The organism is Streptomyces sp. NPDC006476 (genome assembly GCF_040612015.1).
In the GTDB taxonomy this organism is placed as follows: domain Bacteria; phylum Actinomycetota; class Actinomycetes; order Streptomycetales; family Streptomycetaceae; genus Streptomyces; species Streptomyces griseorubiginosus_B.
This window is the reverse complement of the sequence record NZ_JBEXPK010000009.1, coordinates 166,680-223,119: the sequence shown is the minus strand read 5'-3', so window position 1 is coordinate 223,119 and position 56,440 is coordinate 166,680. Positions and strand designations below refer to the sequence as shown.

General features: G+C 71.9%; 50 protein-coding genes and 2 pseudogenes (2 of these 52 only partly in view). 31 read left to right on the top strand and 21 right to left on the bottom strand.

The window, feature by feature from the left end; all coding sequences use genetic code 11:
* From ABZZ74_RS13065 to ABZZ74_RS13040, 6 genes are all read left to right on the top strand, one after another.
* Nucleotides 1–1,364, top strand: the 3' portion of a protein-coding gene (locus ABZZ74_RS13065) for a serine/threonine-protein kinase (RefSeq protein ID WP_356764132.1). The gene continues 877 nt to the left of window position 1, outside the view; the window shows 1,364 of its 2,241 coding nt (coding positions 878–2,241); its start codon lies beyond the left edge, outside the window; it ends in the stop codon at nt 1,362–1,364.
* A gap of 66 nt (nt 1,365–1,430) precedes the next feature.
* Complete coding sequence (locus ABZZ74_RS13060; protein ID WP_356764130.1) at nt 1,431–3,008, top strand: NAD(P)/FAD-dependent oxidoreductase; 1,578 nt, start codon at nt 1,431–1,433, stop codon at nt 3,006–3,008.
* A complete protein-coding gene (locus ABZZ74_RS13055; protein ID WP_356764128.1) occupies nt 3,005–3,796 on the top strand; it encodes a class I SAM-dependent methyltransferase in 792 nt (263 codons plus the stop codon). The genes ABZZ74_RS13060 and ABZZ74_RS13055 overlap by 4 nt, the downstream gene beginning before the upstream one ends.
* Nucleotides 3,797–3,900: 104 nt before the next feature.
* Nucleotides 3,901–5,529, top strand: a complete 1,629-nt coding sequence (locus tag ABZZ74_RS13050) for an MFS transporter (protein WP_356764126.1) — start codon at nt 3,901–3,903, stop codon at nt 5,527–5,529.
* Nucleotides 5,530–5,545: 16 nt separating this feature from the next.
* Nucleotides 5,546–6,064, top strand: a complete 519-nt coding sequence (locus tag ABZZ74_RS13045) for a hypothetical protein (RefSeq protein WP_356764124.1) — start codon at nt 5,546–5,548, stop codon at nt 6,062–6,064.
* A gap of 22 nt (nt 6,065–6,086) precedes the next feature.
* Nucleotides 6,087–6,287 carry a hypothetical protein gene (locus ABZZ74_RS13040; RefSeq protein ID WP_356764122.1) on the top strand — a complete coding sequence of 67 codons (201 nt, stop codon included), beginning with the start codon at nt 6,087–6,089 and terminating at the stop codon, nt 6,285–6,287.
* Between the two features lie 12 nt (nt 6,288–6,299).
* Here the strand turns inward: ABZZ74_RS13040 and ABZZ74_RS13035 are convergent, their stop codons facing one another.
* On the bottom strand, nt 6,300–7,709 hold the full coding sequence (locus ABZZ74_RS13035) for a DUF2252 domain-containing protein (RefSeq protein WP_356764120.1): 1,410 nt from the start codon (nt 7,707–7,709) through the stop codon (nt 6,300–6,302).
* A 177-nt stretch (nt 7,710–7,886) separates the two neighbouring features.
* Here ABZZ74_RS13035 and ABZZ74_RS13030 point away from each other — a divergent pair, with 177 nt between their 5' ends.
* The 6 genes from ABZZ74_RS13030 (at nt 7,887) to ABZZ74_RS13005 (ending at nt 13,786) form a co-directional block, all read left to right on the top strand.
* A complete protein-coding gene (locus ABZZ74_RS13030; RefSeq protein ID WP_356764118.1) occupies nt 7,887–8,552 on the top strand; it encodes an HdeD family acid-resistance protein in 666 nt (221 codons plus the stop codon).
* A 71-nt stretch (nt 8,553–8,623) separates the two neighbouring features.
* On the top strand, nt 8,624–9,976 hold the full coding sequence (locus ABZZ74_RS13025; RefSeq protein ID WP_356764116.1) for a hypothetical protein: 1,353 nt from the start codon (nt 8,624–8,626) through the stop codon (nt 9,974–9,976).
* A 78-nt stretch (nt 9,977–10,054) separates the two neighbouring features.
* The gene (locus tag ABZZ74_RS13020; RefSeq protein WP_356764114.1) at nt 10,055–10,525 is read left to right on the top strand and encodes a PLD nuclease N-terminal domain-containing protein; all 471 of its coding nucleotides are present in this window, start codon (nt 10,055–10,057) and stop codon (nt 10,523–10,525) included.
* A 33-nt stretch (nt 10,526–10,558) separates the two neighbouring features.
* Nucleotides 10,559–11,008 carry a hypothetical protein gene (locus ABZZ74_RS13015; protein WP_356764112.1) on the top strand — a complete coding sequence of 150 codons (450 nt, stop codon included), beginning with the start codon at nt 10,559–10,561 and terminating at the stop codon, nt 11,006–11,008.
* A 118-nt stretch (nt 11,009–11,126) separates the two neighbouring features.
* Nucleotides 11,127–12,236: a nitronate monooxygenase family protein gene (locus ABZZ74_RS13010; protein WP_133048440.1), complete on the top strand. Its 1,110-nt coding sequence runs from the start codon at nt 11,127–11,129 to the stop codon at nt 12,234–12,236.
* Complete coding sequence (locus tag ABZZ74_RS13005; RefSeq protein WP_356764109.1) at nt 12,233–13,786, top strand: acyl-CoA synthetase; 1,554 nt, start codon at nt 12,233–12,235, stop codon at nt 13,784–13,786. The genes ABZZ74_RS13010 and ABZZ74_RS13005 overlap by 4 nt, the downstream gene beginning before the upstream one ends.
* A gap of 7 nt (nt 13,787–13,793) precedes the next feature.
* Here ABZZ74_RS13005 and ABZZ74_RS13000 read toward each other — a convergent pair.
* Nucleotides 13,794–16,200: pseudogene (locus ABZZ74_RS13000) on the bottom strand (penicillin acylase family protein).
* A 95-nt stretch (nt 16,201–16,295) separates the two neighbouring features.
* On the opposite strand from ABZZ74_RS13000, the gene ABZZ74_RS12995 reads away from it, so the two are divergent.
* Complete coding sequence (locus ABZZ74_RS12995) at nt 16,296–17,792, top strand: acyl-CoA synthetase (protein WP_356764107.1); 1,497 nt, start codon at nt 16,296–16,298, stop codon at nt 17,790–17,792.
* 133 nt (nt 17,793–17,925) lie between these two features.
* Nucleotides 17,926–19,428, top strand: a complete 1,503-nt coding sequence (locus ABZZ74_RS12990) for a metallophosphoesterase family protein (protein ID WP_356764105.1) — start codon at nt 17,926–17,928, stop codon at nt 19,426–19,428.
* Nucleotides 19,429–19,569: 141 nt separating this feature from the next.
* On the opposite strand, the gene paaK is transcribed toward ABZZ74_RS12990, so the two are convergent.
* Entirely contained in the window at nt 19,570–20,865 is a 1,296-nt protein-coding gene (gene paaK / locus ABZZ74_RS12985; RefSeq protein ID WP_356764103.1) for a phenylacetate--CoA ligase PaaK, read from the bottom strand.
* A gap of 161 nt (nt 20,866–21,026) precedes the next feature.
* Between paaK and ABZZ74_RS12980 the strand changes: the two genes are divergently transcribed.
* Nucleotides 21,027–21,917, top strand: coding sequence for an alpha/beta hydrolase (locus ABZZ74_RS12980; RefSeq protein WP_356764101.1), 891 nt, complete (start codon nt 21,027–21,029; stop codon nt 21,915–21,917).
* Here the strand turns inward: ABZZ74_RS12980 and ABZZ74_RS12975 are convergent.
* The 3 genes from ABZZ74_RS12975 to ABZZ74_RS12965 all read right to left on the bottom strand — a co-directional run bounded on the left by ABZZ74_RS12975 (nt 21,911) and on the right by ABZZ74_RS12965 (nt 26,460).
* Entirely contained in the window at nt 21,911–22,318 is a 408-nt protein-coding gene (locus ABZZ74_RS12975; protein WP_356764099.1) for an excalibur calcium-binding domain-containing protein, read from the bottom strand. The two genes, ABZZ74_RS12980 and ABZZ74_RS12975, sit on opposite strands and share 7 nt — an antisense overlap.
* Before the next feature lie 117 nt (nt 22,319–22,435).
* On the bottom strand, nt 22,436–24,034 hold the full coding sequence (locus tag ABZZ74_RS12970) for a sulfatase (protein WP_356764172.1): 1,599 nt from the start codon (nt 24,032–24,034) through the stop codon (nt 22,436–22,438).
* A gap of 815 nt (nt 24,035–24,849) precedes the next feature.
* Entirely contained in the window at nt 24,850–26,460 is a 1,611-nt protein-coding gene (locus ABZZ74_RS12965; protein ID WP_356764097.1) for an acyl-CoA synthetase, read from the bottom strand.
* A 186-nt stretch (nt 26,461–26,646) separates the two neighbouring features.
* Between ABZZ74_RS12965 and ABZZ74_RS12960 the strand changes: the two genes are divergently transcribed.
* The 6 genes from ABZZ74_RS12960 to ABZZ74_RS12935 all read left to right on the top strand — a co-directional run bounded on the left by ABZZ74_RS12960 (nt 26,647) and on the right by ABZZ74_RS12935 (nt 32,032).
* Nucleotides 26,647–27,447, top strand: a complete 801-nt coding sequence (locus ABZZ74_RS12960) for a crotonase/enoyl-CoA hydratase family protein (protein ID WP_356764095.1) — start codon at nt 26,647–26,649, stop codon at nt 27,445–27,447.
* Between the two features lie 22 nt (nt 27,448–27,469).
* The gene (locus tag ABZZ74_RS12955; protein ID WP_356764093.1) at nt 27,470–28,411 is read left to right on the top strand and encodes an OB-fold domain-containing protein; all 942 of its coding nucleotides are present in this window, start codon (nt 27,470–27,472) and stop codon (nt 28,409–28,411) included.
* The gene (locus tag ABZZ74_RS12950; protein ID WP_356764091.1) at nt 28,408–29,457 is read left to right on the top strand and encodes a thiolase domain-containing protein; all 1,050 of its coding nucleotides are present in this window, start codon (nt 28,408–28,410) and stop codon (nt 29,455–29,457) included. The genes ABZZ74_RS12955 and ABZZ74_RS12950 overlap by 4 nt, the downstream gene beginning before the upstream one ends.
* A complete protein-coding gene (locus tag ABZZ74_RS12945; RefSeq protein ID WP_208781670.1) occupies nt 29,454–30,620 on the top strand; it encodes a thiolase domain-containing protein in 1,167 nt (388 codons plus the stop codon). The genes ABZZ74_RS12950 and ABZZ74_RS12945 overlap by 4 nt, the downstream gene beginning before the upstream one ends.
* Nucleotides 30,621–30,714: 94 nt before the next feature.
* Nucleotides 30,715–30,957: a DUF397 domain-containing protein gene (locus ABZZ74_RS12940; RefSeq protein ID WP_133048453.1), complete on the top strand. Its 243-nt coding sequence runs from the start codon at nt 30,715–30,717 to the stop codon at nt 30,955–30,957.
* Nucleotides 30,958–31,129: 172 nt separating this feature from the next.
* Nucleotides 31,130–32,032 carry a universal stress protein gene (locus tag ABZZ74_RS12935; protein WP_356764089.1) on the top strand — a complete coding sequence of 301 codons (903 nt, stop codon included), beginning with the start codon at nt 31,130–31,132 and terminating at the stop codon, nt 32,030–32,032.
* Nucleotides 32,033–32,047: 15 nt separating this feature from the next.
* Here ABZZ74_RS12935 and ABZZ74_RS12930 read toward each other — a convergent pair whose 3' ends face one another.
* The gene (locus tag ABZZ74_RS12930; RefSeq protein ID WP_356764087.1) at nt 32,048–32,320 is read right to left on the bottom strand and encodes a hypothetical protein; all 273 of its coding nucleotides are present in this window, start codon (nt 32,318–32,320) and stop codon (nt 32,048–32,050) included.
* A complete protein-coding gene (locus ABZZ74_RS12925) occupies nt 32,317–33,138 on the bottom strand; it encodes a phytanoyl-CoA dioxygenase family protein (RefSeq protein WP_356764085.1) in 822 nt (273 codons plus the stop codon). The genes ABZZ74_RS12930 and ABZZ74_RS12925 overlap by 4 nt, the downstream gene beginning before the upstream one ends.
* Before the next feature lie 70 nt (nt 33,139–33,208).
* Between ABZZ74_RS12925 and ABZZ74_RS12920 the strand changes: the two genes are divergently transcribed.
* Both ABZZ74_RS12920 and ABZZ74_RS12915 read left to right on the top strand, forming a co-directional pair.
* A complete protein-coding gene (locus tag ABZZ74_RS12920) occupies nt 33,209–33,994 on the top strand; it encodes an AraC family transcriptional regulator (RefSeq protein WP_356764083.1) in 786 nt (261 codons plus the stop codon).
* 319 nt (nt 33,995–34,313) lie between these two features.
* Complete coding sequence (locus ABZZ74_RS12915; protein WP_356764081.1) at nt 34,314–34,985, top strand: DUF4389 domain-containing protein; 672 nt, start codon at nt 34,314–34,316, stop codon at nt 34,983–34,985.
* 22 nt (nt 34,986–35,007) lie between these two features.
* On the opposite strand, the gene ABZZ74_RS12910 is transcribed toward ABZZ74_RS12915, so the two are convergent.
* From ABZZ74_RS12910 to ABZZ74_RS12890, 5 genes are all read right to left on the bottom strand, one after another.
* Nucleotides 35,008–35,439, bottom strand: coding sequence for a universal stress protein (locus ABZZ74_RS12910; RefSeq protein ID WP_356764079.1), 432 nt, complete (start codon nt 35,437–35,439; stop codon nt 35,008–35,010).
* Between the two features lie 695 nt (nt 35,440–36,134).
* Nucleotides 36,135–37,211, bottom strand: a complete 1,077-nt coding sequence (locus ABZZ74_RS12905; RefSeq protein WP_356764077.1) for an ABC transporter ATP-binding protein — start codon at nt 37,209–37,211, stop codon at nt 36,135–36,137.
* On the bottom strand, nt 37,208–38,065 hold the full coding sequence (gene modB / locus ABZZ74_RS12900; protein WP_356764075.1) for a molybdate ABC transporter permease subunit: 858 nt from the start codon (nt 38,063–38,065) through the stop codon (nt 37,208–37,210). The genes ABZZ74_RS12905 and modB overlap by 4 nt, the downstream gene beginning before the upstream one ends.
* Nucleotides 38,062–38,898, bottom strand: a complete 837-nt coding sequence (gene modA, locus ABZZ74_RS12895) for a molybdate ABC transporter substrate-binding protein (RefSeq protein ID WP_356764073.1) — start codon at nt 38,896–38,898, stop codon at nt 38,062–38,064. Before modA ends, modB begins: the two co-directional genes overlap by 4 nt.
* Nucleotides 38,899–38,959: 61 nt before the next feature.
* Nucleotides 38,960–39,346 carry a TOBE domain-containing protein gene (locus tag ABZZ74_RS12890; RefSeq protein WP_356764071.1) on the bottom strand — a complete coding sequence of 129 codons (387 nt, stop codon included), beginning with the start codon at nt 39,344–39,346 and terminating at the stop codon, nt 38,960–38,962.
* A gap of 138 nt (nt 39,347–39,484) precedes the next feature.
* Here ABZZ74_RS12890 and ABZZ74_RS12885 point away from each other — a divergent pair, with 138 nt between their 5' ends.
* A complete protein-coding gene (locus ABZZ74_RS12885) occupies nt 39,485–39,955 on the top strand; it encodes a molybdopterin-dependent oxidoreductase (protein WP_356764069.1) in 471 nt (156 codons plus the stop codon).
* Nucleotides 39,956–40,062: 107 nt separating this feature from the next.
* The gene (locus ABZZ74_RS12880; protein ID WP_356764067.1) at nt 40,063–40,752 is read left to right on the top strand and encodes a M24 family metallopeptidase; all 690 of its coding nucleotides are present in this window, start codon (nt 40,063–40,065) and stop codon (nt 40,750–40,752) included.
* A gap of 48 nt (nt 40,753–40,800) precedes the next feature.
* Here the strand turns inward: ABZZ74_RS12880 and ABZZ74_RS12875 are convergent.
* Nucleotides 40,801–41,209: pseudogene (locus ABZZ74_RS12875) on the bottom strand (hypothetical protein); the annotation flags it as partial.
* A gap of 101 nt (nt 41,210–41,310) precedes the next feature.
* Here ABZZ74_RS12875 and ABZZ74_RS12870 point away from each other — a divergent pair.
* The gene (locus ABZZ74_RS12870) at nt 41,311–44,193 is read left to right on the top strand and encodes an AAA family ATPase (protein WP_356764065.1); all 2,883 of its coding nucleotides are present in this window, start codon (nt 41,311–41,313) and stop codon (nt 44,191–44,193) included.
* A 65-nt stretch (nt 44,194–44,258) separates the two neighbouring features.
* Nucleotides 44,259–44,756, top strand: coding sequence for a hypothetical protein (locus ABZZ74_RS12865; RefSeq protein ID WP_208781660.1), 498 nt, complete (start codon nt 44,259–44,261; stop codon nt 44,754–44,756).
* A gap of 10 nt (nt 44,757–44,766) precedes the next feature.
* Here the strand turns inward: ABZZ74_RS12865 and ABZZ74_RS12860 are convergent, their stop codons facing one another.
* Nucleotides 44,767–46,743 (bottom strand): peptidoglycan recognition family protein, encoded by a 1,977-nt coding sequence (locus tag ABZZ74_RS12860; RefSeq protein WP_356764062.1) that lies wholly within the window; start codon nt 46,741–46,743, stop codon nt 44,767–44,769.
* 264 nt (nt 46,744–47,007) lie between these two features.
* Nucleotides 47,008–48,150 carry an aminoglycoside phosphotransferase family protein gene (locus ABZZ74_RS12855; protein ID WP_356764060.1) on the bottom strand — a complete coding sequence of 381 codons (1,143 nt, stop codon included), beginning with the start codon at nt 48,148–48,150 and terminating at the stop codon, nt 47,008–47,010.
* A gap of 255 nt (nt 48,151–48,405) precedes the next feature.
* Here ABZZ74_RS12855 and ABZZ74_RS12850 point away from each other — a divergent pair, with 255 nt between their 5' ends.
* Nucleotides 48,406–49,896 (top strand): hypothetical protein, encoded by a 1,491-nt coding sequence (locus ABZZ74_RS12850; RefSeq protein WP_356764058.1) that lies wholly within the window; start codon nt 48,406–48,408, stop codon nt 49,894–49,896.
* A gap of 18 nt (nt 49,897–49,914) precedes the next feature.
* Here the strand turns inward: ABZZ74_RS12850 and ABZZ74_RS12845 are convergent, their stop codons facing one another.
* Entirely contained in the window at nt 49,915–51,345 is a 1,431-nt protein-coding gene (locus ABZZ74_RS12845) for a SpoIIE family protein phosphatase (RefSeq protein WP_356764056.1), read from the bottom strand.
* Between the two features lie 414 nt (nt 51,346–51,759).
* Here ABZZ74_RS12845 and ABZZ74_RS12840 point away from each other — a divergent pair, with 414 nt between their 5' ends.
* On the top strand, nt 51,760–52,173 hold the full coding sequence (locus ABZZ74_RS12840; RefSeq protein ID WP_356764054.1) for an SsgA family sporulation/cell division regulator: 414 nt from the start codon (nt 51,760–51,762) through the stop codon (nt 52,171–52,173).
* Between the two features lie 19 nt (nt 52,174–52,192).
* On the opposite strand, the gene ABZZ74_RS12835 is transcribed toward ABZZ74_RS12840, so the two are convergent.
* The gene (locus ABZZ74_RS12835) at nt 52,193–53,218 is read right to left on the bottom strand and encodes a Gfo/Idh/MocA family oxidoreductase (protein ID WP_356764052.1); all 1,026 of its coding nucleotides are present in this window, start codon (nt 53,216–53,218) and stop codon (nt 52,193–52,195) included.
* 81 nt (nt 53,219–53,299) lie between these two features.
* Nucleotides 53,300–54,397 (bottom strand): chemotaxis protein, encoded by a 1,098-nt coding sequence (locus ABZZ74_RS12830; RefSeq protein ID WP_356764050.1) that lies wholly within the window; start codon nt 54,395–54,397, stop codon nt 53,300–53,302.
* Nucleotides 54,398–54,547: 150 nt separating this feature from the next.
* On the opposite strand from ABZZ74_RS12830, the gene ABZZ74_RS12825 reads away from it, so the two are divergent.
* Complete coding sequence (locus tag ABZZ74_RS12825) at nt 54,548–55,243, top strand: alpha/beta hydrolase (protein WP_356764048.1); 696 nt, start codon at nt 54,548–54,550, stop codon at nt 55,241–55,243.
* Between the two features lie 19 nt (nt 55,244–55,262).
* Here ABZZ74_RS12825 and ABZZ74_RS12820 read toward each other — a convergent pair whose 3' ends face one another.
* Nucleotides 55,263–55,673: a PaaI family thioesterase gene (locus ABZZ74_RS12820; RefSeq protein ID WP_356764046.1), complete on the bottom strand. Its 411-nt coding sequence runs from the start codon at nt 55,671–55,673 to the stop codon at nt 55,263–55,265.
* A 78-nt stretch (nt 55,674–55,751) separates the two neighbouring features.
* Between ABZZ74_RS12820 and ABZZ74_RS12815 the strand changes: the two genes are divergently transcribed.
* On the top strand, nt 55,752–56,177 hold the full coding sequence (locus tag ABZZ74_RS12815; RefSeq protein WP_356764044.1) for a MarR family winged helix-turn-helix transcriptional regulator: 426 nt from the start codon (nt 55,752–55,754) through the stop codon (nt 56,175–56,177).
* A gap of 8 nt (nt 56,178–56,185) precedes the next feature.
* Here ABZZ74_RS12815 and ABZZ74_RS12810 read toward each other — a convergent pair whose 3' ends face one another.
* On the bottom strand, nt 56,186–56,440 hold the 3' portion of the coding sequence (locus ABZZ74_RS12810; protein WP_356764042.1) for an alpha/beta hydrolase. 1,320 nt of this gene lie beyond the right edge of the window; only the last 255 of its 1,575 coding nucleotides appear in the window; its start codon lies beyond the right edge, outside the window; its stop codon occupies nt 56,186–56,188.

Genomic DNA, 56,440 nt, shown 5'->3' with positions numbered 1-56,440 from the left:
CCCCGCAGCCGGTGCTCCGGCCGCCGGAGCGGGCTCCCTCCCGCGAGGCCCGGCTGCCGTCCTGGACGCGCGGGATGACCACCGGTCACAAGGCCACCGGAGCCGGGCTGAGCACCACCCCGCCGGACGCCGGGGCCGGGCTGACCGGCGAGTGGATCGCCCGGCCGGCCCACGGCCACGCGGAGGAGCCGGCGCCCGACCGGCCCTCCGCTCCCTCCCCGCAGACGCTCGCCGCCCTGGCCGGACGGCACAACGCCGGACTGAGCCTCGGCAGACTCGGGCGCTGGGCGGAGGCCGGCGAGGTGCACCGGGCGGTCGCCGCCGAACGCGCGCATCTGCTCGGCCCCGACCACCCCGACACCCTCGCCAGCCGCTACGAGGTCGCCTTCACCCTCAGCCGCACGGGCCGCGCCGCGGAGGCGCTGCAGGAGTACAAGCACGTGGCCGCCGCGAGAACCCGCGCCCTGGGCGCCGACCACCCCGACACCCTCGCCGCCCGCCAGGAAATGGCGTATGTGCTGGGCCAGTTGGGCCGTCACTTCGACGCCCACGAGGTGTACAAGTCGGTGCTCGCCGCGCGTGAGCGGGGGATGGGCGCGGACCACCCCGACACCCTGCGCTGCCGGCACAACCTCGCCTTCAACCTCAGCAGACTCGGGCGCCTGGAGGACTCGTACCGCATGGCCCGCGAGGTAGCCGCCGCCCGCGCCCGCGTGCTCGGCCCCGACCACCCCGACACCCTGGTCACCCGCTACGAGGTCGCCTACGCGCTCGGCCAGCTGGGCCGCTGGCCTGAAGCCCTGCAGACCTACCTCGAGGTCGCCGAGGCCCGCGCCCGGGCCCTCGGCCCCGACCACGCCGACACCCTCGCCGCCCGCTACGAGGTCGGCATCAGCCTGGGCCGCCTCGGCCGCAGCGCGGAGGCCCTCACCCTGTACCGCGAGCTGATCGACGACCGCACCCGCGTCCAGGGCCCCACCCACCCCGAGACCCTGCGCGCCCGCCACGGCCTCGGCGTCAACCTCGGCCGCCTCGGCCGCTGGGAGGAGGCCCTCGCCGAGTCCCGCGACGTCTGCGCGATCCGCGAGCGTGTCCTCGGCCCCGAGCACCCCGACACGCTGGTCAGCCGCCGCGAGGTCGCCGTCGGCCTGGGGTGGCTGGGCCGCTGGGCCGACGCCCTGACCGAGTACCGCCGGGTGGCCGCCGCCCGCGAGCGCGTCCTGGGCCCCGACCACCCCGACACCCTCGCCAGCCGCAACGACGAGGCACACTGCCTGGAACAGCTCGGCCGGGGCGCCGAGGCCGTCGAGCTGTACCGCCGGGTGGCGGCACTGCGCCAGCAGCGGGCCTCCCACGGACGGTGAGCGCTCCGGGGTCCGTATCGCCGTACACCCCTGGCCGCTGACGATCATCGCGTGTTACCAAGAAGCATGCCTGCACACGAGGGACCCGCGACGCACCGCACCTACGACGCCGTGATCGTCGGCGGAGGGCACAACGGCCTGGTCGCCGCCGCTTACCTGGCCCGGGCCGGGCGCTCCGTGCTGGTCCTGGAGCGGCTGGAGAACACCGGGGGAGCCGCGGTGTCCACCCGTCCGTTCGCCGGGGTCGACGCTCGGCTGTCGCGCTATTCGTACCTGGTCAGCCTGCTGCCGAAGAAGATCGTCCGGGATCTCGGTCTGGACTTCCGGGTCCGCGCCCGCACCATCTCCTCGTACACACCTGTCGAACGGGACGGAAGGGCGACCGGACTCCTGGTGGGCGGCGGAGAGCGGCGCACCCGCGAGGCCTTCGCCCGGCTGACCGGCTCCGAGCGGGAGTACGAGGCCTGGCAGCGCTTCTACGGCATGACCGGCCGCGTCGCCGAGCGGGTCTTCCCCACGCTCACCGAGCCGCTGCCGGACCGGGAGGAGCTGCGCCGCCGCGTCGACGACGAGGAAGCCTGGCGGACCCTGTTCGAGGAACCGATCGGCGTGGCCATCGAGGACCGCTTCGCCGACGACCTGGTGCGGGGCGTGGTCCTCACCGACGCCCTGATCGGCACCTTCGCCGACGCCCACGACCCGTCCCTGGCACAGAACCGCTGCTTCCTCTACCACGTCATCGGCGGCGGCACGGGCGCCTGGGACGTGCCGGTCGGCGGCATGGGCGCGTTGACCGACGCCCTGGCGGGCGCCGCCCGCGACGCGGGTGCCGTCCTCGCCACCGGGCACGAGGCGGTACGGATCGACACGGACGGCCGAACCGCCGAGATCACCTACCGCACGGCCGACGGGGAGGGCACCGTCGCCGCCCGGCACGTCCTGGTGGGCGCCTCCCCGCAGGCCCTCGCCGGGCTGACCGGGGACGTGCCGCCCGCTCCCGCCGAGGGCGCGCAGCTCAAGGTCAACATGCTGCTCAAGCGGCTGCCGAAGCTGCGGGACGAGTCGGTGGACCCCCGCGAGGCGTTCTCCGGCACCTTCCACATCGCCGAGGGCTACATGCAGCTCGCCACCGCCCACGCCCAGGCCGCCGCCGGCCGACCGCCCCTCGCGCCACCCTCCGAGATCTACTGCCACTCGCTCACCGACCCCACGATCCTCGGCCCCGACCTCGTCGAGCAGGGCTACCAGACCCTCACCCTGTTCGGCCTGCACACCCCGGCCCGGCTCTTCGACCGGGACAACGACGCCGTACGCGAGGAACTCCTCAAGTCGACCCTCGCCCAGCTCGACGCCCACCTCGCCGAACCCCTCGCCGACTGCCTCGCCACCGACGCCGACGGTCGCCCCTGCATCGAGGCGAAGACCCCCCTGGACCTGGAGCGCGACCTGCGGCTGCCCGGCGGGAACATCTTCCACCGGGAGCTTTCCTGGCCCTACTCCGGTCCGGACAGCGGCCGTTGGGGCGTGGAGACGGGGCACGCGAACGTGCTGCTGTGCGGTGCCGGCGCGGTGCGCGGCGGGGGAGTGAGCGGAGTGCCGGGGCACAACGCGGCGATGGCGGTGCTGGAGGCGACCGACGAGTGACCGGCTCGGCACGGGACTTCTACGACTCGCTCGCCGCCGACTACCACCGCATCTTCCCGGACTGGGAGGCGAGCATGGCCCGCCAGGCGGCCGTGCTGGACCCCATGATCCGCCGCGAACTCGGTCCGGGTCCGCACCGGTTGCTGGACTGCGCCTGCGGCATCGGCACCCAGGCGATCGGCCTGGCCCGCGCCGGACACCGGGTGGTCGGCAGCGACCTGAGCCCGGTGGCCGTCGCTCGTGCCGCCGCAGAGGCCACGTCCCGCGGGACGAACCTTCCGGCTGTGGCGGCGGACATGCGGCAACTCCCTTTCAGGACGGCCGCCTTCGATGTCGTCGTCTGTGCCGACAACTCCCTCGCCCACCTGCTGACCGCCCCCGACGTGACGGCGGCACTCGGCGCCATGCGGCGTGTCCTGAGGGACGACGGCCTGCTCCTGCTCACCCTCCGCGACTACGACGACCTGCGCCGCACCCGTCCCGCCTCCTCGCCGCCCCAGGTCTCCCACGGTCCGGACGGCCGGTCGATCACCTTCCAGCTGTGGCACTGGCACGAGGACGGCGAGCGCTACGACCAGGAGTACTTCCAACTGGTACCCGACGGAGCGGGCTGGCAGGTGCGGGTACGGCGGACCACCTCCCGGGCGACGACCCGGGACGAGGTGGCGGACGCGGCGGCCCGGGCCGGTTTCACGGACGTCACCTGGCACCCGCCCGAGACCAGCGGCTATTACCAGCCCGTCCTGACGGCGCGCGCGACGACAGGACGAAGCGCCCACCTGCCGTGACCACCGCGTCTCGCCCGCAGCGGGTGAGGCGGCGGGCCGGTCCACCGGCTCCCATGGGAGGGGCGGAACCTGCGCCCGGGGCCGACTTCGGCGAGGTGGACATCATGCGACACTGGCGCGCTCTGATCGTTCTGGGGACGGCCCAGTTCCTGATGGTGCTGGACACCTCCGTCATGAACGTCTCCATCAGCCAGCTGGTCAAGGACTTCGACACCGAGGTCACCGCCATTCAGGCGGTCATCACGCTGTACGCCCTGGTCATGGCCGCGTTCATGATCATCGGAGGTCGGCTCGGGGACATGTGGGGCCGCCGCCGCGTGTTCCTGCTCGGCATGACCGTCTACGGCACCGGATCCCTCATCACCGCGCTGGCCCCCACCCTGTGGGTCCTCGCCGTGGGCTGGTCGGTGATCGAGGGGCTCGGTGCCGCCATGGTGCTGCCGGCCATGGCGGCCCTGGTCGCGGAGTCGTACCGAGGGCGCGAGCGGGCCGTCGCCTACGGGGTCGTCGGCGGACTCGCCGGCGCGGGGATCGCGGTCGGCCCGCTACTGGGCGGCTGGGTGACGACGTACCTGACCTGGCGGCTGGTCTTCGCCGGCGAGGTCGTGGTCGTCGCCGCCGTCCTGCTCTTCCGCAAGGCCATCGCGGAGGTCCCGCGGAGCGGTCCGCGCCCGCACCTGGACGTCGTCGGCGCCGTGCTCTCGGCGTCCGGCCTCGGCCTGGGCGTGCTCGGCGTGCTGCAGAGCGGCACCTGGGGCTGGGTGCAGCCCCGCAACCCGCCCTTCACCGTGTTCGGCTTCGCGCCGACGCTGTTCGTCATCGGCGCCGGCGTGGCGGTCCTGGGCGTCTTCGTACGCTGGGAGCACCGGAGGGAGGCCCGTGCGGCCGACCCCCTGGTCCACCTGGTGCTGCTGCGTCGGCCGGCCCTGCGGTCGGGGCTGCTGACGCTGCTCAGCCAGAACCTCATCCTGCTGGGCCTGTTCTTCGCCATCCCGCTCTATCTGCAGGTCGTGCAGGGCTTCGACGCGTTCCAGACCGGGCTGCGCCTGCTGCCGGTCTCCGTCACCATGCTCGCGGCCTCGACGGTCGCCTCCCGGCTGGGGCGCGTCGTCGGCCCGCGCCGGGTGGTCCGGCTGGCGCTGCTGAGCTTGACCGGGGCGATCATCTGGCTGTTGGCCACGATCGATCCCGTCATCGACGACGCCCAGTTCGCCGGCGCCATGGCCGTGCTGGGCATCGGCATGGGGCTGCTCGCCTCCCAGTTGGGCAACGTCGTGCAGTCCAGCGTCGGTGAGGAGGAGCGCAGCGAGGTCGGCGGGCTGCAGTTCACGGCGCAGAACCTGGGCTCGGCGCTGGGCACCGCGCTCATCGGCTCGCTGCTCGTCGGCGCGCTGGCCCACGCCTTCACCACCCAGGTGGAGAACAACCCGCAGCTGTCGGACCAGGCCCGTCACGAGACGAGTGTGGCCCTCGAGTCCGGCATCAGCTTCGTCTCCACCGACCAGGTGCGCACGGCGGCCGAACGCGCCGGACTGCCGCCCGGCGAGGTCGACGCGCTCACGGACTCGTATGCCTCCGCACAGCTCCAGGGGTTGAAGGCGGCGATCCTCGCCGCCGGCGGCATCACCCTCGCGAGCTTCCTGGTCACCCCGGGCCTGCCGGGCGCCCCGGCCTCGCGGGCCCGGCAGCCGAAGTCAGGAGCGGCGGCCCAGGCCGTCGGCGGCACGAGCTGAGAAGGGGGCGGCCGTCATGTCCCGCACCGACCGGATCATGCCGGGGGCCCGGAGCGTGGAGCACCGGGCCGCCTCCGACTACACGGGCGGCGTCTACGGCTCCATGCTCGCCGCGTCCGTGGTGGTCGGGGCGGCCACCCAGGACTCGTTCCCGCGCCCGGAACTGGTGCTGCTGTTGTTGCTGACCGGCCTGGCGTTCTGGATCGCGCATGTGCACGCCCAGCTGTTCGGCGCCCGGCTGGCCCGGCAGGCACTGGACCGCCGGGTCGTCCTGCGGGTCTGCCGGGAGGAGTGGCCGATCGTCAAGGCGGCGGTGCCGCCGGCCGCGGCGGTGGCGGTCAGCCCGCTGCTGGGCCTGGACATCCAGGGCGCGCTCTGGCTGGCGCTCTGCGTCGCCGTCGCGGGTCAGATCGGCTGGTCGATGGCGGCGGCCCGGCGCGCCGGCGCCGGCTGGCCGCTGGTGACCGCGACCGCCGTGGTCAACCTGGTGCTCGGTCTGCTGATCATCACGCTCAAGATCTTGCTGACGCACTGAACGCACAGAGGGAGGCCGGCTCATGCAGCGCTACGAGATCCGAGTCGACGGTCAGCTGTCCACGACCCTGGCCGAGGCCTTCCCCGAACTCGATCACGTGGTGATGTCGGACCAGACCGTCCTGTTCGGCCCGGTCGTCGACGAGGCACACCTGTACGGGCTGCTGATCCGCTGCCAGTCACTCGGGCTGCGCGTGGTGGAGATGTGCCAGGTGCCCGAGTGACCGGCTTCGGTGTCAGAGTGCCTCGGCGGTGACCCTGCCGGAGTCCACGGCGACCCGGAGCGCCGCGTAGTCCCGCTCGTTCTGGTCGGCGTAGGCCTGGGCGAATCCCACGAGCGCGCGGTCGAAGCCGTCGCCGGAGCCCAGGTAGGCGCCGATCGCGATGGGATCGCCGGAGCGGGCGTGGGCCCGGGCCAGCGAGGCCCCGCACACCTGAGCGAACAGGTTCAGCATGTCCGGCTCCATGGTCTCGGGCCGGGCGATGCCCTTCCAGTCCCGCAGCTGTCGTACGTAGAAGTCCCGCTCCTGGCCGTCGAGGCCGACGACGTGGGTGTAGCCGAGGAAGATGTCGCTGGTCGTCTGGATGAGCCGCTGCCCGGTCACCACCCGGCGGCCCTGGTTGTCGAACCCCTCGCCGCCCGCGTGGGCCGCGAGGACCGACTCCTGCGCCTCCTTGGCCTGCAGCAGCAGGGGATCGTCGTCGTCGCGGCCGAGCAGCAGCAGGATCCAGCAGCGGGTGCCGACACTCCCGACGCCCACCACCTTGCGGGCCAGGTCGACCAGCCGGTAGTGGCGCAGAAGGTGCCGTCGCTCCGAGGACAGCGTGGGCGCGTAGTCCTCCACCAGGGTGTGCAGCTCCTTCTCACGCCCTTCCTCGCCCGGCTCCGTCTGCAGGTCTGCGAACGGGGTGATCAGCGGCGGGTCCGGGGCGATGCGCCGGCCCTCGGGGGTGTCATGCGTGAGCTTGGCGAAGGCCTGCATATGGGTGCGGGTGCGAGCCTGCTCCGCCGCGCGCGCGGTACGGCGGCGCTCCTTCTTGTCCATCGAGGAGGCCATCAGTCCGCGAAGCTTGTCCACGTCGTCCAGGGCGTACCAGATGTCGAGGGTGCGCATGCCGGCGAACTCCCGCATCCGCTCCCGGTAGGCGCGCACGCAGACCCGGACGGCACGGTCCTGCTCCGCGGTCGGGAATCCGTTGGCGCGGGCCGCGATCACGAAGCTGGCCGCGAGGCGCTTGACGTCCCACTCGAACGGGCCGGGATACGTCTCGTCGAAGTCGTTGATGTCGAACACCAGGTGCCGTTCCGGAGAGGCCAGCATCCGGAAGTTCAGCAGATGGGCGTCCCCGCACAGCTGCACGCGCAGACCGCTGTGGGGCAGTGCGCCCAGGTCGGTCGCCATGATGGCGGCGGCGCCGCGGTAGAAGCGGAACGGTGATTCGAGCATCCGGCTGTAGCGGATCGGCACCAACTCGGGCACCCGCGTGGCGGACTGACGCTCTATCACGGCGATCGGGTCCGGCCGCTCCGGCCCGGGGTCGAACCGGCCGTGGCTCGAACGCGGGAGACGGCCGCGCTCGCTCTTGCCGTAGGAGACCCTGTCCGGCACCGACAGGGTGGACGTGAACGGGCTGTGTGCGGACATGGTGACACCTCCGGAACGGTTCTCATCCCACCTCACCTCCGCACCCGCGCACGGGGATCACCCGCGAGGGGTGACCCGGCGACCGGTGGCGGGCGGGACGCTGGCCGGGTGGGAGTCCCGCGCGCACGGCCCCGCCGGCGGTCCGTCGCGGCCCACCCGATCACGCGAGGAGGCGCCATGACCGTGTCGCGTGACCCGGCACCCCGTACCGCACGGGAGTATCCGCCCGGCGACCCGGCGCGGCCCGCGCCGCCCGGCGACCCGGCGGACGTCCTCGCGGGTCTCGGCGGATCGTGGACCTGGATCCTCGCCTCGGCGATCGCCACTGTGATCCCCGGCGTCATCGTCCTGGTCTGGCCGGACGAGACACTGCATGTCCTCGCGGTGCTGATCGGGCTGTACCTGCTGGTGGGCGGGGTGTTCCGGTTCGTCACGGCCTTCTCCCGCCGCGAGCACGGCGACCGCCTGCCCGCCCTGCTGGTGGCAGTGCTGTTCGTGCTGGCGGGTGTGCTGTGTCTGCGCCACCCGCTGCAGACCGTCGCCACGCTGTCCCTGATCGTCGGGGCGGTCTGGCTGGTCGGCGGCATCCTGACGGTGTACACCGCGCTGGCCGCCCGGGACCTCCCGCATCGCGGCTTCGTCCTGGGCGCCGCGGCGCTCGCCTGCGTCGCCGGAATCCTGGTGCTGGCCACGCCCACCGACTCGGCCCGCGCCCTGACCCGGCTGCTCGGAGTGTGGCTGGTCCTGCTCGGCGTGGCCGAACTCGCCCTCGCCCTGGCCTGGCGAAGCGCCCTGCACAGGGCCCTGACGGCGAACCGGGGCGGGCCCGCCGCACCTGACTGACAACAAGCGGGGGCTTGCGGGCCGGCCTCTTCGTCCCGGGAGCCCCCGCTGCATACGACAGGGGGGGACCCATGGGTACCGACAAGGTCTCCGCACCACAAGCCGACAGCGGCACCGCGCAAGCCGCTCACGTCCTGTCCGCCGACGAGCACGCCGAGTTCCAGCGGCTGCGCCGAGCGGCCACCGTCCGCCACCGGCATCTCCGCCACGCCGTGGCCACGGTCCTGCTGGTGCTGACCATGCTGCTCACACCGTTGGCCCTGGTGGCGGCCTGGGTCCACGACGAGGTCGCCGACACCACCCGCTACGTCCGGACGGTGGCGCCCCTCGCCTCCGACCCGGCCGTGCAGGACGTCCTCATCGACCGGCTGACCCGTCGTGTCGTGTCCAACCTCGACGTCGAAGCACTCACGGCCTCGCTCACCACCGCTCTGCGGAAGTCGGGAGCCCCACCCCGTGTCGTCGAGGGCTCCACGGCGCTGGCCGGCCCGCTGCGCTCCGCGGTCACGGGCGTCGTCCACCGCAACGTGAGCCGCGTGATCACCAGTGACGCCTTCCGGCAGGCCTGGGAGGGCTCGAACCGCCGTGCCCACGCCGCCGTGGTGCGCATGCTGACCGGCGACAGGAGCGGTGCGCTGCGTGCCGAGGGCGACACCGTCCAGCTCGACCTGGGCCCGGTCGTCGACCAGGTACGGCAGCGGCTCGTCGACGCCGGTTTCGAGAAGGCCGCCGCCATCCCGGACAGCGACCGGACGATCACTCTGTTCCGCACCGAGCAGCTCGGCAGGGCCCAGGACGGCATGCGGCTGCTGGACGTCCTGGGCACCTGGCTGCCCGTACTGACCCTGGTCACGGCCGCCTGCGCCGTGTGGGCCGCTCCGGCGCACCGGCTGATGCTGCTGATCACGGCCTCGGGAATCGGCGTGATGACGGTGGTGCTGCTCGTCGCGCTGGCCGTCCTTCGACGCGTATACCTCGACGCGGTCCCCTCGGACACCCTGCCCACCGACGCCGCCGCGGCGATCTACGACACCTTCGTCCGCTTCCTGCGCGACAGCACCCGGACGCTTCTGGTCGTCGCCGTGATCACGGCGCTCGTCGCCTACCTGTACGGTCCTGGCCGTGTCGCCCGCCGGCTGCGGGGGCTCGCCCGGCGCGGCACCAACGCCATCGGGCGGGCGCTGGGCCGGACCGGAGTGCGCACGGGCGGCACGGGACGGTGGCTGGACACCCACGGGAAGTGGATCACCGGCCTGGTGACCGGTGCCGGCGCCCTGGCCCTGGTGCTGTGGAACCACCCCACGGTCGGCGGGGTGATCCTCGTCCTCGGCCTCGTGCTGGCCGTCCTTTTCGCCGTGCAGGTCGCCGCCTCCGCAGGGGCTCCGGCGGCTGATGCGCCCTCCGGACTCACCCGCCCGGGGTGATGCCCCACCGGCTTGCCGTGCCCACGCTGAAAGCAGACGGACGGGCTGCCGTGCCCGTGCCCGGGACGGAGGAGAGACATGAACGCGCCGACGTACCTCGCGTACGACTATCCGCTGCTGAGCGTCTTCTGGTCCATGCTGTGGTTCTTCCTGTGGATCATGTGGTTCGTCCTGCTCTTCCGGGTCGTCGTCGACATCTTCCGCGACCACGAGATGAGCGGCTGGGGCAAGGCGGGCTGGCTGGTGTTCGTCATCGTCCTGCCCTTCCTGGGTGTCTTCGTCTACGTGATCGCCCGCGGCAAGAACATGGGGCACCGGGAGATCGCTCAGGCACGCGCACAGCAGGAGGCCTTCGACAGCTACGTACGGGAGACGGCGAGGAGCGGCGGCGGGTCCAGCCGTGTCGACGATCTCGCCAAGCTCTCCGAGATGCGCTCCCGCGGCGACATCACGGACGACGACTACCGCCGGGCCAAGGAACTGGTCCTCAGCGGTTCAGGCGCCTCCGACCGCACGGGTGGCGTCGGCTCCTCCGCGAGCCACCTCTGAGGCGCACCGGACGACAGGAATCGAGGCAGCACCATGACCGCCACACACCCCGCACACGCGCACGCCACCCGGCAGGCCTGGGCCGGCGGGCTGATGACCTTCGGGGCCGTGATGCTCATGATCGCCGGACTGCTGGCCGTCTTCCGGGGGATCATGGCGATCGCCTCGGACGACATCTTCGTCAACACCCGCAACTACGTCTTCCAGTTCGACCTCACCGGCTGGGGCTGGGTCCATCTGATCCTGGGCGCGGTCGGCGTGCTCGTCAGCTTCGGGCTGTTCCAGGCCATGACGTGGGCGCGGGTCGCCGGGGTGGGGATCGCCGCGCTCATCATCATCGCCAACTTCCTCTCGCTGCCGTACTACCCGGTGTGGTCGGTCGTGATGATCGCGATGTCGGGGTTCATCATCTGGGCCCTGTGCGTGGTCCGGCAGGACGACGAGTCCTTCGACCCGTTCGAGCGCCCGGGGCACGACATCTAGCGACCCGTCGGCAGCAGGACCGGCGCCGGCGCCTCCCAAGGGGCCCGGCGCCGGAGAAATCTGATGGAGCGTCAGAAAAAGTCTTCCGTCGGGCGGAGGACTGCGGCATCCTGCGCCCATGCAGACGGAGCTGAGCAACACACTGGGAGTCGAGCACGCCATTTTCGGCTTCACGCCGTTCCCCGCCGTCGCCGCGGCCATCAGCCGGGCCGGCGGTTTCGGTGTGCTCGGCGCGGTCCGCTACACCGCCCCCGACGACCTCAAACGCGACCTCGACTGGATCGAGGCCCACGTCGACGGCAAGCCCTACGGCCTCGACGTCGTCATGCCCGCCAAGAAGGTGGAGGGCGTCACCGAGGCCGACGTGGAGGCGATGATCCCCGAGGGGCACCGGCAGTTCGTCAAGGACACCCTCGCCAAGTACGGCGTGCCCGAGCTTGCCGAGGGGGAGGCGTCCGGGTGGCGCATCACCGGGTGGATGGAGCAGGTCGCCCGCACCCAGCTCGACGTCGCCTTCGACTATCCGATACGGCTGCTCGCCAACGCCCTCGGCTCCCCGCCCGCCGACGTCGTCGCCCGCGCCCACGAGCACGACGTCCTCGTCGCCGCCCTCGCGGGCAGCGCCCGGCACGCGGTCAAGCACAAGGAGGGCGGCATCGACATCGTCGTCGCCCAGGGCTACGAGGCCGGCGGCCATACGGGCGAGATCGCCTCCATGGTGCTCACCCCCGAGGTCGTCGAGGCCGTCGACCCGCTCCCCGTGCTGGCCGCCGGCGGCATCGGCAGCGGGCAGCAGGTCGCCGCCGCGCTCGCCCTCGGCGCCCAGGGCGTATGGCTCGGTTCCCTCTGGCTGACCTGCACGGAGGCCGACATGTCCTCGCCCGCGGTGACCAGGAAACTGCTCGCCGCCGGCTCCGGCGACACCGTCCGCTCCCGCGCCCTGACTGGCAAACCGGCCCGGCAGCTGCGCACCGAGTGGACCGACGCCTGGGACGACCCGAACGGCCCCGGCACCCTCCCCATGCCCCTGCAGGGCCTGCTCGTCGCCGAGGCCCTCACCCGCATCCAGAAGTACGAGGTCGCGCCCCTGCTCGGCACGCCCGTGGGGCAGATCGTCGGCCGGATGACCAGCGAACGCAGTGTCCAGGCCGTCTTCGACGACCTCACCCGCGGATTCGAGAAAGCCGTCGACCGCGTCAACCGCATCGCCGGAAGGAGCGGCAAGTGACCAGCACGCCCCCCGCCGGATTCTGGGCCCAGGCCACCTACGACCCCGACCGCACGGTGCTGATCGCACCCGACGGCGAGGAGTGGACCGCCGGACGCCTGCACGCCGCCACCAACCAGCTCGTCCACGGCCTGCGCGCCGCCGGTCTCGAACGCGGGGACGCCTTCGCGGTCGTCCTCCCGAACGGCCCCGAGTTCTTCACCGCGTACCTGGCCGCCAGCCAGGCGGGCCTCTACCTGGTCCCGATCAACCACCACTTCGTCGGTCCGGAGATCGGCTGGATCGTCGCCGACTCGGGCGCCAAGGTGCTCATCTCCCACGAGCGCTTCGCCGCCCCCGCCCGCCACGCGGCCGACGAGGCCGGCCTACCGGCGACCCACCGCTACGCCGTCGGCACGGTCGAGGGCTTCCGGGCCTACGCCGAACTCCTCGACGGACAGCCGGAGTCGGCGCCCTCCGACCGCGAGCTCGGCTGGGTCATGAACTACACGTCGGGCACCACCGGTCGTCCGCGCGGCATCCGCCGCCCGCTGCCCGGCAAGCGTCCCGAGGAGGCGTATCTCGGCGGTTTCCTCGGCATCTTCGGCATCAAACCGTTCGACGACAACGTCCACCTGGTCTGCTCGCCGCTCTATCACACGGCGGTACTGCAGTTCGCGGGCGCGTCGCTGCACATCGGGCACCGCCTCGTCCTGATGGACAAGTGGACGCCCGAGGAGATGCTCCGCCTGATCGACACCCACAAGTGCACGCACACGCACATGGTCCCCACCCAGTTCCACCGCCTGCTCGCCCTTCCGGAGCCGGTCAGGCGGTCCTACGACGTCTCGTCCATGCGGCACGCCATCCACGGCGCGGCCCCCTGTCCGGACCACGTCAAGCGGGCCATGATCGACTGGTGGGGCGACTCGGTCGAGGAGTACTACGCGGCCAGCGAGGGCGGCGGTGCCTTCGCCACCGCCGAGGACTGGCTGAAGAAGCCCGGCACGGTCGGCAAGGCCTGGCCGATCAGCGAACTCGCCGTCTTCGACGACGACGGCAACCGGCTGCCGCCGGGTGAACTCGGCACCGTCTACATGAAGATGAACACCGGCGGCTTCGCCTACCACAAGGACGAGGCCAAGACGAAGAAGAACCGCATCGGCGACTTCTTCACCGTCGGCGACCTCGGCTACCTCGACGAGGACGGCTACCTCTTCCTCCGCGACCGCAAGATCGACATGATCATCTCCGGTGGCGTCAACATCTACCCCGCGGAGATCGAGTCCGCCCTGCTCGCCCACCCGGCCGTCGCCGACGCCGCCGTCTTCGGCATCCCGCACGACGACTGGGGCGAGGAGGTCAAGGCGGTCGTGGAACCGGCCCCGGGCCATGAACCCGGACCGGACCTCGCCGCCGACCTCCTCGCCCACTGCGCCGGACAACTCGCCGGCTACAAACGGCCCAGGAGCGTCGACTTCATCTCCGAGATGCCCCGCGACCCCAACGGCAAGCTGTACAAGCGACGGCTGCGGGACCCCTACTGGGAGGGCCGCACCCGTCCGGTGTGAGCGGCTGTCACGACCGGACCCGGATCACCCTGAGGACCGGCGAGGACCGGATGTCCTTCTCGCAGAAGCGGGCGGTCACCCACTTCTCGCCCGAGAACAGCCGGGTCTGGTCGCTGTGGTGCGGCGAGTCGGGATTCTCGGACTGGGCGTACGTCAGCAGGGTGCGGGCCACCGGGCAGCCGCTGCCGTCCCAGCCGACGGCCTGGATGTGGCTGGAGCCGGTCGTCACCTCCGTGTAGCCGCCCCGCGCCGCGTTCCACGCCGGCTCGATCTTGTTCCACACACCCAGCCGCTCCGTACCGCCGGGGACGGGGATGCGCTTGCTGTTGCGCACCACGAACTGGTGGTCCCCGAGCGGGGAGTCGAGCGGGATGCCCGCCGTCCGGAGCTCGCCGACCGTGTCGGCGAGGGCCGTGGTGAAGCCGGGCGCGGCGGTGTTGAGCGTGTTCGGTGTGTGGACCGGGTCCATCGCCGAGAACGGCACCTTCCAGAACTGGGCCGCCGGCACCGTGGCCGTCAGCCTGCGCCAGAAGCGGTCGAAGAGCAGGGCGCCCCGGCTGTCGGTGTTCATGGTCCGGTCCCAGGCCGCGAGCGCCCCGCATGCCTCGGTGACGTCAACCGCCTTGCCGTCAATGGCCGTTGCCGGTGCCGCCGGGCAGCGCGGCACACGCCTTCGCCGTGTCGGCCGCCGCCAGCTCGCCCGCGGGCGCCCGGTTGGTGAACTCCTGCCGCTGCAGGTCCCGGACCGTGAGCCCGCCCCGCTTCGCCAGCGCCGCCACGTCCTCGATCGCACCCCGTGTCCGCAGCTGGCGCTGAGTGCCGATGTCCCCGAAGACGCGCTCGTATCCCGTGAGGGGGTGGTCGGCGTTCGTCAGCCAGGGGCTGCCGTTGGAGTTCTCCGCGTAGGGGGCGTCCAGAAGCGTCGGCATCCGGGAAGGCCCGAAGGTGCCGGGCTGTACGGCGTCCTTGTCACTGCCGGGCCCGCAGTCGCTCCGCGAGCCGTCGAGGACCGCCAGGCCCGCCTGCGCGTAGGTGACCTTGCCGAGGTCCGTGGAGCAGCGCGCCGCGAGGTCGTCGGTGATGCGGGGCAGGATCTGCGACTGGGTGTAGAGGGAGTGCCCCGAGGAGTCCGCGGCAATGGTGTTCACCCACGGCAGCCCCTGGTGCCGGTCGAGGGACGTGAGGATGTCCGCCGTGCCGCGTGCCTTGCTGAAGCCCAGCGAGGTGTCGGCGAACCGCAGGTTGGCGGCGTTGGGATCGTTGAGCGCGTAGGCCGTCGTGGCCGTCCAGGGCAGCGGCGGATCGCCCTGCGGGTCGGCGACGACGGGGCCGTAGCGGGTCCACCACTGGGTGCGGGTCACGGGGGCGCCGTCCTTGACCGCCACCGTGACGGTCCGCCTGGTCATCCGCTCGGGCTTGCCGTCGACGAGATAGACGGTGGGGTCGGCCGGGTCGAGCGTCAGCCGGGTGAGGTTGAACGGAACCCCGGTCGCGACGGTGTGGCTCCATGCCACCCGGGAGTTGTAGCCGATGGAGACGGTCGGCGAGCCGAGCAGCGAGGCCCCGGCGACGTTCAGCTCGCCCGGGATGGTCTGCTGCACCTGCCAGAAGCGGCGCCCGCCGTGCCACGGGTAGTGCGGATTGCCCAGCAGCAGACCCCGTCCGTTGGCCGTGGTGGCACCGCTGAAGGCGACGGCGTTCGACCCCATGTCCGAGTCGGCGGTCCGGGCGCGCACGGCCCTGATCAGAGCCTCGGCGTCGAGGGTGGCTTTGGTGCCGGTGCCGGTGCCGGTGCCGGTGGGCGGCTGCGCGTCGGTGATCTCGTCCACGGCGCTACCCTGGCCGCCGAGCACCGAGATGGCGTAGAAGCGGGCGGCCACGTCCGTGGTCGTGACCGGCCTCACCCAGGCGGCACCGCGGCACGCCGGGTCATTGATCCGGTTCTGCGCCAGCCAGGCGTTGTACCCGGCGGCGAAGCCCCGCATCAGGTCCTTGGCGTCCTTGCTCGGGCCCAGGGGTGCCGGTTCGGCGAGCAGCTTCTCCACCGTGCGGGTCTCCCGCACGCCACGGAAGTACAGGTCGCTGGAGAGGTTGTCGGCGGCCGACGAGAGCGAGAAGTCGGTCGCCGCGTCGGCTCCGAAGTAGCGCGAGCGCTCGCCGCGCACGGTCACGAAGCCGTCGGCGAGCGTGCACACCTGGTCGGCGGCCTGCGCCCAGCCGGTGCCGAAGCCGAGGTCCGGGTAGTCCTCGGCGACGATGTGCGGAATGCCGTACTCGGTGTAGCGGATCACGGCGGACAGTCCGCCGTGTGCCGGATTCTCCTGACGGGCCTGTCGGTCGGCCGCGGCGGCCGGCACCGCGGTGGATGCGGTGAGCAGGGCTAACGCCGCGATGAGCAGTCGTCTCGGGCGGATGCGCGAGGGTGTCTCCCAACGTCATCGGGGGAAGGAGCGATTGGCCGTACGAACGTGCTTGACCTGCCCCGGCCACGGACCGAGGATCATGAGTCATGACGCAGGGACAGGGCAGCACGGTTGACGGGGTGCTGCGGCGCAGCGCCCGGCGCACCCCCGCGCGGGTCGCGGTGGAGTACGGCGAGCGGTCATGGACGTACGGCGAACTCGACGAGGCCGTCTCCCGCGCGGCGAGCGTCCTGCTCGGCCAGGGGCTGGAGCGGGGCGACCGGGTCGGCGCCTACGGCCACAACTCCGACGCCTACCTGATCGCCTTCCTCGCCTGCGCCCGCGCCGGCCTCGTCCACGTCCCGGTCAACCAGAACCTGACCGGCGACGATCTCGCCTACATCGTCGGCCAGTCGGGCAGCTCGCTCGTCCTCACCGACCCCGACCTCGCGGACCGACTCGCCGACGACGTCCGGACCCTGCCGCTGCGCGACACCGACGACTCCCTGCTCGCCCGGCTCGCGACCGCGCCCGCGTACGACGGCCCCGAACCGCGCACCGAGGACCTGGTGCAGCTGCTGTACACCTCCGGTACGACCGCCCTGCCCAAGGGCGCGATGATGACGCACCGCGCGCTGGTCCACGAGTACCTCAGTGCCATCACCGCCCTGGACCTGTCCGCCGGTGACCGGCCCGTGCACTCCCTGCCGCTCTACCACTCGGCGCAAATGCATGTGTTCCTGCTGCCGTACATCGCCGTCGGCGCCACCAACATCATCCTCGACGCACCCGACGGCGACCGCCTCTTCGACCTGATCGAAGCGGGCCGCGTGGACAGCCTGTTCGCCCCGCCGACGGTCTGGATCGGTCTGTCCAACCGCCCCGACTTCGCCACCCGGGACCTGAGCGGCCTCCGCAAGGCCTACTACGGCGCCTCGATCATGCCGGTGCCCGTCCTGGAGCGGCTGCGCGAACGGCTGCCGAAGCTCGGCTTCTTCAACTGCTTCGGCCAGAGCGAGATCGGCCCCCTGGCCACCGTCCTCTCCCCCGACGAGCACAAGGGCCGCATGGACTCCTGCGGCCGGCCCGTGCTCTTCGTCGACGCCCGCGTGGTCGACGAGGACGGCAAGGACGTCCCCGACGGCACGCCCGGTGAAATCGTCTACCGCTCGCCGCAGTTGTGCGAGGGCTACTGGGACAAGCCGGAAGAGACCGCGGAGGCCTTCCGGGACGGCTGGTTCCACTCCGGCGACCTCGCGGTGCGCGATGCGCACGGCTACTACACGATCGTCGACCGGGTGAAGGACGTCATCAACTCCGGTGGCGTCCTGGTCGCTTCACGCCAGGTCGAGGACGCCCTCTACACCCATGAGGCGGTCGCCGAGGTCGCCGTGATCGGCCTGCCCGACGAGCGGTGGGTCGAGGCCGTCACGGCGGTTGTCGTACCGCGCGGCGAGGTCACCGAGGAAGAGCTCATCGCCCACACCCGCGAGCAGTTGTCGCACTTCAAGGCCCCCAAGCGCGTGGTGTTCGTCGACGAACTCCCGCGCAACGCCAGCGGGAAGATCCTGAAACGAGAGCTGCGCGACAGCCTCGGCGCATGATGCGGCGCAGCCCGGGTACCCGACGTGCCCCTGCCCGGGCACGTGATGCGATGCACAGGAAAGACCCGTTTCGTACCCGGCACGGCCGCCAGTAGCATGGCTCCTGTTTACGGCAGGAGGACACAAACCAGGCATGCGTTGCTGCTTCCCCGCTCCTCTCGCCGCCCTCGCCGGAGTCCCCGGCCCCTGTGAGGTGCTGCGTTCCGGAGCACTACTCGCCCCGGCGCTGCTGCGTGCCGTCTCCGCCGCCCGCACCCGACTGCCGCACCACCACCCGATCGCCGCCGTCCATCTGGAACTGGTCACCCTGATCGAGGACCGCGCGATCATCACCTGGTACACCGGCCTGCCGGGCACCGACGACGGCTTCGGGCACATGCTGCCCGCCCTCACCGAGGGCGAGGTCGTCTACGGCACCCATCCCGGCCGGCTCAACCGGGTCGCCGGCGAGGACCTGCCCACGGCCCACCACCACGTGGAACTCACTGGCCTGGAGCCCGGGCAGACGTACTACTACCAGGCCCGCTCCCGGGGCGTGGCCGCCCGGCCCACCGCGCTGCACCTGATCCGCGGCAACGCCGCCGGCACCTCCCTGCACGGCCTGGGCTCGCACGGCGGCCCGTACTCCTTCACCACGCCCCTGCCCCCGCCCGGCCGGCATCTGATCTCCCTCGCGCTCTGCAACGACCTGCACCTCGGCGAGACCACCGCCGGGCTCGTGGGCGGCATCCCCTTCATGCGCGGAATCTCCCAGCAGCCGGGGCTCGCGCCCTACCCGGAGCTCATGACCCGGGCCCTGGTGCAGGAGGCCCGCAGACGAGGGGCCGACGTGCTGCTGGCCGCGGGCGACATCTCGGCCGGCGGCTCGGTCGCCGATCTTGCGCGGGCCAGAGGCATCCTGGACGGCTTCGGGACGCACGGACGGGACTACTTCGTCGTCCGGGGCAATCACGACCGGCCCGGAGCGGTCGAGGAGTCCGACGGTGACACCTTCCGCAGCGGCTTCGGCCGGCCGGACGAGCCGGGGTACTTCGAGCGCGACCTGGGCGGGCTGCGCATCATCGGGCTCGACACCTACGAGAAGCGCGGCAACGGCGCCGACTCCGGTGGGCTCGGCGCCGAGCAACTTGCCTGGTTCCGCGGCCGGTTGCGCGAGCAGCGGGAGCAGCCCACCGTCGTCTTCGGCCACCATCCGCTGACCGTACGGGACTCGCTCTTCCCCGTCGGCGCGGGCCAGCGCCTGGGCCGCCGCCAGGCCAGGGCCATCCTGGAGGCCTATGCCGCCACCCCGGGCGTCTTCCTCCACCACGCCGGCCACACCCACCGCAACAAGCGCACCGTGCTGCCCCAGGCGCCGCACGTGGCACTGCAGGAGGTCGGCGCCGCCAAGGAGTACCCCGGCGGCTTCAGCCTGCTGCGCGTCCACACCGGCGGCTACGCCCTCAACTTCTTCAAGGCGCGCGGCGCCGAGGCCCTGGAGTGGGGCGAGCGCAGCCGGCGCATGGCCGGGGGCCTGTGGCCGCACCACGCGCTCGGCCGCTCCGTCACCGACCGCAACAGCGTGGTCTACCGCGACCTGTCCGGAATCACCCGGCCGCCCCTGGCACCTTTGGCTGCGACCGGCTCGGCGGGTTGACAGGAGTTCCCGTCAGCGCGGGGAGCGGGTCGCGGGGCCGGCAAGGGCCTCCGCCGTGCCTGATGAGTGGCGCTGGCTGAGAGGAGCCTGCGCCGTGCCTGGCGAGCGGGTCGCGTGCTGACAGGGACCCCCGTCCCACCGTCACGCGCGCCGCAGGTCCACGATCCGGCGGATCTTGCCCACCGACCGTTCCAGTGACTCCGGTTCGACGATCTCGACGGCCACCGAGACACCGATGCCGTCCTTGACGGCCGCCGCGATGGCCCGCGCGGCCGCGTCACGGACCTCCGGTGCGGCATCCGGGCGGGCCTCGGCCCGTACGGTGAGCGCGTCCAGACGTCCCTCACGGGTCAGCCGCAGCTGGAAGTGGGGCGCAACGCCCGGCGTGCGCAGCACGATCTCCTCGATCTGCGTCGGGAAGAGGTTCACCCCGCGCAGGATCACCATGTCGTCACTGCGGCCGGTGACCTTCTCCATGCGCCGGAACACCCGCGCCGTCCCCGGCAGCAGCCGGGTCAGATCGCGCGTGCGGTACCGCACGACGGGCATGGCCTCCTTGGTCAGCGAGGTGAAGACCAGCTCGCCCTCCGCACCGTCCGGCAGCACCTCACCGGTGATCGGGTCGACGACCTCCGGATAGAAGTGGTCTTCCCAGATGTGCAGCCCGTCCTTGGTCTCCACGCACTCCTGTGCGACACCCGGGCCGATCACCTCCGACAGCCCGTATATGTCCACGGCGTCGATCGCGAACCGCTCCTCGATCTCCCGCCGCATCTCCTCGGTCCACGGTTCGGCGCCGAACACGCCCACCCGCAGCGAGGTGGAGCGCGGATCGACGCCCTGTCGCTCGAACTCGTCGAGCAGCGTGAGCATGTACGACGGCGTCACCATGATGATCCGCGGTTCCAGGTCCTGGATCAGCTGCACCTGACGGACCGTCATACCGCCGGACGCGGGGACGACCGTACAGCCGAGCCGCTCGGCGCCGTAGTGCGCGCCCAGCCCGCCGGTGAACAGGCCGTATCCGTACGCCACATGGACCGTGTCGCCCGCTCGGCCGCCCGCGGCGCGGATCGAGCGGGCCACCATGTCGGCCCACAGGGAGAGGTCGTTGTCCGTGTAGCCGACGATGGTCGGGCGGCCGGTGGTGCCGCTGGAGGCGTGGATGCGGCGGACGCGGTCCCGGGGCACGGCGAACATGCCGTACGGGTAGTTCTCGCGCAGGTCGGCCTTCGTGGTGAACGGGAAGCGGGCCAGGTCGGCCAGGGACCGGCAGTCGTCCGGGTGGACGCCGGCCTTGTCGAAGGACTCCCGGTAGAAGGGCACGTGCTCGTAGGCGTGCCGCAGCGAGGCGCGCAGCCGCTCCAGCTGCAGCGTCCGCAATGCCCCGGCGTCCAGCCTTTCCCCCGCGTCCAGCAGCTCCGTCGCATCCGCCATGGGGACTTCTCCCTAACCAACCGCATCAATCCGGACGACCGATCATTCGGTCGAGCTGTTCGGGATCAGTAATTCAGGCCGTCCAGGCGCAGGCAAGAGGTCTGACTGCGTTTTCTGGAACTCCGTTGCGGCGCCGTTCCGCCGCCGGTGAAGATCGGCCCATGCCGACCTTCACCGCCGCCGACGGGACCGAGCTCGCCTACCACCTGCGAGGCGAGGGCGCCCCGCTCGTCGTCCTGCCCGGCGGCCCGATGCAGGCCTCCGCCTACCTCGGCGACCTGGGCGGTCTCTCCGCACGCCGCCGTCTGGTCCTGCTCGACCTGCGCGGCACGGGCGACTCCGCGACACCGGCCGATCTGGGCTCGTACCGCTGCGACCGGCTCGTGGCCGACGTGGAGGCCCTGCGCGTGCACCTGGGACTCGACCGGATGGACGTCCTCGCCCACTCGGCGGGCGGCAGCCTCGCGATGCTGTACGTGGCCCGGTACCCGGAGCGGGTGGCGAGGCTGGTGCTGGTGACCGCCACTCCGTGGGCGCTGGGCATGCCGGCGACCGCCGAGCAGCGGCTGGCGGCGGCACGGCTGAGGAGCGGCGAGCCGTGGTTCCCGGAGGCGTTCCCGGCCCTCGAGCGGTGGCTGGCGGGGCGATCCGACTACGACCCCGCGTGCGCGCCCTTCTTCTACGGCCGCTGGGACGATACGGCTCGACTGCACATGGCGCGCGGGGACGAACAGTTCAACGACGAGGCCTTCGAGGTGTACGGCTCCGAGGGCGCCTACGACCCACCCGCCACCAGCGCCGCACTCGCCCGCGTCACCGCTCCGGTCCTTGTCCTCGCCGGAGAACTCGACGGCGGCCCCTGCCCCGAACTGGCCCGCGCCGCCGCCGACGCGTTCCCGAATGCCGACTTCACCGTCCAGCCCGGCGCGGCGCACTACCCTTGGCTGGATGACCCCGACTGGTTCGCCTGCCGGGTCACGCGTTTCCTGGACGGGCGGGACGTCTCCGGGCCGCCGGCCGCCGAGCCGGAAGGAGACGTCGTGGCTCAGTGACGCCGCTGCGCCCACGCCGTTGCGCGGCGGCGCCGCAGCAGAAAATGACCGGCGGCGAGCCCCACCCCGAGCACGGTCAGCCCGACCCCACCCGCCACCTCGAAGCCGGCGGGCCCCTGGCTACCGCCGACACCGCCGTTGACGCCTCGCGTGGGCAGCAGGGTGGAGGGGACGGCGGTGGCACTTCGGTGCGGCAGGTCCTCGCAGGCGATGCCGTCGTTGTCCGCGTCCAGGCGGTTGGGGTCGCTGGGATCGCGGTTGAACTCCGCCTGGGCGTCCTCCTGAGTGGCGAAGTCACTGCAGTTCAGGTTGTTCTGCGCGTGGGCGGCCACGGCCGTCGGACCGGTGGTCACGAGGATCGTCAGCGCGGCGGTGGTGAGCGCGCGTATGCCTGTGTTCATGGGGGGTCCCTTCGGGCGCGGTGACCTCCGTCACCGTGATCCGACCCTAGGGACCCCGCCCCGCCCGGGCGCGTCCTGCTACGCCGTCCGGAGGCTTCCGGCCGGCCCGGGGTGTCATCACCCGCCGTTCGGGCCGTATGCCGCCATGAAGCGGTCGCGGAACGTGTCCATGGTCCACTCGGGGGCGTTGGGCGCGGGCTTGAGGCCGTCCGTCCAGCCCCAGTTCGCGACGCGGTCGAGCACCTTGGGGTCGCGGGCGACGATGGTGACCGGGACGTCCCTGTTGGCGGTGCCCCGGGTGACCGTCGGGACCGGCTGGTGGTCGCCGAGGAAGACGAGGACGGTGTTGTCGTCGCCGTAGCGCTGCATCCACTCGGTCAGGCTGTCCAGGGAGTACTGGATCGCCTTCCGGTACTCGGTCCGCACGCGCGACGCGCTCTTCCAGACCTCCGTGGGGTTCGTGCCCTCCTTCTTGATCTTGTAGAAGATCTTTCCGTCCCCGAGGTCCTTCCAGTCGATCATGTGGGCGATGGGCGACCAGGGGTTGTGGCTGGAGGCCAGGATGATCTCCGCCATGATCGGGTCGCGGTTCTTCTTGCCGTGCTCCAGCTTCTGGAAGGCCTCCAGGCTGAACTGGTCCGGCACCGGCGTCCAGCTGAAGTACGGCCCCTGGTAGCCGAGGTGCGTGGAGTCGTAGATGTGGTCGAGGCCGAAGTACTTGCCCTCCGGCCAGGACTTGCGCACACCCGGGACGATTCCGACCGTGCGCCAGGCACCGGTCTTCTGGAAGTAGCGGGTCAGGGTCGCGCGGTCGCTGGTCGTCAGCGTCCGGTACCGCTCCTGGTTCTTGATCCACAGCCCGGACAGGAACGTCGAGTGCGCGAGCCAGCTGCCGGCGCCCGTGACCGGCGACCGCAGCCAGCCACTGCGGGAGGCGAAGCCGGCCGCCTTCAGCCTGGCGTCACCCTGCTGGAGGGTCGCGTCGATCTCCGGTGCCATCGCCGGATCGTCGATGGCCACCCGCCCGTAGCTCTCGATGAAGGTGAACATCACGTCCTTGCCGCGCAGCCCGGTCAGCAGCTGGTCGGACGGGGTGTTGGCGTACTTGTCGACGTGGAGCTGCTTTGCGAAGACCTTCGCGTCTCCCAGTCCGTCGCTGACGGACTGCATGCGGTGGGCGAGGAACTGACTGTAGCCCTTCGTCGCGAACGGAACGCTGCCGAACTCCACGCTCAACGTGAAACAGGTGATCCACACGGTGCCGAGGACGAGCGTGGTGCCGACGGCCGTGGAGCGGTGCCGGCCCATCGTGTCCGCCAGCCGCAGCACCGCGAGCGCGCTCAGCACGAGCACCGCGATGAACAGGACGATGACGCCGATGACCGCGAGCACCTCGCCCGAGCGGCCGAAGGAGTCCTTCACCCAGTCCGCGCCGTCGCTGAACAGGGTCCAGTCGAAGACCAGGTCGAACGGCCGGGCGAGGGTCTGGTAGAAGCCCATGTCGATGAACTTCAGCACGGTGGTCAGACCGAGGAAGGCGCCCGCGACGACGGCTCCGACGCGCCGCGCCTTCGCGGGCAGGGCGAGCAGCACGATCGCGAGGAGGATCGGCTCGACGGGGAGACGGATGACCGACTGGAGGGTGATCCGGTCGAGCCTGTCCGGCACGAGATCCGCGACGATCACGAACACAGCGGCCAACACGGTCGTCCCCACCCGCACGACACCCGCGGCACGGGGGTAACGCCGCCGCCACCCGAACCAGCCGGGGCGGGTGCCGGGGGAGGAGGCGGCCGCGTCCGGGGCGGGGGCGGTCGCGTCTGGGGTGGGGGCGGCCGTCGTCTCGGTGGGAGGCTCGTCGTCGGCCGCGGTGGCGACTTCGTCCGCGGCCGGGGAGACGGATTCGTCACTCGGCTCGGTCTGGGGTTCATCGGCGGTCACGGCGGCCGATGCGGCGGCCGTCCCGCCGGTGGACTTCTCAGGTATGGCGGCGCTGGTGGGGGTCGTGGGCGGGACGGCGGCCTCGGTGGACGGCGTTTCTCCGTCCTCTGCCCGGTCTGCCGTTACCTCCGCTGCGTTATCTGTTCCCCGCTCGGGGTCTTCCTGCGCCGTCTCCGTCTTCGTCTCCGCGTCCGCTGCGGGCGCGTCGTCCGTCGAGTCGGACACCCGTTCGCCCCTCGTCCGTACGTCGGCTACGGCACCCGGCTCCGGGTCGGTCGCCGTCGGGGCGGTCGAGGCCTCCTCCGCCGGGTCCGGCGCCGTGGGATCGGCAGTCGGCAGTTGGCGAGGGGGCGTGAGGTGCGACACCCGAGGGTCCTTCCATGCGGAGCGCGGTGCTGACACGGCGGACCGGACCTGCAGGCCAGGGCCACCAACCTCGCGTACGGCCCCACGTAACCCCGCGTTCAAACACCCGGGTCAACCGCCCGCAAAGACTACGCCTGCCTGCGGCCCTGCCCCCGCATCACCCCCGCGAACCGGGCACCACACGGTGCCCTGCCCGCGCCCCCTTCCCACGAGCCCCTCGCCCCCTACCGATCCGCCGCCACCGCCACTTCCTTGGCCCACCGGTAGTCCGCCTTGCCGCTGGGAGAACGCCGTATCGTCTCGGCGATCACCAGCTGGCGTGGGATCTTGTAGCCGGCGAGATGGGTGCGGCAGTGCGACTGGATGTCCTCCAGGGACGGCCGCGACGCGCCCTCGCGCAGCTGGACCACAGCGGCCACGTGGTTCCCCCACTGCGCGTCCGGCACCCCGGCCACCAGCGCGTCGTACACGTCCGGGTGGGACTTCAGCGCCTGCTCGACCTCCTCCGGGTACACCTTCTCGCCCCCGGTGTTGATGCACTGCGAGCCACGGCCCAGGACGGTGACCACGCCCTCCTCGTCCACCGTGGCCATGTCGCCGAGCAGCACCCAGCGCTGGCCGTCCTTCTCGAAGAAGGTCTCGGCGGTCTTCCGGGGGTCGTTGTAGTAGCCGAGCGGCACATGGCCGCACTGGGCGACCCGGCCCACCTCACCCACCGCGACCGCCTCGTGTGTGGCCGGGTCGACGACCTGCGTACGGGCGTTGACGCGGATGCGGAAGCTCTGTCCGGCCCCGGAGTCCGCCGTTGCCGTGCCGTTGAAGCCGGACTCTGAGGAGCCGTAGTTGTTGAGCAGCATGGCGCCCGGGAGCAGCTCCTGGAACTGCCGGCGCACCGTCTCCGACATCACCGCGCCGGAGGAGGAGACGCTGAACACCGAGGAGCAGTCCGTACCCTTCATCGGCCCCTTCAGCGCGTCGATCAGCGGCCGCAGCATCGCGTCGCCGACCAGGGACATGCTGGTGACCTTCTCCTTCTCGACGGTGCGCAGCACCTCCTCGGGCACGAACTTGCGGTGGATGACGACTCGTTGGCCGAAGTTGAAGCCGATGAAGGAGGTGAGGGTGGAGGTGCCGTGCATCAGTGGGGGAGTGGGGAAGAACGTGATCCCGCTGCCCCCGGCGGCCACCCGCTCGGCCAGCTCCTCCGGCTTCTTGACCGGCTCACCGGTCGGCGCGCCACCGCCCAGTCCCGAGAAGAACAGGTCCTCCTGACGCCACATCACACCCTTGGGCATTCCGGTCGTGCCGCCCGTGTAGATGATGAACTGGTCGTCCCCCGACCGCGCGGGGAACCCGCGCTCGGCCGAACTCCCCGCCTCCGCCTCGGAGAAGGACAGCACGGAGGCCATGTCGGCCGCTTCCCCCACCCGGACGAGATGCCGCAGCTTCGGGCACTGCGGCAGCGCGGCCGCCACCCGGTCGCCGAACTCCGCGTCGAAGACGAGGGCGACGAGATCGGCGTCCCGGTAGAGGTACACCAACTCCTCTTCGACGTAGCGGTAGTTGACGTTGACCGGTACGACCCGCGCCTTGAGGCAGCCGAGCACGGTCTGCAGGTACTCGACCCCGTTGTAGAGGTGCAGGCCGAGATGCTCGCCCGGCCGGATCCCCGCGTCGATCAGATGGTGCCCGATCCTGTTCGCCGCCGCGTCCAGCTCCGCGTACGTCAGCCGGCGTTCCGCGCCCGTGCCGGGGTGGTCGATGTACACCAGGGCCTCGCGGTCCGGCACCGCGTCGACGACCGACTCGAACAGGTCCGCAAGGTTGTACTCCACCGCTCCTCCTGACCCCGGCAGCCATGACCACGAAAGGCGCATCCGTCGGTTCGCCGGTCATCAGAGCAAAGGGCGCGGCAACTGTGAAGGGTTCGCGCGAAGAAATCTGACTGACTGTCAGAAAACTCTTGAAGTGCCTCCCCGGCTACTGCAACCTGTTCTCGTTCCAGGAGAGGGGAGTTGGCCATGGGTGGGACGGAACACCTCACCGTGCGGCGCGAAGGCGCCACACTGGTGCTCACGCTCAACAGGCCCGAAGCCAAGAACGCGCTCTCGCTGCCGATGCTGGTCGGGCTGTACGACGGCTGGGTGGAGGCCGACGAGGACGAAGCGGTGCGCTCGATCGTGCTCACCGGTGCCGGGGACTCGTTCTGCGCCGGCATGGACCTCAAGGCCCTCGCGGGCCGGGGCACGGACGGCGAGCACTACCGGGACCGCCTCAAGGCCGACCCGGACCTGCACTGGAAGGCACTGCTGCGCCATCACCGCCCCCGCAAACCGGTGATCGCCGCCGTCGAGGGCTACTGCGTGGCGGGCGGCACCGAGATCCTCCAGGGCACCGACATCCGGGTCGCGGGCGAGTCGGCGACCTTCGGGCTCTACGAGGTCAAACGCGGTCTGTTCCCGATCGGCGGGTCGACCGTCCGGCTGCAACGGCAGATCCCGCGCACCCACGCCCTGGAGATGCTGCTCACCGGCCGCCCCTACACCGCCCGCGAGGCCGCCGACATCGGGCTGATCGGGCATGTCGTACCGGACGGCACCGCGCTCGACAGGGCGCTGGAGATCGCAGAACAGGTCAACGCGTGCGGGCCGTTGGCGGTCGAGGCGATCAAGGCGTCCGTCTACGAGACGGCCGAGATGACGGAGACCGACGGCCTCGCCTCCGAACTCAAGCGCGGCTGGCCGATCTTCGACACGGCCGATGCGAAGGAAGGCGCCCGAGCCTTCGCGGAGAAACGGCAGCCCGTCTACAAACGCGCCTGACCCCCACCGAAGGAGACCGGGCATGCCCGAAGTCCTCAAAGCCCCCCTCGCCGTCGAATTCCCCTTCACCCGCTCCCTCGGCCCGGTGCAGAGCGCCTTCCTGACCGGTCTGCGCGAGCGCGTCGTCCTCGGGGTGAAGGCGAAGGACGGCCGCACCCTCGTCCCACCCGTCGAGTACGACCCCGCCACCGCCGAGGAGATCCGCGATCTCGTCGAGGTCGCCCCCACCGGCACCGTCACCACCTGGGCCTGGAACCACGAACCCCGTCGCGGCCAGCCCCTCGACACGCCCTTCGCCTGGGTCCTGGTCCGCCTCGACGGCGCCGACACCGCTCTCCTGCACGCCCTCGACGCCCCCGGCCCCGAGGCCGTGCGCACGGGGATGCGCGTCCGCGTCCGCTGGGCCGAGGAGCGCTCCGGTGCCATCACCGACATCGCCTGCTTCGAACCGTACGACGGCGAGCCGGCCCAACCGACCGGCCACAGCGGCGAGTTCGCGGACGCCATCAGCGGCATCGTCGCCTTCGCCCGCCTCGACTACACCTACTCCCCGGGACGCGCGCAGTCCGACTACATCCACGCCCTCTCCGAGCGGCGCACGGTCGGCGAGCGCTGCCCCTCCTGCCGCAAGGTGTACGTGCCGCCGAGGGGCGCCTGTCCCACCTGCGGCGTCGCCACGGCCGAACACGTCGAGGTGGGCCCGCGCGGCACGGTCACCACCTTCTGCATCGTCAACATCAAGGCGAAGAACCTCGACATCGAAGTGCCCTACGTCTACGCCCACATCGCCCTCGACGGGGCCGACCTCGCCCTGCACGGCCGGATCGGCGGCATCCCCTACGACCAGGTGCGCATGGGACTGCGCGTCGAGGCGGTGTGGACGGAGGGTGCCCGCTACCCCGACCACTACCGGCCCACCGGCGAGCCCGACGCGGAGTACGACACCTACAAGGAGCTGCTGTGACCCGGGACATCGCGGTCGTCGCCTTCGCCCAGACCGACCACCGGCGCACCACCGACGAGCTCTCCGAGGTGGAGATGCTCATGCCCGTGCTGCACGAGGTGCTGGACCGGACCGGCCTGAAGACCGCCGACATCGGCTTCACCTGCTCCGGCTCCAGCGACTACCTCGCCGGCCGCGCCTTCTCCTTCACCCTCGCCCTCGACGGGGTCGGCGCCTGGCCGCCGATCTCCGAGTCGCACGTCGAGATGGACGGCGCCTGGGCGCTGTACGAGGCGTGGACCAAGCTGCTGACGGGCGACGCGGACACCGCGCTCGTCTACTCGTACGGCAAGTCCTCGCCCGGCTCCGTCCGTGACGTCCTGACCCGGCAGCTGGACCCGTACTACGTGGCGCCCCTGTGGCCCGACTCGGTCGCCCTGGCCGCCCTGCAGGCGCAGGCCCTCATCGACGCGGGTGAGACCGACGAGCCGGCCCTCGCGGCCGTCGCCGCCCGCAGCCGAGCCGACGCCACCGCCAACTCCCATGCTCAGCTCAGGGGTTCGGTGCCGCAGGGCGAGTATCTGGTACGGCCCCTGCGCACCGGCGACTGCCCGCCGATCGGTGACGGCGCCGCCGCCGTCGTCCTCGCGGCGGGGGAGCGGGCCCGGGAACTGTGCGAGCGCCCCGCGTGGATCCGGGGCATCGACCACCGCATCGAGGCGCACAGCCTGGGCGTGCGGGACCTGACCGACTCGCCGTCCGCGCGGCTGGCCGCCGAGAAGGCGGGCGCTTTCGAACGGCCCGTCGACACCGCCGAGTTGCACGCGCCCTTCACCTCGCAGGAGGTCGTGCTGCGCAAGGCACTGCGGCTCGACGACAGCGTGCGCGTCAACCCGTCCGGGGGCGCCCTCGCGGCCAACCCGATGATGGCCGCCGGACTGATCCGCATCGGTGAGGCCGCGGCCGGTATTCACCGGGGGGAGTCCGACCGGGTGCTGGCCCACGCCACCTCCGGCCCCTGTCTGCAACAGAACCTGGTCGCCGTACTCGAAGGGGATCCGCGATGAGCAAGGAGCCCGTGGCCGTCGTAGGGATCGGCCAGACCAAACACGTGGCGGCGCGCCGGGACGTGTCGATCGCGGGCCTCGTCCGCGAGGCCGCCGGGCGGGCGCTCGAGGACGCCGAGCTGACCTGGGCCGACGTCGACGCCGTCGTCATCGGCAAGGCGCCCGACTTCTTCGAGGGCGTCATGATGCCCGAGTTGTACCTCGCCGACGCCCTCGGCGCGGTCGGCAAGCCGATGCTGCGGGTGCACACCGCGGGAAGTGTCGGCGGATCGACGGCCCTCGTCGCCGCCAACCTGGTCGCGGCCCGCGTCCATGGCACGGTGCTGACGCTGGCCTTCGAGAAGCAGTCCGAGTCGAACGCCATGTGGGGCCTGTCCCTGCCGATCCCCTTCCAGCAGCCGCTGCTGGCCGGGGCGGGCGGCTTCTTCGCCCCGCACGTGCGCGCGTACATGCGGCGCAGCGGCGCCCCCGACACCGTCGGCTCCCTGGTGGCGTACAAGGACCGGCGCAACGCGCTGAAGAACCCCTACGCCCATCTGCACGAGCACGACATCACCCTGGAGAAGGTCCAGGCCTCACCCATGCTGTGGGACCCGATCCGGTACTCGGAGACCTGTCCGTCCTCCGACGGCGCCTGCGCGATGGTGCTGACCGACCGGGCGGGGGCCGCGCGGGCGCCCCGGCCGCCGGCCTGGATGCTGGGCGGCGCCATGCGCAGCGAACCGACCCTCTTCGCCGGCAAGGACTTCGTCTCGCCCCAGGCCGGCAAGGACTGCGCCGCCGACGTCTACCGGCAGGCCGGCATCGCTGATCCGCGCCGGGACATCGACGCCGTCGAGATGTACGTGCCGTTCTCCTGGTACGAGCCGATGTGGCTGGAGAACCTCGGCTTCGCCGACGAGGGCGAGGGGTGGAAGCTCACCGAGTCAGGGGTCACTGAGCTGGACGGTGATCTTCCGGTCAACATGTCGGGCGGGGTTCTGTCGACCAATCCGATCGGGGCGTCGGGCATGATCCGCTTCGCCGAGGCGGCGCTCCAGGCGCGCGGGCAGGCCGGAGAACACCAGGTGGACGGGGCCCGGCGGGTCCTCGGGCACGCCTACGGCGGCGGATCGCAGTTCTTCTCGATGTGGCTGGTGGGCTCCGAACCCCCCGAGTCCTGAAAGGTTCCCGCAAGGTCCTCCTCACGCGGCCTGTCGGCGGTCGGACCCGATCGCTAGGCTGACCGCGGACGACGAAATCGGGAGGAGCACGGACGTGGCCGAGAGCACCATCCAGCAGCACCCGTTCGCGGGCTGGGACAAGCCGGAGCTGGACCTCAGCAACGCCGACTGGCACTCGAGCAGCCGTGGCCTGGGGGATGTCCAGATCGCCTTTGTCGAGGGATTCATCGCGATGCGCAACAGCGGCCGCCCGGAGAGCCCTTCCCTGATCTTCACCCCGGCGGAGTGGGGTGCGTTCGTGTCGGGTGCCAGGGAGGGCGAGTTCGACCTCACCTGAACCGCGGAAACCGGAACCGCGCCAACCCGAATCGCGGAGACCGGCCCGTGTGAACCGTCGGAGGTGCGTTTCGCCGGTTTTCCCGGACACGCGACCGTGAGTACGTCCCCGGGACCGCCGCCTGCGCGAGGCTGGCCCCGGGGGACGGTCGTACTCCGGAGGTGAGGAACCCATGAGCACCCTGCCGGTCATCGCGGCGGTCGACGGTTCGGACGACAGCCTGCGCGCCCTGGACTGGGCCCTCGACACCTCCCGCCGACGCGGGGCGCCGCTGCGGGTGGTCCATGTGCGGCAGTACGCCGTCTGGGCACAGCCCGACGTCCTGGTCGCGGGGCCACCGGACCCGGAGGCCGATTCGGTGCTGGACCAGGTCCACGCGTATCTCGCGGGGGTGCCGGACCGGCCGGACATCGAGTACGTGGGGCTGGAGGGAGCGCCCACCGCTCTGCTGCCCGAACTGGGGTCCACCGCACAGCTGTTGGTGCTCGGTTCACGGGGGCGTGGCGGCTTCGCCACTCTGCTGCTCGGCTCCAGCGGCATGGCCGCCGCACGGGACGCCGAGTGCCCCGTGGTGGTGATCCCGCGGCCCGGCCGCGAGGTGCACGGCGAAGCGCCCGCCGAGCCGGGCCCCCGTGTCGTCGTCGGGCTGCAGGCCGACAGCCCCGACGAGGCCACCCTGGACTTCGCCTTCACCGAGGCCGCGCTGCGCGGCGCCCGCCTGCAGGTGATCGCCGCCTATGCCTGGCCGGTGCAGTCCTGGGTGGCCCCCTCGGAGCTCATGCCGCTGATGGTCGACCAGGAGGCCGTCGAGCGCGACACGTGGACCCTCGCCGAGGGCTTCCTCGCCCCCCATCGCAAGAACCACCCCGACGTCCGCGCCGAGGCGTACGCCATGCCGGGCGACGCGGCGGGTCTGCTGGTCGCCGCCTCCCGCGCCGCCGACCTGGTCGTGGTCGGCCGCCACCGCCGGCGTCTGCTGGCCCCGGCCCGCATGCTGGGGTCGGTCACCCACGCGGTCCTGCTGCATGCGGTCAGCCCGGTCGCGGTGGTGCCGCCGACGCCGGCGGAGGAGTGACACCCTCCCCGGTGGTCACACCTCGACGAGCTTCTCGAAGAAGAACTCGTGCTTGAGGAACGACGTCTCGTGCTCCGCCCCCGGGTACGGCGGGACGAGCTGGGCCGCCTGGAACAGCCGCCAGCCGTCCTCCAGGGCGGCCGCGCCCGTCTTGTACGGCGGCTCGTCGCTGTCGCCCGTCGTGGGCCGGGTGCCGCCCGTGCCGTCGTAGCGGGCCCACCCGACGACGTCGGAGTCGAGGGCGGAGGTGCCCAGGTACAGGACGAGGACCTGCTGTCGGGTGGTCACACCGTGCTCCTTCGCGAAGCGGGCCGGTTGGAGATCCGGGTGGCCCAGTGGTCGATGTCGAAGCCGGGGTCGCCGGTCAGCGAGCGCCACAGCCGGACCCGGTTGTGGATCTCCAGGCGGCCGGTGGCGGGTTCGTACCAGGGGAAGACCCGCCGCAGCTCCTCGCGGACGGCCGGGTCGTCCAGGTCGGCCGTGTCCCACAGCCTCACCTGCGGCACGGTCGGGTTGAAGCGGATCTTGTACATATGGCGGACGGTGTCGCTGTCGTTGCGCCGGCCGCCGTGCCAGATGCCGTGGTGCAGCAGGGCGATCGTGCCGGCCGGGCAGGTCAGGCGGGTCTGGCCGAGGAGGTTCTGGTAGCGGCCGGTGTCGCTCTCGTTGGTGCGGCGCAGATGGCTGCCCGGGACGATGAGCGTGCCGCCCATGTCCGCGGTGACCTCCTGCGGGTAGTACATGAGCTGCACGTCGAACGCGTCGGTGCGCAGGTCGATCAGCGCGTCCGCGTGCAGCGGCTGGGCGCTGCCCTGGTGCGGCTCACGGGTGTGCACGAAGTGGTGGTCGATGGTCGGGTCCGGCCCCACGAGGCTCTCCAACGCGCCCGCGACGGCGGGCAGTTCGACGAGCCGGCGGGCGAAGGAGCTCTCGGGGAAGGCTTTCGGCACCTCGGAGCCGTAGGGCACCGGGTCGAGCCCGGTGTCGAAGACGCCGAGGGCCTCCTCGTTCATCTCCGGGGGCACGACCGCGTCGAGACGCAGGAAACCGTGGGCCACGAACCGCGCCACCTGGACGGAGTTCAGCAGCTGTCGTGTGGTTGGCATACGGCAACCGTAGAAAGCCCCGGCCCGCCTGTCGTGGGCTGTATTCGGCGAGCACTGGTAAATTTCCACCATGCCTCAGTACGTGGACCTGGCCCTCGACCTGCCGCCGCAGGTCGTCAACGCGGGCGTCGGCGTCCACGGATCGGCCGGCCCGCACGAGGTCTTCCGCCTCCCGCGCCTGTGGCAGTTGCACCTTTACGGCTACTCGGGCGTCCTGGAGTTCGGCGGCACCCGGCATCCCATCCGCCCGGGCCATATCAGCCTCGTACCGCCCGACACGGAGGTCCATTTCCACTACGACGCGCCCCGCTGCGAACACCTGTACGCCCACTTTCGTCTCCCCGGCGAGGGCGAGCGGCGCCGGGTGCCGGCGATGCAGGACGCGGGCGCGCAGGCGGCTGTGCTCAGCGGGCTGCTGCGGCAGACGGTCGCCGCCGGCACCCAGTCCCCGGCGCGGGCCTCGGCGGAACTCTGGACGGTGCTGTGGCGCACGACGGCCCTGGCCGACGCGGCCGAGCACCGTCCCGGCGTCCGGCACCCCGCCCTGCGCACCGCCATGGCGTACATCGAGGAGCAGCTGGCCGGCCCCCTGACCATCCCGGACATCGCCCGGGCCGCCGGCGTCTCGCACACCCATCTGACCCGGCTGTTCCGCGACGGCACCGGGCACACGGTCGTCGCCTACATCCGGCGCCGCCGCATGGAGCGCGCCCGGCACCTGCTGATCGCCTCGACCCTCGCGATCCCGGCGATCGCGGCCACGGTCGGCATCCCCGACCTGCAGGCCTTCAACAAGACCTGCCACAGGGAACTGGGCGCCTCACCCCGCACGGTACGGGCGACCGCGGGGAGCTGAGGCCCGCCGGCGCCGAGGGGGGAAGAGAGCGGCGGAGAGGACCATCCGCTTCTCGCGGATCCTGATTGCGCGGTGCGCGGTGTCGGCCGCTCGTCTCTCGCGCCTTTTCCGGTCCTTTCCGCCACCCCCATACAACCTCCGCGCGCACCGCGACCAGAAGGGCCGAAGGGCCCGACCTTCGGCCCGCTCGGCCTCTTCGGGACCGGTGGGCCCCATGGGCGCCCCGAACGGCCCCTCATGCCCGGGATGCCCATGGGGTTCAGTCTGGTACTGAGGGCCCTCACCGTCTTCGGCACGGGGGCCGAAGGAGTTGATTGCCATGACAACGCTCGCCGGAGTACCCGACCGTCCGGTCCGGGTGGACGCCGTGCTCGACGCGCCACTGTCCCGGTGGCTGTGGCTGGTGAAGTGGATCCTGATCATCCCGCACTACGTGGTGCTGTTCTTCCTGTGGATCGCCTTCACCGTCGTCAGCGTGATCGCGTTCTTCAGCATCCTGTTCACCGAGCGCTACCCACGCGCCCTGTTCGACTTCAACCTGGGGGTGCTGCGCTGGTCCTGGCGGGTCGGGTACTACTCGTACGGCGCTCTGGGCACCGACCGCTATCCGCCGTTCAGCCTGGGCGAGGAGCCCGGCTATCCGGCGCGGCTGGAGATCGCCTATCCCGAGCGGCTCTCCCGGGGACTGGTGCTGGTGAAGTGGTGGCTGCTGGCCATACCCCACTACATCGTCATCGGGTTCTTCCTCGGCGGCTGGCGCGTCGGCTGGTGGGAGGGCGGGCTCGTCGCCGTACTGGCCCTGATCGCGGCGGTGATCCTGACCTTCACCGAGAAGTACCCCAAGGGCCTGTTCGACTTCATCCTCGGACTCAACCGCTGGATCCTGCGGGTCGCCGCCTACGTCGTCCTCATGACGGACGCCTATCCCCCCTTCCGCCTCGACCTGGGCGGCGCGGAGCCGGGCGGTATGGAGATCCGGGACGTGACATGACGGCGTTTTTAGGTGGCCGTTTCTAGTCGTGGGGCACCACCGCGACCGGTGCCGTGGCGTGGTGCGGTACGGCGTGGGTGACGGGGCCGAGATGGAAGGCCTGTGGGGTGTGCCGGACGCGGTGACCGACGACCACCAGTGAGGCGTCGGCCGCCGCGTCCACGAGATGGGCCCCCGCGCTGCCGACCGCGGTCTGCTCGACGACCTCCACGCCGGGGAACAGCTCCCGCCAGGGCGCCAGGACCTTCTCGACGGCGTTGGTCTCCTGGTCGGCGAGTTCCTCGCCGAGCGCCGGATCCAGCGGAAGGCCGTAGCCGAGGTAGGGCGGCAGGCTCCAGCCGTGGACGACCCGCAGCCGAGCGGCGCGACGGGCCGCGGCCTCGAACGCGTACGCGTACGCGTACGCGTACGCGATGACCGTGTCGTCGGGCTGCTCGGGGTCGAGGCCCAGCACGGTACGGCGTGCGGGGCGAGGGGCGGCCGTCCGCGTCCGGCCGGCGCTCGTCCTCGGGGCCCGTGCCGGAACGGACGAGGACGACGGGACGGTCGGCCCCCTCTCGGCGCGGACACCTTCGCGACCAGCCGCACCGTGGCGCAGACGCCGGTACGGCGGGGGACGGGGGAGCCCCTGACAGTGCCGTGGCCGACGCCTGCGCCTCCTTCGATGATCACTCCGACGGCTGCGCGCGCGTAGGGACCGGGGACCCGAGATGGAGGCCAAAGAGGCCCTTGCGCCACGCGTTCTTCCCTGTGTCGCGGTCCTACGTGGGGCGTCCGAGGCGCGGCACATCCTCGTCGTCGGCGAGGGCGTGCATGCGCGCCCGATAGGTGGCGGCTCGATCCGGCCCGCCAACCGGCGCCGTACGAGCCGCCGTTCCGCGTGCTCGCGGCGCCGCCGGGAAGGGTGCCCCGTGTCCCGCGCCAGCAGTTGGGCGATGTCGTACAACATGCCCACCAAGATGAGAAGTTGGAGCATCACGGCGACGACGACCATGACACGAGAGTCCCCCGAGGGTCTCCTGCCTCCAGACTGGAACGGGCGCCGCGCCGACGGGAGGACCCCCTCGACCCGCTCCCGGTGCCGGTCGGCCCCTTCGGAACCCCTGTTACCGGTCGGCACCGGAGGCTCCGCCGCTGTCAAAGGCGTGCTCAGACCGGATAGGCGTGTGTCTGTGTCGCCTTTACCGTCGCCCACACCGACGCGCCCTGGTGCAGGTCGAGTTCCGCGGCGGCGACCGTGGTGAGGTCGGCGGCCAGCGGGAGTTCGCCGGTGAGGTCGGCGCGGATCTGGTCGCCGTGCGTCTCCAGTCCGGCGACCTCGCAGCGCCAGAGGTTACGGGCGCTGGAGCCGGTGGGGCGGTCCCGGTAGAGGGTGACTGCGCTCGGCGGGAAGGCGACGAACACCGGGCCGGTGAGGTCCTCGGTGGTGGTGATGGCGGGGCCGGTGTCGAGGCGGACGGTGTGGCCGTCGGCCTGCCCGCGGTAGAGGTTCAGGCCGACGAGCTGGGCGACGTACTCCGTGCGCGGGTGCCGGGCGATGCCGGACGGGGTGCCCTCCTGGACGACCGAGCCGTGCTCGACGACGACCAGACGGTCGGCCAGGACCATCGCGTCCAGCGGATCGTGCGTGACGAGCACGGCGACGGCCTCGAACTCGGCTAGATGACGGCGGAGTTGGGCCCGTACGTCGAGACGGGTGCGGGCGTCCAGGGCGGCGAGGGGTTCGTCCAGGAGCAGCAGGCGCGGACGCGTGGCCAGGGCCCGGGCGAGGGCCACGCGCTGGGCCTGGCCGCCGGAGAGCCGGCGCGGCCTCACGCCCGCGTGGTCCGCCAGACCCATGCGGTCGAGCCACTCGGCGGCCAGTGCCCGCGCTTCCGCCTTGCCGACACCCTGGCAGCGCGGGCCGAAGGCCACGTTGTCCAGTGCCGTGAGGTGGGGAAAGAGCAGATAGTCCTGGAAGACCACGCCGACCGGGCGGGACTCCGGCGGCGTACGGTCCAGCTCCTCGCCGTCCAGCCGCAGATGCCCGCCCGTCAACGGGGTCAGACCGGCGAGGGCGCGCAGCGCGGTGGTCTTGCCCGCCCCGTTCGGACCGAGCAACGCGACCACCTCGCCGGGCGCGACGCTCAGGGTCACGTCCAGGCGGAAGGCGCCCCGTTCGACGATCAGGCGGGCGTCCAGCCCGTCCAGGGCGGTGTCGGCGCGCACGTCGTGGCTCCCGGTCACCCGGCGCTCATCCAACGGTCGCGCAGCCCGGCCAGCACCGCGATGGACACCGCGAGCAGCACCAGACTGAGGGCGATGGCCGCCTCGGGGTCGTTCTGCAGGGCGAGGTAGACGGCCAGCGGCATGGTCTGGGTACGGCCGGGGAAGTTCCCGGCGAAGGTGATGGTCGCGCCGAACTCGCCGAGCGCGCGGGCCCAGGCGAGGACCGCGCCGGCCCCGATGCCCGGCGCGATCAGGGGCAGCGTGACCCGGCGGAACGCGGTGAAGCGGGAGGCGCCCAGGGTGGCCGCGGCCTCCTCGTAGCGCGGGTCGGCGGCCCGGAGCGTGCCCTCGACGCTGATGACGAGGAACGGCATCGCGACGAACGCCTCGGCCACCACCACGCCCGCCGTGGTGAAGGGCAGGGTGACGCCGAACCAGGAGTCCAGCAACCGCCCGACCACCCCGTTGCGGCCCAGCGCCATCAGCAGCGCCACACCGCCGACCACCGGCGGCAGCACCAGCGGCAGGGTGACCAGGGCCCGGACCAGGCCACGGCCGGGGAAGTCCACGCGGGCCAGCAGCCAGGCCAGCGGGACGCCGAGCACCAGGCTCACCGCGGTCGCGGCGGTGGCGCACAGCAGGGACAGCTTGAGCGCCTGCCACACGGCGGGACTGCTCAACTGGTCCGGCAGGTCGTGCCATTGGGTCCGCACGAGCAGCGCGACGAGCGGGACGAGCAGAAACGCCAGGCCGATCAGCGCGGGCACCAACAGCGGCAGCGGCACCCCGCGGCCCCACCACCGCGCGCGCCGCCGCCGCGCCCCGGCCACCAGGGTGTCGGGCGCGGCGTCGGAGGCGTCCACCTTGGTCACGGCTTGAGGAACCCCGCCTCGGTCAGGACCTTCTGGCCCTCGGCGGACTGCACGAGCGCGATGAACGCCTTGGCCGCCACGGAGTTGGGGGCGTTCTTGACCAGGGTGATGGGGTAGTCGTTGATGGCGTTGGCCGACTCGGGGAACTCCACGCCCTGCACCTTGCTCCCGGCCGCCTTCACGTCCGTCTTGTAGACGACGGCCGCGTCGGCCTCCTTCAGCACCACCTTGTTGAGCGCGGACTTGACGTCCTGCTCGTAGGAGACCGGGGTGAGCTTGAGCTTGCCGGCCGTCAGCGCCTTCTGGGCGGCGGCGCCGCACGGCACTGTCTTGTCGCACAGCACCACCTTCAGCGAGGACTTGGTGAGGTCCTTCAGCGAGGAGACCTTGTCGGGGTTGCCCGGCAGGGTGGCGATCTCCAGCTGGTTGCGGACGAAGGTGGCGGGGGTGCCGACCGCGTCCCCCTTGCCCGTCACGATCTTCATCGTCTTGGGGCTCGCCGCGGCGAACACGTCGGCGGGCGCGCCACCCGTGATCTGCGCGGCGAGGGTGTCGCTGCCGCCGAAGCTGAAATTGACCTTGGTGCCCGGGTGCTCCTTCTCGAACTCCTTGCCCAGGGCCGTGAAGCTCTCCTGGAGCGAGGCGGCAGCGAAGACGGTCACCGTGCCCGACATCTTCGTCGAGGCGGAGCCGGAGGCGGACGCCGAGGAGTCCGACTTCCCCGAGGAGGAGTCCGAGTCGGACGACGAGCAGGCAGTCAGGGCCAGCAGCGCGGCGGCGCCCGCGCCGGCCACCTGCAGAGTCCGACGCTTCCGGCGCGCGGTACGGGTCATCACGGGTCCACTCCCTCTGGTCCTCACGGACACAACATCACGTCTGGTCCGGACGGACCAGTCACGGCCTCTCGACGACCACGTTGGTCGACTTGATCACGGCCACCGCCGGAACACCCGGCTCCAGCGTCAGCTCCTCGGCCGACTCCCGGCTGACCGTCGCCACTACCCGGAACGGCCCGGCCTGGATCTCCACCTGCGCCGACACGTCCCCGAGAACCACGTCCGTGACGATCCCGGGGAAGCGGTTGCGGGCCGAGGAGCCGGTGGTCTCCCGCTCCGTGCCGTGCAACCGCCGGGCGTAGGCCGCGAGAGCGGGCCCGGGGATGATCCGGTGGCCCATCTCGTCCCGGTCGGCGGTGAGTCTGCCACCGTCGACCAGACGCCTCACGGCGTCGGTGCTGACGCCGAGCAACGCGGCGGTGTCTCCGATCCGGTAGGTGTGCATACACAGAGGATAGTGCCGCAGATGCGAGGGAAAAGTCTCCTGTCGCATCGCATGAGCCGGAATCGTGATCTATCAGGTTGGCATGTGCGTTTGTACGTGGAGCGCGGCCGGGTACGGTCATCCAGGAGGTGGTGGCCCGTGAGTCAGTCCCTCACAGCCGCCGCACCGGTGGCGGAGCTCGCCCTCACCGGCGATCTGACCCGTCCGGCCCGGCTGACGGTGCCCGACCTGCTGGCCTGGCCGCAGCACACGGCCGAGGTGAGCTTCGAGTGCGCCACCAGCGGCGTCCAGCACCACCGCTTCACCGGGCCGCTGCTGCACGACGTACTGACAGCGGCCGGACCCGTCTTCGACCCCGCCCGCCGCAAGGACCGCCTGCGCTTCCTGATCGCCGTGTCCGGTACGGACGGCCACCACGCCCTGCTGTCCTGGGCGGAGATCGACCCGGACTTCGGCCGCGCACCCGTCCTGCTCGCGGTGACCATCGACCGCACCCCGCTCGACCGCACGGGGCCTCAACTCGTCCTGCCGCAGGACCGTTGCGGCGCCCGGCACATCAGCGGCATCGACGCGATCCGGGTGGACGGCGGCTACCCCAGGTGGACGTGACCCCCCTGGCCCCGCCCTCGATGAGGACCAGCCGCGGGACACGCGGGGCACCCGAGACCCCCGGAATCGCGTTGCCGTACACGATCGCGGTGATTACGGTCGGCCGCATGGCGGATGACGAGATCACGCGCGCGACGAGGCTGCTGGACGCCCAGGCGAAGGCCGAGCGGCTCTTCGCGGAGATCGGGGCGCGGGGGCTCGTGGCGCCCGGCGCGGGGGAGCGGGAGGTCAGCGACCGGATCCGGGATCTGGCGAACGACCTGTTCGGCATGACCCGGCACTGGCACAAGCGGATCGTGCGTTCCGGGCCGAACACCCTGATGCCGTACCGGGAGAATCCGCCGGACCGGACGATCGGCGCGGACGACATCGTGTTCGCCGACTTCGGCCCGATCTTCGAGGAGTACGAGGCCGACTTCGGCCGGACCTTCGTCCTCGGCGACGACCCGGTCAAGCACCGGCTGCGCGACGACCTGGCGGAGATCTTCGACGCCGGCAAGCGGTTCTTCGCGGCCGACCCGGACATCACAGGCGCCGGGCTGTACGCCGAGGTCGAGCGGCTGGCGAAGGAGGCCGGCTGGGAGCTGGGCGGCTGGCACGCCGGGCACCTGGTCGGGGAGTTCCCCCACGAGACGATCGAGGGCGCGCACACCGAGTCGTACATCACCCCCGCCAACGACACCCCGCTGCGGCGCACCGACAAGGCCGGGCGCCGCTGTCACTGGATCCTGGAGATCCATCTGGTCGACCGGGAGCGGGAGTTCGGCGGGTTTTACGAGGAGCTGCTAACCCTCTGATCCCGCCGCACGGCCGTCGGCGGGCAGGACGTGGTCGCCGACCCTGTCCGTACTCAGGCACAGCGAGCAGACGACGGCCTCGTGCGCCCGGCAGGCCGCAGCCGGAACCACGGGTGATGAGGTCCAGGTCGATGTTGTGGCGGGCTCCGTAGTACGCCAGCGGGAATCCGGTGACGAAGATGACGGCGGCCGCGACGAGGATCGCGAGCGGCGCGTTGCCGGTGCCGTGGGCCAGTCCGATGCCGGCGCCGATGGAGAAGTCGGCCATGTAGACGATCCCGCCGAGCGCGGTCGTCGCCACGACCATCGGGGTCCAGCGGCGGTAACTGCGGGGCGCGAAACGGAGGGTGTAGTCCTCCAGCGTCTCCTTGACGGCCTGGTCGTCGCCCGGTGCCGCCGGTGGGGCCTGCGGATCGGTGACGTCTGCCGTGTTTCCGGGGCCGGCAGTAACGGTCAGACCGGGGCGCGGCGACCCCGTGAGGCGTACTCTGAGCAGCCTGTAGGCCACGGTGCCCGCTCGCTCCCCGCGCGGGCGCACCACCGGGGCGGGGGGTACACATGGTGCAGCGCATCGTACGGAGCAAGCGCACCCTCTTCGAGCGCGAGAGCGAACTCGCCGCTGTCGACGAGGCGTTGGACGAGCTGGCCGGACTGCGCACGGACGGCGCCGCAGCGGCCCACCGTCCTCGGGGCGCCCTGCTGGCGGTCGCAGGACGCGCCGGCATCGGCAAGACCACCCTCCTCGCCGAGATCCGCCGGCGCGCCACCACGCGGGGCTGCACCGTGCTCTCCGCGCGCGGCGGCGACCAGGAGCAGCGGGTCGCCTTCCACGTGGCACGCCAGCTGCTGCAGCCCGAGTTCGCCGGCTCGGGTGAGAGCGATCTGCGGGCCTCACTGGGCAGTTGGTACGACATCGTCGGCCCCGCCCTCGGCCTGTGCGCGCCGACCGCCGCCGCCCCGCCCGACCCTCAGGGCCTGCGCGACGGCATGGACTGGGTGCTGACCCATCTCGCCGTGCTGCGCGCCCCGATGGTGCTGGTGCTGGACGACGCCCACTGGGCCGACCCCGAATCCCTGCGCTGGCTCGCCGCGTTCGCCCCGCGCGCCGAACAGCTGCCGCTGCTGGTCGTCGTCGCCTACCGGCCCGACGAACTCCCCGACCACGCCGAGCCGTTACGGGGACTGCCCGGCCGTGCGGGCGGACGTCCCCTGGACCTGGAGCCGCTCAGCGCCGCCGCGGTGGCCCGCCTGGTGCGCGAGACCTTCGGGCTGCACGCCGACGATGCGTTCTGCCGCGAGTGCTGGGCCGTCACCGCCGGAAGCCCCTTCGAGACGGTCGAGTTGATCGCCAAGGTGCGCGACCGCGGTCTCACCCCCACCGAGAACAGCGCCCATCTGCTGCGCGATCTGGCCGCCGCCGTCAAGGGCAGCGGCCTCGTCGCCCGCCTCGAACGTCTGGGCGCCTCGACCGTCCGCTTCGCGTGGGCCTGCGCCGTCCTCGGCACCGAGATCCATCCGCAGCTCGCCGCCGCCGTCGCCGGCCTCGGCCACGAGGAGGCCGCCGACGCCGCCGACGCCCTGCGCGGCGCCCGCATCCTCACCGGCGGCGACACCCTGGAGTTCGTCCACCCGCTGATCGCCACCGCCGTCTACCGGGCCATCCCGCCCGGCGTCCGCGTCGCCCTGCACGGCCAGGCCGCCTGGTGCGTGATCGACGCGGGGCTGGGCCCCGCCGCGGCCGCCCGGCACCTTCTGGAGACCCACCCCGAGGGCGACACCTGGGTCGTGCAGCAGCTGCGTGCCGCCGCCGAGCAGACCCTGCGCGCCGGCGCCCCCGACGCCGCGCGCAGCTACCTCGCCCGCGCCCTGCGCGAACCCCCGAACGCCGAGGACCGCGCCGCCGTCCTGTACGAACTGGGCTCCGCCTCGCTGCTCACCGAGCCCGCCACCACCGTCAACCATCTGCGCGCCGCCCTCGAGGAGCCCATCGCCGACGCCGGCCTGCGCCACCGCATCGTCTACCGGCTCTCCCAGGTCCTCGCCCACAGCGACCGCCTCGCCGAGGCCTCCGACACCCTGGCCCGCGAGATCCGGGTGACCGACGACGCCCGGGTCAAGCTGCGCATGGTGTCGGAGGAGTTCATGTGGGACGCCTTCCGCGCCGACGAACCCGACCACCCCTCCCGCTCCCGGCGTCTCACCAAGCTCGCCGACCGCCTCAAGGGCCGCGATCTCACCGAGCGGTACATCATCGGCCTGCGCGCCTGGGACGCCACGCTGCGCGGCGAGCCCGCCCACATCGCCCTCCAGCACGCCGAACGCGCCCTCGACGGCGGCCTCGGCTGGGCCGAGCCCGACCGCGGCTTCGAGGTGCCCGTCCTGGTCGCCCTCGCCTTCATGTACGCCGACCGGCCCGGCCGCACCGAGGAACTCTTCGCGGCCGGCATCGCCGACTTCGAACGCCAGGGCTGGCGCGGCGCCCACCTCTCCTTCGCCTACACCCTCCTCGCCTACGTCCGCTACCGGCGCGGCCGGCTCGCCGAGGCGGAGGACTTCGTCCGCGCCGGCCTCCGCCTCGCCGAGCGCGTCGGCCCCGGCACACCCGCCCACTGGTACGCCGTCGGCATCCTCATCGAGGTCCTGCTCGCCCGCGGCCGGCTCACCGAGGCCACCCACGTCGGCGAGGACTACTCCTTCTGCGCGCCCTTCCCGGCCGCCGTCGTCTTCCCCGACGCCCAGACCGTCCACGGTGAGCTCCTGCTCGCCCGCGGCCTGACCAAGGAGGCGGCGGAGGAACTGGCCGCCGCGGGCCGCCGCCTGGAACCGCGCGGCATGCGCAACCCTGCCTGGTGCCCCTGGCAGCTCCACCTCGCCCGCGCCGAGGCCCACGAGACCCCCGAGCGGGCCGTCGCCACCGCCCTGGAAGCGCTCGCCCGTGCCCGCCAGTACGGCACCCCGTCCGCCGTGGGCCAGGCCCTGCGCACCGCGGCGGAGGTCTCCTCGGGATCGGCCCGCGTCAAGTACCTGGAGGAGTCCGTCACCCATCTGGAGCGCTCCCCGGCCGCCTACGAACTCGCCTGTGCCCTGGTCGCCCTCGGCACCGAACTCCGCCGCACCGGCCGCCCCCGCGAAGCCGCCGAACACCTCTACCGAGGCCTCGACGCGGCGGTCCAGTGCGGCGCCGACGGACTGGTCGAGTCGGCCCGCGAGGAACTCACCGCGGCCGGGCTGCGTCCCCGACGCCTGCACAGCACCGAGACGGACACCCTGACGGCCCGCGAACGCACCGCCGCGAACCTGGCGGCCGAGGGACTCAGCGAGGCGGAGGTCGCGCGGGAGATGCAGATCGACGAGCCGATGGCGGTCCGCCTGCTGTCGGCGGTCTGCCGGAAGATGGGGACGGAGATCACCGGACTGCCGGCCGCGCTGAGGACGACCTGAGAGCGGTGCGGTCCCGCACGCCCCCGCGCCCGCGGTACGGCCCCTCGTCCCATTACCATGGGCCCATGTCGTTCCTCCGCCGCCGCAACGCCACCCCCGCCGGCCCCGACTTCGACGTCCTGGCCATGGACCCGGGCGACTGGCCCGGCAACCTCGGCGCCGGTCTGCTGCCCGCCCCCGACGGCACCTGCCAGGGCGTCTTCCTGCGCTACGACCTCTTCGGCGGCCGCGGCCCCGCGATGATCATCGGCAACCTCCCCGAGGGCTCCCCGGCCCGCGAGGTCGGCGAGGGCGAGATCCCCTTCGAGGTGGCCCAGCTGCTGCTCGCGCTGGAGAACGAGGAGGAGGTCACCGTCGTCGGCGTCGAGGACATGCCCGTCATGCAGGGCGACAACCTGCTGATCGTGCGCCGCCTGAAGCTGTCGGAGAGCCGGATCTCCTGCGTCCAGTTCGACCGCAGTGACAACGTCCTGGTGACCATCGCCGCCTGGGACCGGCCCATCACCGACGACCTGTACGCCCTGCTGAAGCCGCTCCCGGCGGAGCTTTTCCAGCAGGGCTGACGCGGCTCGTCTACTTGCCCGCGGGCAGCAGCCGCACGTCCGCCGCCCGGACGAACTCCACCCGGTGGCCGTACTGGATCTCGTAGTACAGGTCCTTGCCCCGCACGACCCGGTGCGCGTCGGTGGTGAAGGTGACCGCGTAGTAGTACTCACCCGGCACCAGATCCCCGACCACGTACTTCTGCCCCTTCGGCAGGGTGTACGGCAGCGCGGACACCGCCTGGACCGGCACTCCCGCCGGGTACGCGGCGGCCTCCGGGTAGGCGCGTCCGTACACCGGGACGCTGTCCAGGCCGGCCTTCGGCGTGACGACGAGACCCGATGCCGGCACCGCCGTCGGGTGCTTCCTCGGGTTCTTGAACCAGGCCTTCTGCCCCAGGTACCAGATCGCCGTCCAGTCCTTGTAGTGCCCGGCGACCGCGTACTGCTGGCCGGTGGAGACCCGTGAGCCCACGTCGTTGACGTCGATCGTGGAGTCCGCGCCCTTGTGCAGCCCTACGTCCTTGATCAGGGCCGAGTTCTCGTCGTGGTCGGAGTACAGCCGCACCTCGCTGGAACCGTGCGCCGCGCACGGCCCGTCGGAGGTGGCACAGCCGGTGTACGTCGGCCGGTTGGTGGCGTAGTCGGGCAGGATCGTCACCAGCGCGCCGCTCTTGCCCGCGGTCCGCTTGAAGGGGTGACCCAGCAGCTCGAAGTAGTGCCGCCAGTCCCAGTAGGGGCCGGGGTCGGTGTGCATGCCGGGGATGGTCGACGTGGTCGGGCCGGGCACGTTCTCATGGCCGAGGATGTGCTGCCGGTCCAGCGGGATGCGGTACTTCGCGGCCAGATAGAGCACCAGCCGGGCCGAGGATCGGTACATGGCCTCCGTGTACCAGGCGTCCGGCGCGGCCAGGAAGCCTTCGTGCTCGATGCCGATCGACTTGGCGTTGATGTACCAGTTGCCCGCGTGCCAGGCCACGTCCCTGGCCTTCACATGCTGGGCGATCAGACCGTCGGTGGAGCGGATGGTGTAGTTCCACGACACATAGGTGGGGTCCTGGACCAGGTTCAGCACACCGTCCCAGGTGCCCTCGGTGTCATGCACGACGATGTACTTGATGCTCTGCGAGGCCGGGCGGTCGGCGAGGTCGTGGTTGCCGTAGTCGTTGTCGCCGAACTGCTGGTACGGCGCCGGGATCCACTCGCAGGACACCGACTTCGGGCACTCGGTGCCGTCGTCGGACAGGGCGCGCAGGCCCGTCCTTCCGATCTGCGCGGTGTCGGGGGCGAGGCCGGGCTCGGCGGCCAGGGCGACCCGCTGACCGGCGTCCGTGGTGCGCTGTTCGCCGACGCGGAGCACGTCGAAGACATCGTTGGCATAGGCGGCCGCGGTCGCGGTGTCGTCCGCGCCGGAGAAGCGGGCGACCGCTCCGTACCAGTCCGCCGGGTCGCTGCTCAGCGGCTCGCCGAGGTCCTTCTGGGCCGAGGCGAGGAGTGCGGCACCGCCGGCGACGTTGGCCGCCTGGTCGGTACGCAGCCGTTCGGCCGGGATGCCGGTCAGTGCGGCCGCCTTCGGCAGCGTCTCGAGGCGTGCGGGGAGCCGGGACTCGGCGGGCACGGTGGCGGTGGGGTGCAGGGCGCGGCGGGCGCCGTCGCCGCGGGGGTTCTCCGTGCCCTGGCTGTGGTGCGAGGTGGCGGCGAGCGCGGTGCGCGCGTCGGTGAGGTGCATCGGGCCGTAACCGCCGCTCACGCTCGGCGCGCCGTCGTGCGCGTCCCAGCGGGACTGGAGGTAGGAGACGCCGAGCAGCACGCTCTGCGGGACGTGGTACTCGGTGGCCGCGGCGGAGAACGCCCGCTGCAGTGATCCCGCGGACGATGCGGGGGTGCCGGCGGCCGGGGCCGCGCCGAGCAGCGGCAGCAGGAGGGCCGCCGAGGCGAGGGCGCCCGCGGCCGTGCGGGCGTGTCTGTGGCCGGGGGTGGACGCGGGGTCGGTGACGGATCCTCTCAACGCAGCCTCCTGGGACGGACGAGCGTGACGGGGCGTGCAAGGCCGAGCGGTGGGTCAGTGGTACCCGCTGGCCGACGATCCGTCAATCATGCCCAGAGGCGGGAGATTTCCCATGTCAACACGAGGGTGGCGGAGTTTCGCGGGGGCGGTGTGCGGGCCTGCGGGGCGTCAGTGGCCCACACCAATGGCCGTGTCCGCACCGGCCCCGGACATACGAAGATCCGCGGTGCGCCGTCGGTGGCGCACCGCGGACCGCCGTCCCCGTCAGCGAGTGCCGACCGCCGCGCGCACGGCCTTGCGGGCCAGCTGGCAGTCGTCGTGCAGCCGCCGCAGCAGCAGCCGTTGCTCCTCGCCGGACGGCGCAGCACCCGGGTGGGCCACTCCCGGTGCCGCCGGGGTCGCGTCGTGCATCGAACGCTGCACGGCCGTCTCGTAGGTACGGATCTCCCGGGTCAGGACGAGCATCAGGTTCACCAGGAACGCGTCCCTTGAGGCGGGGCCCGCCGACTGGGCGATCTGGCTGATCTGACGGCGTGCCACCGGCGCGTCCCCGAGGACCGACCACAGCACCGCCAGGTCGTAGCCCGGCAAATACCAGCCCGCGTGCTCCCAGTCCACCAGCACTGGACCGGCCGGGGACAACAGGATGTTCGACAGGAGTGCGTCGCCGTGGCAGAACTGGCCCATGCCCTGCCGGCCCGCGGTCGCCGCGATGCCATGCAGCAGCTTCTGCAGATCGCCCATGTCCCGGTCGGTGAGCAGCCCCAGCTCGTGATACCGGGAGATGCGGGCCGCGTAGTCGAGCGGGGCGTCGAAGGTGCCCGCCGGCGGTCGCCAGGCGTTGAGCCGGCAGATCGCGCCGAGGGCCGCCCTGATGTCCGCCCGGGGCGGGGCCTCGGCCGGGTGCCGCTGCAGCGCCGCCACCCGTCCCGGCATCCGCTCGATGACCAGGGTGCAGTTGTCCGGGTCCGCCGCGATCAGTCTCGGCACCCGCACCGGGGGGCGGTGCCGGACGAACGAGCGGTAAGCCGCTATCTCGTGCCGGATCCGCTCGGACCACGCGGGGGAGTGATCGAGTAAACACTTGGCGACCGCCGTGCTGCGCCCGGTCGTACCGACCAGGAGCACGGACCGTCCGCTGCGGCGCAGCACCTGCACCGGAGCGAACTCCGGGCAGATGCGGTGCACCGACGCGATCGCCGTACGCAGCTGGGCGCCCTGGGGGCCGGACAAGTCGAGTCTCCCGCTGAGCGGTTGGGTGCCGAGCCCCGCCGGACGCCGTGGCCGACCCGCACCGAGCACGGGGGCCGCCTGCCGGGCAGCGGGGTCGAGGTAGGGGCCGCTGCCCGCCGGGCGGGGGTACAGCGACCGGGGCGGGGCGGACACGGAGGACGATGCTGTGTACATGGGCGAAACAGATCCCTTCGTGTGCCTGCTGTGCCTGTCTGCTCAAGTGCGCTGCCCGGCCCGGCCGCCCGGACGCATCCTGGGGAATGCGGCCGTTCTTGCGAAAAGGCGACCGGGTCGGGGTGGCGCGTTCCTACCTGACACCCGTCGCCCAGTGGCACACCATCTGGCGCACCCTGGCGAACCCTGGCGAATAGTCGCCCGGCAACTCTCCCCGGGCTACTGTCAACTCAGCCGAGAACCTGGGGGCTTGACGTGAGCGGACAACCCAACACCCGCCTTGCGGACCTGTTCGGCCTGGCCGGCTGGTCCAAGGGTGAACTCGCGAGGCTGGTCAACCGGCAGGCGGCGGCCATGGGCCACCCCCAGCTGTCGACCGACACCTCCCGGGTGCGGCGTTGGATCGACATGGGGGAGATCCCCCGCGATCCGGTGCCGAGGGTGCTGGCGGCTCTGTTCACCGAGCGTCTCGGCCGTGTCGTGACCATCGAGGACCTCGGTCTGGTCCGGCACGGGCGTACGGGGAAACGGCAGGACGGCGGGAGTGTGGAGCATCCCGACGGTGTGCCGTGGGCGCCCGAGCGGACAGCGGCGGTCCTCACCGAATTCACGGGAATGGACCTCATGCTCAACCGACGCGGCTTGGTGGGTGCGGGTGTCGCGCTCACCGCGGGATCCGCACTCAGCAGCGCCATGCACGACTGGCTGCACACCGACCCGGCCCTCAGGGCCGACGCCCCCCAGTTCGACGACCCCCTGCACGCCGACCCCGCCGGGTTCGACCGCTATGAGGCCGCCCCCATCGGGTCGCAGGAGATCGAGGAACTGGAGCGCTCGGTCGAGGTGTTCCGGGCCTGGGACGCCGCCCGCGGCGGCGGGCTGCAGCGCAAGGCAGTCGTGGGCCAGCTCAACGAGGTGGGCGGCATGCTCGCCTACCGTCACCCCGACCATCTGCAGCGGCGCCTGTGGGGCGTCGCCGCCAACCTCGCCGTCCTCGCGGGCTGGATGTCGCACGACGTCGGCCTGGAGCCCACGGCGCAGAAGTACTTCGTCATCGCCGCCCACGCGGCCAGAGAAGGCGGCGACCGGCCCCGCGCGGGGGAGGCGCTCTCCCGGGCGGCGCGCCAGATGGTGCACCTGGGCCGGCCCGACGACGCGCTCGACCTGATGAAGCTCGCCCGGTCCGGATCCGGCGAGGAGGTGCTGCCGCGCACCCGCGCCATGCTCTACACCATCGAGGCCTGGGCGCAGGCCTCCATGGGCAAGGGCCAGGCGATGCGCCGCACCCTCGGCCAGGCGGAGGACCTCTTCGTCTCCGACAAGGGGGACGTGCCGCCGCCGAGCTGGATGCAGATGTTCCGCGAGGAGGACCTCTACGGCATGCAGGCCCTGGCCTACCGCACGCTGGCCGAGCACGAGCCGGGCGCGGCCGTGCACGCCCAGCACTACGCGGAGAAGGCCCTGGCGCTCAGGGTCGACGGCCGTCAGCGGTCGAAGATCTTCGACTTCCTGTCCATGGCGTCGGCCTGCTTCATCGCCGACGACCCCGAGCAGGCCGACCGGTACGCACGGCTGGCCCTGATGTCGATGGGATCCAACTCCTCCCACCGCACCTGGGACCGGCTGCGCCAGATGTACCGGCTGACCGCCGAGTACTCCAGCTACCCGAAGATCCACGAGCTGCGTGAGGAGATCAAACTGGCCCTGCCCAAGCCGGCGAAGGGCGGCGGCAGCGCACGGGTGTAGCGAGACAATCGCTTCGTACTAGATCACCCGGGCGACGAGCACGCACGCGTCGTCCTCGCGCTCGGTCTCACCACCGAACTGCTCCATGACCGTCCGCACGCAGTCCTGTGCGGTGCGCGCCTCGCCGAAGCGCGGGGCCAGGTCGAGGAGGTGGCCCACGGCCTCGTCACGGCTACCTGCGGGCACCAGCCCGTCGGTGTGCAGCAGTAACAGGTCGCCTGGTTCGAGGATCTGTTCGGTCTGCTCGTAGGAGGCACCGGCGGTCGCGCCGAGCAGGACACCGTCCGGTGCCCGCAGCCTGCGCCCCGTCCCGTCGCGGAACAGCAGCGGGGCGGGGTGTCCGGCCTGCGCCCAGGTCAGGGTGCGGGTCTCGGGCCGGTAGCGGCAGCAGACGGCGCTGCCGAGGGCGGGTTGCACGGTGGCGTCGAGTAACTGGTTGAGCAGGGACAGGAGGTGGCCCGGATCGGTGCCGGCCATCGCCATGCCCCGCAGGGCGCCGAGCAGCATCGCCATGCCGGAGGTGACGGTGACGCCGTGACCGGTGAGGTCGCCGACGCTCAACAGGGTCTGGCCGTCGGGCAGTTCGAGGGCGTCGTACCAGTCGCCGCCGATGAGCGCGCTCCGGGACGCCGGCAGATAGTGGGCCGCGAGGTCCAGGGTCTCGGGTCCGTGGTGCGGGAGCCGCAGGGAGCCACGCCATGGCGGCAGCACGGCCTCCTGCAGCTCCACCGCGAGCCGGTGCTCGGTCTGTGCGCGCTGCTGGTGGCGGTGCAGCGAGTCACGGGTCTCGCTCACCGCCCGCTGGCTGCGGCGCAGTTCGCTGACGTCCCGCAGCACGGCCCACATGGAGGCGGTGCTGCCGTCGGCGTCGAGCACGGGCTCGCCCATCATGTGCACGGTCCGCGTCTCGCCGTCCGGGCGTACGACGCGGAACTCCCCGTCGATGGGCTTGGCGTCCACGAGACAGTCGGTGACCATCGCCGTCAGTTTCGCCCGGTCCTCGTCCAGTACCAGGGACGGAAGTTCGTCGAGGGTGAGCGGAGGAGCGGCGGGGTCGCGGCCCAGGATCTGGTACAGCTCGCCGGACCAACTGGCCTCGTCGGTCAGCAGATTCCATTCGGCGCTGCCGACCCTGCTGAGCAGCGAGCCGCGCCGGGGAGCGGGCGGCACGGCAGCGGCGGGGGAGGCTGTCTCCTGGACGGGGGCGAGGGGGGCCGGGCCGTCCCGCAGTTGTGCCAAGTGGGCGCCCAGGTCGTCGAGTTGATGCAGCGCCAGATCGCAGAGCGCGCGCTGCCACCGCTCCTCGGGGTCCGAACCGTCGCCGTGGGTGTCCCGCCGTACGGCGTCCACGTCACCCTTCAGCCGTCGCGTCTGCGAAATCAGCGCGTCGACCGAGCCGCGCCCCGGCGGCTGGGCGGCTGGGTGATCCGCAGAGAGGTGGGACGGCATGACGCACTCCGATGCGGGGACGGTACGACCAAGGCGGACGGAGGGACCGTTACGACTGTTGCACAGCCCGCGACGCGCTGTAAGGGATTTGGCAACACACGATACGGTGGTGCTTCTGGCATATGCCAGCGTCTCCACGAACCGATCCGGCTGCGCGTATCGCCTACTGTGCCGGGTGGGTCAAGTCGTAGGCGACGTACGTGACTTGGGGCATCGTAGCCGAGCTCGTCGGATGCTCAGCCGCTTGTTCGACGGGTGCTTGTTCGAGCATGCCCGGCCTATGGCACGCCCCAACCGAGAGTGACGCAGGTCACACAAATTAGAAAGCGCTTCCGCGTAATGCGATCGGCGCCTGCGGAGTCGTAACAACAGATCGGCACACCGGCCGACCTCCGACCGCAGGGGAGAGCGACCATGGACATCACCCTCGAGCAGCCCGCCCGTGGCCGCCTGATCACGTCCGACGAGCAGGAACTGCCCGTACCGACGACCCTGCGGTACGTCTCCGCGGACCCGCTGGCCGTGCACCTGGACTTCCCGCCGGAGGTCTCCCTCGACGGCACCGGCGTCACCTGGACCTTCGGCCGCGCACTGCTGGAGGACGGGCTGCGCGGCCCGACCGGCGGCGGTGACGTGCACATCTGGCCGTGCGGCCGGGCCCGTACGGTCCTGGAGCTCCACTCGCCCTACGGCCTGGCCCTGCTGCAGTTCGACACCTCTGCCCTGCGCCGGTTCCTGCTGCGCACCTACGCCGTGGTCGGGGTCGGCGAGGAGGACCTCGGCGAGGTCGTCGACCGCGGCCTGAGCACCCTGTTCGGCAACGTCTGAGCCGGGTCGCTCCCGCGCGTCAGTGTCCGGACCCGGCGTACAGATCCGGGCGCGGGGCGAGGTCGACGGCCATGCGGGCGCCGCTCTCCAGCGCACTCACCCCGGCCTCGGCGACGACGGATGCCGCGTAGCCGTCCCAGGCGCCCGGACCGGTGACCTTGCCCTGCCGGGTGGCGTCGACCCAGCTCTGCACCTCGCGGTCGTAGGCGTCGGCGAACCGGACGAGGTAGTCCTGCGGCACCTCCCGGGCCTCGGTGCCCCGCACGGTGACGCTCATCGCGTGCTCGTCGCCGATCCGGGCGCTGCCCGCCTCGCAGAGGGCCTCGCAGTGCACCTGGTAGCCGAAACCGCAGTTGACGAAGACCTCGACGTCGACGAGGGCTCCCTCCGCGGTCTCGAAGACGACGAACTGCGGGTCCAGCAGGCCGTCCGGCGCACCGGCGGAGGAGCGGGGGCGCAGCACGGTCACCGCCGTGAGTTCCTGGCCCAGCAGCCAGCGGGCCGCGTCGATCTCGTGCGACACCGAGCTGTTGATCAGCATCGCGGACGTGAATCCCGGCGGGGATGCCACATTGCGGTGGGTGCAGTGCAGCATCAGCGGACGTCCCATCCGGCCGTCGTCCAGCAGGGACTTGAGCTGCCGGTAGCCGGCGTCGTACCGCCGCATGAAGCCGATCTGCGCCAGCCGCCGCCCCAGGCGGGCCTCCGCTTCCACGACCCGCAGGGCGCCGGGGGAGTCGGGCACCATGGGCTTCTCGCACAGCACCGGCAGCCCGCGGGCGAAGCAGGCGAGCAGTGCCTCCTCGTGCGCCGGACCCGGCGAGGCGATCAGTACGGCCGCGACACCCGGGGTGTCGAGAGCGCCCGCCACATCCGTGTGCACCGAGGCCCCGTCGATGCCCGCCACCGCCTCCTCGGCCCGGCCGGCGTCGGGATCGGCGACCGTGACCACCCTGGCTCCTCTCACCACCCGGTCGAGGCGTCGTATGTGATCGGCACCCATGTGGCCCGCACCCAGAACGGCCACTCCCAGCACTTCAGACACGATCGGTCGGCTCCCTTCCCTCGACGGCCAGGGTTTTTCATGGTCGTCATGGTCGTCAAGGGAGGCAGCCGGTACGGTCGTTCAGTACCGAAGTACGCCCGCGATCCCGTGTGCGTCGCCGAGCATGCCGTCCGGGACGAAGCGCACCTCCGCGCCGGTCTCCAGGCACTGCTCGACGATCTCGTCCACGATGTCCTCACGGGCGTCGAGGTCGGCGCTCGCGGCCGGGACCAGGTGGTCGCCGAGGACATCGCTCACCGTGACGCGGTAGTTCTCCTCGACGGCCAGCAGCCGCAGCCGGCCCTCGCGGGCGCTGTGCCAGACCTCGTCGACGCCGGCCGCGAACGCCTTGCGGCTGCGGGCCGATTCCAGCTCGCGGGCCACGGTGTCGGTGCCCTTGCGGGCCTCGGCGGCGACCATCGGCCGTACCGCCTGCCACACCGCCTCGGGTGTGCCGTGCGCGAGACCGCCGTGCGGGATGTGCACGGCCTCCTTGGTCACGCTGCCGATCTCGTCCAGCAGCGACAGGGCGGCCTGCTCGCCGGTGACGTACAGCGGGCGGGGCTGTTCGCGCAGCACCATGCCCAGCGTCGCGTCGGCCTCCCGCAGGAAGTGCCGGGTGCCCTCGTCGCGGAAGGTGCTCGGCATGTCGCCGATGCGTTCCTGGCGCTCGGCGTCGAAGTTCTCGAGGCTTCTGGTCATCGGGAAGCCGCCGGAGTGGTCCTCCACGACCCGGTCCGTGCCGCCGCTCCAGAGGGTGACCTGGTCGGCGGAGACCGACAGCACCCAGAACGGCCGCTCGGCGGCCTGCGCGGAGACCAGGTTGCGGGTCAGGAAGGTGTCGGAGAGCACCACACGCTCCGGCACCGCACGGGCCAGCGACCACACCTGGTGCTCACCGGGGGCGGCGAAGATCACCAGACCGTCCTCGGCGTGCGCCAGGTCCACCTCGGCGAGGGCCTGGTCGAGCTGGTGGACGACGTCGGAGCGCCGCTCCCGGGTGACCGCGGGATCGGACTCCAGCTGCTTCTTGGCCTCGGCCACCACATTGCGCAGCCGGACCGGATCCTGGGCGTTGTCGGGCTCCCGACGATGCGTCGGCGTCAGCACGGACACGGCCGGATAGGGCCGCGGGCGCCGGAGCTCGGACAGGGTTGCGGGACTCAGGTCGTGCTCCATAACAAGCACCATAGGACCGTTTCGCGGATGGGGCATTAGGGACAAGGGGGCCGGGCGAACGGGATGCACGGGGTGGCAGCAGGACGGGGCGCGTTCTGCTGTCGGCCAAGGTCCTCGCGCCCCGCCCGGCCCCAGGGACAGGATCGTCCCATGCCGTCGATCTTCGTTCTCGTGCACAGTCCGTCCGTGGGGCCCTCGACCTGGCGTCCGGTGGCCGACCACCTGACGGCCGCGGGCCATCAGGTACGGGTGCCGTCCCTGCTGCACATCGGCGCCGGTGGCCCGCCTTTCTGGCCGCGCGTCGCCGCCGCCGTCCGCGACGATCTGCGGCAGGTGCCGCCGGACGGCCCCGTCACGCTGGTCGCCCACAGCAACGCGGGCCTGTTCCTCCCGACGATCCGCGCCGGTCTCGAGCGAACGGTCGCCGCCTCGGTCTTCGTCGACGCCGCGCTGCCGGCCCGGAGCGGGGCAACCCCGGTCGCGTCACCGGAGTTGCTCGACTTCCTGCGCCCGATGGCGGTCGGCGGCAGACTGCCCCGCTGGACCGACTGGTGGGACGAGGAGGACGTCGCGCCGATGCTCCCCGATCCCGAGGTGCGCAAGGGGGTCGTCCAGGAACAGCCCACCCTGCCGCTGTCCTACTACGAGCAGCGCATCCCGGTCCCGGCCGGCTGGGACGACCACCCCTGTTCCTACCTGCTGTTCGGACCTCCCTACGACGACCTCGCCGCCGAGGCGCGCGGACGCGGCTGGCGGGTGGCCCACCTGCCCGGTGCCCACCTCCACCAGCTGGTCGACCCGGCCGCCACGGCCCGGCACCTCGTCGAACTCGGGGGTGCCGCCTGATGCTGAACCGGCGTGATCCCTAGCGGGGCGCGGTCACCGCGATGTTGCCCTGTGCCACCGCGCACAGGGTCGGCGCCCCGGCGCCGTCGACGGTCGTCAGGTCGCAGCGGCACACGATCCGGGTCCGGCCCGCCCGTATCACCTGGGCATGGGCGCGCAGGATCTCGCCGGTGGCGGGACGCAGGTAGTCGATGGTGAGACCGGAGGTGATCAGGCCGGGCCCGGCCACCGTGGCCGCGGCGATCGTCAGCGTGTTGTCGGCGGCGTAGGAGAGGACCCCGCCGTGGACGAAGCCGTACTGCTGGAGCAGGTCCTCACGGATGTCCAGCTCCAGCGTGGCTTCACCGTCTCCGAAGGCCGTCAGGCGGGCGCCCAGCAGACGGCTGAAGGGCTGCGCCGCGAGGGTCTTCCGGGCGAGCTCAAGATCCATCGCCGCGCCCACCTCCAGCCTCAGTTCACCAGTGAAGTGAGAGTGGCGCGCAAGGGTGTCCTCTGTCAACATCGGCCCATGTCCGAGCCCGACCAGCGTCTGTTCTTCCTGCTGCAACGCGCCGCACACCGGCTGCGCACCACGGCGGACCGGCGCTGCGTGGCCGCGGCCGGAGTCACCACGGCCCAGCTCGGGGCGCTGTTCGCCGTGCGGGACCGGCCCGGCACCACCCAGCAGGAACTCGCCCGCACCCTCGGGCTGCGCGAGTCCGCCATCACCGCGCTGGTCACCCGCCTCAGCTCAGCGGGCCTGCTGAGCAAGCGACCGCACCCCCGCCAACACCGGGCCGTGGTACTGGAGTTGACCGCCAAGGGTGCGGACGCCCTGCGGGCCGCGCAACCGGAGATCGACGCCTTCAACGCCGAAGTGCGGTCCCTCCTCGGCGAGGAGGGCTTCGTCCACACGGCCGGCGCGCTGCACCGCCTCGCCCACTGGGACGAGTGACGTCCTCCTCAGTCGTCCTCGTCCGCCCCGCACGAGCTGCCGCTCGGGGGCAGGGAGCCGTAGAGCAGGAAGTCGTCGACCTTCTGGTGCACGCACTTGGAGGAGCCGTAACCGGTGTGGCCCTCGCCCCTGTTGTCGAGGACCACGGCCGAGGAGCCGAGCCGTTTCGCGGTCTCCACGGTCCACCGGTACGGGGTGGCCGGGTCTCCGCGGGTGCCGACCAGGAGCATCCTGGGGGAGGGGAGGTCGCGCACCTTGTCGCG

What these genes read in the sequence shown, in the direction of transcription:
- ABZZ74_RS13060 (WP_356764130.1), top strand. Translation starts at nt 1,431, where the DNA reads ATGCCTGCACACGAGGGACCCGCGACGCACCGCACCTACGACGCCGTG.
- ABZZ74_RS12960 (WP_356764095.1), top strand. Translation starts at nt 26,647, where the DNA reads ATGGGTGGGACGGAACACCTCACCGTGCGGCGCGAAGGCGCCACACTG.
- ABZZ74_RS12925 (WP_356764085.1), bottom strand. Translation starts at nt 33,138, where the DNA reads ATGCCAACCACACGACAGCTGCTGAACTCCGTCCAGGTGGCGCGGTTC.
- ABZZ74_RS13050 (WP_356764126.1), top strand. Translation starts at nt 3,901, where the DNA reads ATGCGACACTGGCGCGCTCTGATCGTTCTGGGGACGGCCCAGTTCCTG.
- ABZZ74_RS12855 (WP_356764060.1), bottom strand. Translation starts at nt 48,150, where the DNA reads ATGTACACAGCATCGTCCTCCGTGTCCGCCCCGCCCCGGTCGCTGTAC.
- ABZZ74_RS13015 (WP_356764112.1), top strand. Translation starts at nt 10,559, where the DNA reads ATGACCGCCACACACCCCGCACACGCGCACGCCACCCGGCAGGCCTGG.
- ABZZ74_RS12980 (WP_356764101.1), top strand. Translation starts at nt 21,027, where the DNA reads ATGCCGACCTTCACCGCCGCCGACGGGACCGAGCTCGCCTACCACCTG.
- ABZZ74_RS12920 (WP_356764083.1), top strand. Translation starts at nt 33,209, where the DNA reads ATGCCTCAGTACGTGGACCTGGCCCTCGACCTGCCGCCGCAGGTCGTC.
- ABZZ74_RS12830 (WP_356764050.1), bottom strand. Translation starts at nt 54,397, where the DNA reads ATGGAGCACGACCTGAGTCCCGCAACCCTGTCCGAGCTCCGGCGCCCG.
- ABZZ74_RS13045 (WP_356764124.1), top strand. Translation starts at nt 5,546, where the DNA reads ATGTCCCGCACCGACCGGATCATGCCGGGGGCCCGGAGCGTGGAGCAC.
- ABZZ74_RS13025 (WP_356764116.1), top strand. Translation starts at nt 8,624, where the DNA reads ATGGGTACCGACAAGGTCTCCGCACCACAAGCCGACAGCGGCACCGCG.
- ABZZ74_RS12945 (WP_208781670.1), top strand. Translation starts at nt 29,454, where the DNA reads ATGAGCAAGGAGCCCGTGGCCGTCGTAGGGATCGGCCAGACCAAACAC.
- modA (WP_356764073.1), bottom strand. Translation starts at nt 38,898, where the DNA reads ATGACCCGTACCGCGCGCCGGAAGCGTCGGACTCTGCAGGTGGCCGGC.
- ABZZ74_RS13030 (WP_356764118.1), top strand. Translation starts at nt 7,887, where the DNA reads ATGACCGTGTCGCGTGACCCGGCACCCCGTACCGCACGGGAGTATCCG.
- ABZZ74_RS13035 (WP_356764120.1), bottom strand. Translation starts at nt 7,709, where the DNA reads ATGTCCGCACACAGCCCGTTCACGTCCACCCTGTCGGTGCCGGACAGG.
- ABZZ74_RS12935 (WP_356764089.1), top strand. Translation starts at nt 31,130, where the DNA reads ATGAGCACCCTGCCGGTCATCGCGGCGGTCGACGGTTCGGACGACAGC.
- ABZZ74_RS12825 (WP_356764048.1), top strand. Translation starts at nt 54,548, where the DNA reads ATGCCGTCGATCTTCGTTCTCGTGCACAGTCCGTCCGTGGGGCCCTCG.
- ABZZ74_RS13040 (WP_356764122.1), top strand. Translation starts at nt 6,087, where the DNA reads ATGCAGCGCTACGAGATCCGAGTCGACGGTCAGCTGTCCACGACCCTG.
- ABZZ74_RS12915 (WP_356764081.1), top strand. Translation starts at nt 34,314, where the DNA reads ATGACAACGCTCGCCGGAGTACCCGACCGTCCGGTCCGGGTGGACGCC.
- ABZZ74_RS12890 (WP_356764071.1), bottom strand. Translation starts at nt 39,346, where the DNA reads ATGCACACCTACCGGATCGGAGACACCGCCGCGTTGCTCGGCGTCAGC.
- ABZZ74_RS12880 (WP_356764067.1), top strand. Translation starts at nt 40,063, where the DNA reads ATGGCGGATGACGAGATCACGCGCGCGACGAGGCTGCTGGACGCCCAG.
- ABZZ74_RS13010 (WP_133048440.1), top strand. Translation starts at nt 11,127, where the DNA reads ATGCAGACGGAGCTGAGCAACACACTGGGAGTCGAGCACGCCATTTTC.
- ABZZ74_RS12840 (WP_356764054.1), top strand. Translation starts at nt 51,760, where the DNA reads ATGGACATCACCCTCGAGCAGCCCGCCCGTGGCCGCCTGATCACGTCC.
- ABZZ74_RS12990 (WP_356764105.1), top strand. Translation starts at nt 17,926, where the DNA reads ATGCGTTGCTGCTTCCCCGCTCCTCTCGCCGCCCTCGCCGGAGTCCCC.
- ABZZ74_RS12865 (WP_208781660.1), top strand. Translation starts at nt 44,259, where the DNA reads ATGTCGTTCCTCCGCCGCCGCAACGCCACCCCCGCCGGCCCCGACTTC.
- ABZZ74_RS12870 (WP_356764065.1), top strand. Translation starts at nt 41,311, where the DNA reads ATGGTGCAGCGCATCGTACGGAGCAAGCGCACCCTCTTCGAGCGCGAG.
- ABZZ74_RS12845 (WP_356764056.1), bottom strand. Translation starts at nt 51,345, where the DNA reads ATGCCGTCCCACCTCTCTGCGGATCACCCAGCCGCCCAGCCGCCGGGG.
- ABZZ74_RS12955 (WP_356764093.1), top strand. Translation starts at nt 27,470, where the DNA reads ATGCCCGAAGTCCTCAAAGCCCCCCTCGCCGTCGAATTCCCCTTCACC.
- ABZZ74_RS12820 (WP_356764046.1), bottom strand. Translation starts at nt 55,673, where the DNA reads ATGGATCTTGAGCTCGCCCGGAAGACCCTCGCGGCGCAGCCCTTCAGC.
- paaK (WP_356764103.1), bottom strand. Translation starts at nt 20,865, where the DNA reads ATGGCGGATGCGACGGAGCTGCTGGACGCGGGGGAAAGGCTGGACGCC.
- ABZZ74_RS12975 (WP_356764099.1), bottom strand. Translation starts at nt 22,318, where the DNA reads ATGAACACAGGCATACGCGCGCTCACCACCGCCGCGCTGACGATCCTC.
- ABZZ74_RS12815 (WP_356764044.1), top strand. Translation starts at nt 55,752, where the DNA reads ATGTCCGAGCCCGACCAGCGTCTGTTCTTCCTGCTGCAACGCGCCGCA.
- ABZZ74_RS13020 (WP_356764114.1), top strand. Translation starts at nt 10,055, where the DNA reads ATGAACGCGCCGACGTACCTCGCGTACGACTATCCGCTGCTGAGCGTC.
- ABZZ74_RS12995 (WP_356764107.1), top strand. Translation starts at nt 16,296, where the DNA reads ATGACGCAGGGACAGGGCAGCACGGTTGACGGGGTGCTGCGGCGCAGC.